Origin of the sequence: Duganella qianjiadongensis (assembly GCF_009857915.1) — a bacterium.
GTDB classification, from domain to species: domain Bacteria; phylum Pseudomonadota; class Gammaproteobacteria; order Burkholderiales; family Burkholderiaceae_D; genus Rugamonas; species Rugamonas qianjiadongensis.
Genome location: NZ_WWCM01000004.1, coordinates 115,344 through 173,014 on the forward strand (window position 1 = coordinate 115,344; position 57,671 = coordinate 173,014).

Below are 57,671 nucleotides of genomic sequence, written 5' to 3' on the forward strand. Positions count from 1 at the left end.
CTACCACCGCCCGACGTACCGGAAACGGTCAACACCAGCGGACCCGAAATGCTGGGCAATGTGATGCCGGCCGTACTCACCGGTATTCCGTTACTAATGTTGAGGTTATTCCCGTTCAGACTAGCACTGGAGAAATGGACCTGCAGATTCGGGTCGTAGTTGAAATTACCGTCCAGCGCAAAGTTAAAGAACAGGACCGAAGCCGAACTACCCAGCGTCAGGTTAGGACTAAATGTGAAGGTGTCGGTGAACAGGCCAGTATTCGGCGTGGCTCCGAACGATGCCGAATAGTGATGCGGCGTGGTGGGATTCAGAGTGACGGTGTAGGCCGCTGCCGAAGCAACACAACTACTGGCCAACATGGCAATACCGAGAGCGAGTGAGCGTAGTTTCATAATTATCCTATCGATATTAATTAACGAACAAGACTACTAACAAACTTACAATACCCTTATCGCCAGAATAACTGTCCTGCTTACGATAATCAATCATTCATTTCATATGGACTGAACTCATCTCATAGAAGCAGGCTATACCGTAAGACCAGCACACGCTTAGCAGCGCATCAAGGCAAAAAAAACGGCACGCCGAGGCGTGCCGCTGTCTCATCCAGCCGACAGTCTTCAGACTGCCGACATATCCAGTGGGCAACCAGTTGCTGCCACCAGTTGTTCCTTGCTGACGCCCGGAGCCAATTGCGTCACTTTCAGGCCTTGCGGCGTCACTTCCATCACGCACAGGTCGGTAATTACCAGATCCACCACGCCCACGCCTGTCAGTGGCAGGTCGCACTGCTTGAGCAGCTTGTGCGAGGTGCTGCCGTCCTTGGCCGTGGCCACGTGTTCCATCACCACCACCACACGCTTCACGCCGGCCACCAGATCCATCGCGCCGCCCATGCCCTTGACCATTTTGCCCGGTATCATCCAGTTGGCCAGATCGCCTTTTTCCGACACCTGCATGGCGCCCAGAATCGCCAGATTGATCTTGCCGCCGCGGATCATGCCGAAGGAATCGGCCGAGCTGAAGAAGGCTGCACCGGGCAGCGCCGTCACGGTCTGCTTGCCTGCATTAATCAGGTCTGCATCCACCGTTGCTTCGGTCGGGAACGGGCCTATGCCCAGCAAGCCGTTTTCCGACTGCAGGAATACTTCCATGCCTTCCGGCACATAATTGGCCACCAGCGTAGGCAGGCCGATGCCGAGGTTCACGTAGTAACCGTCCTGCAGCTCCTGCGCCGCGCGCGCGGCCATTTCATCACGAGTCCATGCCATAGTTATCTCCGTTATGCTTAGTTGGCGCGCAGAGTGCGCTGCTCGATACGTTTTTCCGGCGTCGCATTGACCACGATGCGGTGTACGAAGATGCCCGGCAGATGCACGGCATCAGGATCGATCTCGCCCACTTCCACCAGCTGTTCGACTTCGACGATGGTGAGCTTGCCGGCCATGGCGGCATTCGGGTTGAAGTTGCGCGCCGTTTTACGGAATACCAGATTGCCCGCCTTGTCGGCCTTCCATGCTTTCACCAGCGCCACATCGGCTACCAGCGAACGTTCCATCACATACTGTTCGCCATCAAATTCACGGATTTCCTTGCCGTCCGCCACGATGGTGCCCACCCCCGTCTTGGTGAAGAAAGCGGGAATGCCGGCGCCGCCGGCGCGCAGCTTCTCGGCCAGCGTGCCTTGCGGGGTGAATTCCAGTTCCAGTTCGCCGGCCAGATACTGGCGTGCGAATTCCTTGTTCTCGCCCACGTAGGAAGCAATCATTTTCTTGATCTGGCGGGTTTCCAGCAGCTGGCCCAGGCCGAAACCATCTACGCCGGCGTTATTGGAGATTGCCGTCAGGTTTTTGACGCCGGAATCGCGCAGAGCGCCGATCAGCGCTTCAGGAATACCGCACAGGCCAAAGCCGCCGACAGCGATAGTCTGGCCGTCCTGTACCACGCCGGCCAGTGCGGAGGCGGCGTCCGGATATACTTTATTCATGGGTCTCCCTTTTTACGAAATGTTGCTAGTTCAATGCCAAACTAATGAAAAATGAATCGGCAACGAAGCGTGTCAGCATAGAATAGGCACACTAAAAGTACAATACCGTAGAAATACCTGTCGCCTTGCCCATGACTGCAGCCTCCGCCATCGACTACGAATCCATATTTCTGCATGCGCCTGTGGGCATGTGCATTTCAGCCCACCGCACCATACAGGCCAGCAACGATGCGCTGGCACAGATGTTCGGCTATACGCGCGTCGCCATGAACGGCATGTCGTTCCAGCAGTTATACCCCACCATGGATGAATTCCTGCGCACGGGTGACCGCATCATTCCCATCATGAATGCCAAGGGCCGCTATTCGGACGAACGCATCATGCGCCGCGCCAGCGGCGAACTGTTCTGGTGCCACGTAACGGGTCACGCCATGCGCGCCGCCGAGCCGCTAGGCCCCGGCATCTGGACGTTCGAAGATGTGAGCGAGAAGCGCCCCGTGACGGCGGAACTGACGCCGCGCGAACGGGAAATTGCCGCCCTGCTGGTGGAAGGCAAAACCAGCAAAGCCATAGGCCGGCAGATCGACCTCAGCCCGCGCACGGTGGAAATGCACCGCGCCAAGCTGATGCGCAAGTTTGCCGCTGCCACCTCCTCCGAACTCGTGCACAAGCTGGTGGGGCTGCAGCAGCTCTGATCTGGCTGAGCCTCAGGTTGCCGTCATGCCGTCATCGGCAGAAATGATGGCGCCATTGATGAAATTGGAATCTTCACCGGCCAGCAGCAACAGCAGACCGTCCAGATCTTCCGGCTTGCCCGGACGCTTGCGCGGCAGCATATCGATCAGCTTGCGGCCCTGCTCGCTGGCGAAATAGTCCTCGTTGATTTCGGTCGAAATATAGCCGGGGCAGATGGCATTGGTATTGATGCCGTACTTGCCCCACTCCACTGCCATGGCCTTGGTCATCTGCACCACGCCGGCCTTGCTCATGCAGTACACGCCGATCTGCGGCAGCACGCGCAGGCCCGCCACGGAAGCGATGTTGATGATGCGGTGTTTCTTGTTCGGATCGCCTTTGGCGCGGGCGATCATGCGCTTGGCGGTTTCCTGCGCAACGAAAAAGCCGCCGCGCAGATTGGTATCCATCACGAAAGCATAGTCTTCCGGCGTGACGTCGACCAGACGTTGCGTAGTTGATACGCCGGAGTTATTCACCAGAATATCGATCGGACCGGCTTCCGTCTCCGCATGGGCGATGGCCGACTTGATGCTGGCGTAGTCCGTCACGTCGAGGCTGACCACATGGGCGGCGCCGCCGTCCGCTTCGATTTCGGCGCGCAATTCCTTCAGCCGGTCAATGCGGCGCGAAGCCAGCACCACCTGCGCTCCAGCCTGAGCCAGCACTTTGGCAAACCGGGCTCCCAGACCACTGGAGGCGCCCGTAATCAGCGCAATTTTTCCCTCAAAGTTGACTTCTATGCCCACGAGCTGCTCCTAAATGAATTTGATAATGACAACCGCCAGCCTAAGGGGTCTAAGCGGGAATGTCTATCCTCAATCATTACATAAATCGCCAGTATTAGATTGCGGTGTCTAATAATGTCCCTCAAAATGGCGCCACAATTGCATTTCGGACGAAAAAGAAGCACACTCGTGCTAAAATTTTTTGATCCTTTCATTCACCACTATAAGAAGAGACTATGACACAGCCTCAAAACCTCGTTGAACAGTATGGCCCACGCGATGCGATGGAGTATGACGTCGTCATCGTTGGCGGCGGCCCTGCAGGCTTGTCGGCAGCAATCAAGATTAAACAGCTGGCCGCGGAGCAGCAGCGCGAAGTATCGGTCGTGGTACTGGAAAAAGGCGGCGAACTGGGCGCCCACACCCTGTCCGGCGCCGTCATGGACCCGAAAGCGCTGACCGAACTGATTCCTGACTGGAAAGAAAAAGGTGCGCCGCTCAACACGCCCGTGACGGAAGACCGCGTGCTGTTCCTGACTGAAACGGCAGCCCACAAGACCCCCAACGCGCTACTGCCCGCCTGCTTCGAGAACCATGGCAACTATGTGATCTCGCTCGGTAACGTGGTGCGCTGGCTGGGCCAGCAGGCCGAAGCGCTGGGCGTGGAAATTTTCCCCGGCTTTGCGGCGGCGGAAGTCCTGTACAACGACGATGGCTCCGTCAAAGGTGTGGCCACCGGCAATATGGGCGTCAAACGCGACGGCGAAGCCGGCCCTGACTTCCAGCTCGGTATGGAACTGCACGGCAAATACACCCTGTTCGCCGAAGGCGCGCGCGGCCATCTGGGCAAGCAGCTGATCGCCAAGTTCCAGCTCGATCAGGGCAAGGATCCCCAGTCCTACGGCATCGGCATCAAGGAACTGTGGGAAATCGATCCGGCCAAACACCAGCCCGGTCTGGTGGTGCACACCACCGGCTGGCCGCTCGACAGCAAGACCTACGGCGGCTCCTTCCTCTACCATCTGGAAAACAATCAGGTGGTGGTAGGCTATGTGGTCGGCCTGAATTACGAAAACCCGTATCTGTCGCCGTACGAAGAATTCCAGCGCTACAAGACCCATCCGGCCATCAAGCCCTTCTTCGAAGGCGCCAAGCGAATTTCCTACGGCGCCCGCGCGATTGCGGCCGGCGGCCTGCAGTCGCTGCCCAAGCTGGTCTTCCCCGGCGGCGCGCTGATCGGCTGCGATGCCGGCTTCCTCAACATGAGCCGTATCAAAGGCAGCCATGCCGCCATCAAATCGGGCATGCTGGCAGCGGAAGCGGTGTACGAAGCGCTGCTGGCCGAACGTCAGGGCGACGAACTGAGCAGCTTCAGCACGCGCTTCGAACAATCGTGGCTGCATGAAGAACTGCACGTGGCGCGCAACGTCAAGCCTTGGCTGAGCAAGGGCCTGTATCTGGGTTCCGTCATGACCTGGATAGACCAGAAAATCCTCAAAGGCAAAGCGCCATGGACGCTGCACCACAGCTACGCCGACCATGAATGCCTGAAACCGGCCTCGCAGTTCAGCCCGATCAACTATCCTAAACCGGATGGCAAGCTGACCTTCGACCGTCTATCGTCGGTGTTCATCTCCAACACCAACCATGCGGAAGACCAGCCTATCCACCTGACGCTGAAGAACGCCAGCGTGCCGGTCGATGTGAATCTGGCCAAGTATGCCGGTCCGGAAAGCCGCTACTGCCCGGCTGGCGTGTACGAATTCGTCAAGACTGACGAAGGTGCCGACCGTCTGCAGATCAACGCGCAGAACTGCGTGCACTGCAAGACCTGCGATATCAAGGACCCGACCCAGAACATCGTCTGGATCACGCCGGAAGGTGGTGGCGGCCCTAACTATCCGAACATGTAAGACGGCGGCAGTCTGAGCGCTGGCGGGGCCGGTGCGGACCATGCGGACAGCTTGCCATGTGTAGGCAGTTTGCCGGGGCTGCAGCGGCCCTGCTGTTTTTGCCGCGTTCGCCTTGCGCTAGAAGTGATCGAGTTCGGGCAGACCCTTGCGGTAGAGCTGTTCGAACTGTTCGGGCGTGAGCGCGCCGGCATACACATAACCCTGCACGTAGTCGCAGCCCGTCAGGCGCAACAGCGCGCACTGGGCGGCCGTCTCGACGCCTTCGGCCACCACGCGCAGGCCCAGCTTGTGCGCCATCACCACCAGCGCCTCGCACATGGCCAGTTCGCCGCTGTCGGTGACGATATCGGCCAGGAAGCTGCGGTCCAGCTTGAGCTGGTCGATGCCGAACTGCTTCAGGTGCGATAGCGAGGCATGACCATTGCCGAAATTGTCGAGCGCCACCTGCAGTCCCGTTTCACGCAGACAGCGCAGCCGCTCCACCACCCGCGTCACGCCATCGGCCAGCACGCTTTCCTTGATTTCGATAACCATGCTGTGCGGACTAAGCGCCAGTTGCTGCACGTGTTCGCACCAGCCGCTGTACAGCGCAGCCTCGCCCCTGAGCTGGGCCGCCGAGAAATTCACGCTGATCTGGAACGCGCTGCCAAAAGCCTGCTGCCACTGCTGCGCCTGACGCGCAGCATGGCGGAATACCCAGTCGCCCACTTCCAGCATCATGCCGCCCGTTTCCGCCTGGGGCAGAAAATCGGCCGGCGCGAGCAGCCCCCGTTCCGGATGGCGCCAGCGCAGCAGGGCCTCGGCCCGCTCTATCCTGCCGCTGGCCAGATGCACGATAGGCTGGTAATGCAGCTCGAACTGTTGCGCCACCAGTGCGCCACGCAGATCCAGCGTGGTCTGCAGGCGCTGCAGGGCGGCCATTTGCAACTCGGCCGTAAAATAGCTGTAACGGTTGCTGCCGCCCGACTTGGCCGCATACATGGCCTGATCGGCATTGCGCAGCAGCTCTTCCGGCGCATGGCCATCGTTCGGATACAGGGCGATGCCTATGCTGGCCGAAATGGTCGGCGCGCCTGCCTCCAGCAGGAAGGGCCGGGTCAGCTGGGTCAGCATGTTCTGGGCGATGCGCTCGATCCCGGCCGTCTGCTCCAGCGCAGGCAGGATCACGGTGAACTCGTCGCCGCCCAGCCGCGCCACCGTGTCGGAGGTACGTACGCAGTTGCTGATGCGGCGCGCCGCTTCGATCAGCACGCAATCGCCCTGTTCGTGGCCCAGCGTATCGTTGACCTGCTTGAAATCGTCAAGGTCGATGAACAGCAGGGCCAGCTGCAGGCCTTCGCGCTGGGCCTTGCGCACCTCGTAATTCAGACGGTCATGGAACATATGCCGGTTGGGCAGGGCCGTGAGCGCATCGTAATTGGCTTTCTGCCAGATCAGTTCACTGTTCGCGCGGCTTGCCGTCACATCGGTCACCAGCGCCAGCGCCCCCAGATAGGCGCCATCGGCATCATAGATAGGATTGGTAATCAGCGAAGTCCAGAGATCGCCGCCATCGCTGCGCAGAAACTTGAATTCGTGCCGCTCGGCCATGCCGCGCTGGCGCCGCGCGATGTTCTGCTCAAGGATGCTGCGCCCCTCCTCGTCCATGAAGGCCACCAGTGGCTGGCCCAGCATGTCCTCGATGGCATAGCCCAGCATGCTGGCCATTTTCGGATTGACGAAACTGGTGCGCGCCGTGGCATCGATTTCCCAGATGCCCTCCTCGGCCGTGTGGACGATGCGGCGGAAGCGCTCCTCGCTGCGTTCGAGTGCCGCCAGCTTGCCTTCGGCCAGCTCGAGTACCACGCGGATGGCCTGCGCACTGGCATCGGCACTGGCGCGCAGGGTAGCGGCAAAGCCCTGCTGGCCGGGCACGCGGCAGATCTGCACGCCACATTGCTGAGGCTGGCTGGTATTGAGCGCATTGCGCACCATGGCATCGAAATCGCCGTGGAAGCGTTCGGCCACGAACTGGCGCAACGGCAGGCGGGCGGGATTGGCACGCGGCACGCCCAACACATCGGCGCCCACCACGTTCATCTGCAGGATAGTGGTATCGAGCCCCAGCACGAAGTAGCCGACCGGGGCCAGCAGGTAGATATCGTTGAAATACGTCTGTTCGGCGCTCAGCTGGTCGGCGCCCAGACCGGACCGTAGCGCAGACACCATAGCGCCGCCTTCGAGACGCTCCAGCTGGCCCCGATTGTCCTCGCCGGTCCCGACGACAGACCGGCGTACTGCGGTCAGCTCTGTAACCGGCGCACGCTCGTCCATACTATTCCTTTGTGAATAGTGGCAAGACTAGCATTTTAGCAAGTGAGTGTCGAGCGTCCTGCAGGCGTTTAGCGGTGGGCGCGGTTCAAACGTTGTTCTGCGCGCCGCTGCAGGGCTTCGAACAGCAGGCTCAGCACCCAGTATATTGCCGCTGCAGCAATATACAGCGGCAGCGGCTGGAAGGTGGTGGCGATCACTTCCTTGGTCGACAGCATCAGCTCCGTCATGGTAATCACCGACACCAGCGAGGTATCCTTGATCAGACTGATCAGGGTATTGCTCATGGCCGGCACGGCTATGCGCAGCGCCTGCGGCAGCACCACATCGACCAGCGTAGCGCGATAGCCCAGCCCCAGACTGTAAGCCGCAGCCCACTGCCCCTTGCTGACGGCAGCGATGGCGCCGCGCAGGCTTTCCGACAGAAATGCGCCAGAGTTCAGGCTCAGCGCCAGTATGCCTGCCGTTACCGGGGTGAATTCTATGCCCACACTAGGCAGGCCATAATAGATCACGAACATCTGCACCAGCAGCGGCGTGCCGCGCATCAGGCTCACATACACGCCGGCAGGCCAGCGTAGCAGCCGGTAAGGCAGCAGGCGCATCAGCGCTACCGGAAAGCCGATCGCCAGCCCGCCCAGCATGGCGGCCAGCGCAAACAGCACGGTATAGCCGGCGCCCCGCAGCATCACGGGCGCGGCCTCCTGCAATAACTGGAACAGTCCCTGCCAGTCCATGCTCAGGGAGCTTTGCTGACGTCAGTACCGAACCACTTGAGGGAAATGGCCTTGAGGCTGCCATCGGCCGCCGCTTCGGCCAGCGCCTGATTCAGCGCCTGCTTGAATTGCGGATTACCTTTCTGGAACGGGATACCCATGCGCTCGACGGCCCCCACCTGCGCACCGGCCTTGATAGGCAGCCGCGAAGTTTTCAGCAGATAGGCCGACATCAGGCTATCGTTGAGCGCCGCATCGATGCGGCCAGCGGCCAGATCGGCCATATTGTCGGGCGCCGCCGGATAGCTGCGCACCTCGATGCCGGGCACAGCCCTGGCCTGCTGCTCGTACACGCTGCCCTGCCCTACGCCCAGTTTTTTGCCCTTGAGGTCAGCCAGTGTTTTATAGACGGCTTGCTCGTCCTTGCGCACAATCAGCTGCGGCATGGAATAGATATACGGCTGGGAAAAATCGAATGCCTGCTCGCGCTTGGGGTTGATGCCCACCTGCGAAATGATCACGTCGTAGCGGCTAGCGGCCAGACCGGCCAGGATGCTGGCCCACTCGCTGCTGACAAACTCCACCTTCAGGCCCAGCTTCTTCCCCAGCAGACGGGCCACATCGACGTCGTAGCCGGCCAGTTCACCCGTCTTCTGGTCCTTGTAGTTAAACGGCGGATACGTGCCTTCCATCGCCACCCGCAGCGTGCCGCGCGCTTTCACCGTCGTCAGCAAGTCGGCCGCGCTGGCCGGCAAACTGGTGAGAGCCAGCAGCGCCAGCATGGCGCCCAGCAATCGAACCGACAATACGCGTCTTTGCATAGTTTTCCTTGGTCAGCGATCTACCACGCGCACATGCGCTGTGGCCGGCCAAAACGGTGCCCCACCACCAGTATGGAACTGGCGATCAGGCTGCTTAAGCCCAGCATCAATTGTATGAGTTTATCGTCCGGCAGCACCCACAGCCGGCCCGGCGGCGCTTCGTCCAGCTGGGCCGCCGCCATGATCAGCGGCGCTATCCATTCGGCTTCGGGCGTCAGGTCCAGCACCAGCGCGCCGTCGGTGGTCTGCAGATACACTTCGCCGCCGGCAGCCAGCGTAAAGCACACGCCGTAGCCCGTTTCCTTAGGGGCGACATGTTCCTGCAAGGCGAGATTGTGTTCGGCGATCCAGAGTTCGACATCGGCCGGCGTTTCCAGCGCATGCCAGGGCACAGGGCGGAAACGGGGCGGGTCAGTTTGGTCTTGCATGGAATTCCTGTATTGAAAAGCAGCTGCCAGTGTAACCCAGCCTCAGCCTTTCCACGTGCGGTTCAGGCCCGTATCGGTATGGATCCAGCCGCCTTTCGGGCCGCTGCGGTAGTAGAAGCCCACACCGCCCTGACGGAAGCTGCGCACCAGCCCGCCCAGCACTTCGGAATTCAGGTTGGCCAGACGGATATCGGCGGCCCGGCCTTCCATATGCAGCGACTGGCGCGCCGCCGGCACGCCCGCCTCGCGCAGCTTCTGGTTGGAGGCCGGGGTGCGGTAGCCGGACAGGATTTCCAGCGGCGTATCGATGCCGTAGCGCGCTACGAAAGCCTGGGTGCCCCACAGCGTTTCGAACAGTTTGGGATCGATGGCGATGGTTTCCTTGCCATTCACATCGCGCATCAGGTGGCACAGGTCCTGATAGGCCGACTGGATCAGCTCGCCATCGCGCCAGTACAGCAGCCTGGCCCGTTCGCCGCTGGCCGGACGCACTACCTCGATGGTGCGCGGGCGCAGCCAGAACTCCAGATCGAGCGCCTGGGCATCGAAAATATCGGGCGGCGGCGCCAGTTCCGTACCGGAAGGTGCGCTCTGCTCGGCCGCCCGGGCCATGCTGGTGCTGGCCGGCTTGCCGGCAGCGGGCACCGCATGGCTGGCCGGTTTGCTGATGGACGCGGTGCTATGGGGCGCCACGCTGCGGGCAGCACACCCTATCAGCGGCACGGTACACAGTCCGGCCCCGACTACACCTAAACTCTGCTGTAAAAAATCTCTGCGCGTTGCCATACACTACCTGTCAAAAGCAATATGGGTACTATAGCCTATGCCGAGGGAATACAAAACCTCTGCGCGTGCCGATAGTGCCCTTGCGCGCACCTGCGTTCAGGCCGCCACTGCCTTGAGCGGCGCCAGATCCGCCAGCTGGGTACGCGGCTGGTCCAGCAGATAGCCCTGCCCCAGCAGGTTCAGGCCTGCCGTGGCCGACAGTTCGCGCAGGCCTGCCAGCGTGGCCGGCGTTTCTATCCGCTTGAACAGCAGCGCCACGCCCGCCTCGCGGCAGCGCGCGCACAGCGTCAGCAGCGCATCGGTATCGGCGCATGCGCGCCCATCGAGCTTGAACACGGCCGGCCGCAAGCGCTCCAGTATCTGCAAGGCCTCGCTCGGCGCCGCCGCATTGATGGCGAGCCGGAAACCGTTGCGGCGGTAATTATCGGCCACATAGTTGAGCAGCCAGCCCTGCTGCGGCGAGGCGGCAGGCAGTTGCAGCACCACCCTGGCCAGCGGCAGTTCCAGCGCATCGAGGATGCGGCGGAACGCATGGCCATGGTTGCTGCTGACGGCGCTGAGCAGGCGGTCATGCACGTTCAGATACAGATCCTGCCCGTCATCGCCCGCCTGCCGGAAGAAGTTCATCGCATGCAGCAAACGGCACAGGCGGTCCAGCTCTATCGATTCATCGTCGCTGGCGGCATGGTCGAGCAGACGCCACAGCGACAGCCCCTGATCCTGCGCCGCTGCGCTGCGCGCCAGTCCTTCATAGGCCTGCACACCGCCGCCACGCAGTTCGCGGATGGGATGGAAGGCGCTACTCAGCGTGCAATTGAAGAAGCGTCCTTGCGCCCGGCCCTCGTGATCGAGCCAGATGCTGGACGTGCTGCCGGCAGCGCCGGATAGGCGGGCCAGATAGTCTTGCAAAACGGGAAATGACATGCTGCTCCTCGGCACGCTCTGATAACAGTGACAGCCTAGCTGGCACTGGCCTGCAGCTGAACGAATGCTTTCAGCTATGGATATGCCAAAAGCTTCGTTCCGCCGCTGGCGCGCTGGCGCTATCGTTAGCCATCGCCACTGCCTAGGGAAGCACGATGTGTCAATTACTCGCCATGAGCAGCAAACAGCCTGCCGCGGTAGATTTTTCCTTCACCGGCTTCGCGCGCCGTAGCGCCGAACATCGCGACGGCTGGGGCATCGCCCTGCACAATGGCAGCGATTGCCAGCTCTATACCGATGCACTGGCCTGCAGCGAATCGGCGCTGGCGCGCCAGCTCAGCGCGCAGCCTATCAAGGCGCGCAATGTCATCGCGCATATCCGCAAGGCCACTCAGGGCCGGGTATCGCTGGAAAACAGCCATCCGTTCACGCGCCAGCTATGGGGCCAGACCTGGTCGTTCGCCCATAATGGCGACCTCAAACTGTTCCGCCCCCGCCCCGGCCTGTATGCACCGTGGGGCGACACCGATAGCGAGCTGGCGTTCTGCCACCTGCTGTCGGAGCTGGCACTGCGCTATGAACACCGGCCGCCGCGCCACCAGCTATTTGCCATGCTGCAGGTGCTGGCGGCCAGCATCGCCGTGTACGGCACTTTTAACTTCCTGCTCTCGAACGGGGAATTCCTGTTCGCCTATTGCAGCACCGAGCTGCACTGGGTGCAGCGCCAGTATCCGTTCTCGGTGGCCAAACTGGTCGATTGCGATGTCAGTATAGACTTCAGCCAGCACAACCGGCACGACGACCGCATGACGGTGATCGCCACCCAGCCGCTGACCAGCAACGAAACATGGCAGCGTTTTGGCGCCGGCGAACTGAAACTGTTTATGCAGGGCGAGGAAGTGGGCGCACAGCCGGTGCGCCAGCAGGAATGGGAGCTACAGGTCTGCGCCTAGCGCCGCTCAGGCGGAATTGCAGTTGCAGAAGCGCTTGCGCTTGCTGCCGTCGGCGGCGGCGTCCAGCTGCTTCCAGAAGAATACGGTCTCGACGCCATAAGGCGAGCGTACCTTGCCTGCATCGGTATAGCCGCAACGGGCGAAAAAGCCCTCGCCCGTGGCCGTGCTATGCAGTTGCAGGGCTTTCACGCCCCAGCTGCAAGCCTGCGCCTCCACCCGCTCCAGCATGGCCTTGCCCAGGCCCTGCCCGCGCACTTCAGGCAGCAGATAGCACAGGGCCAGCTTGCCGGCGCCGGTCAGCAAGGCTACGCCCACCACCACGCCATCCTGTGCGGCTACCACGGAATAATTAGTGGGCGAAGCAAACCAGCTCGCCACCATTTCAGGCGTCTTGTTGCCCAGCCATGCGGCCAGAATGGCAGGATCCTGCCGGTGGTCCTGCACACAGCATTCGGCGATGGAACGCCGCAGCACGGTGCAGGCTGCAACCGCATCGCTGACCTCTGCCGGACGGACTTCAAGACTGCGAATTTCAGAACTCATGTACGCTCACAAACATTTCTATTAGCAAAAATGAAGCGTTTAAACGCTTTCTTCAGTGCCTGATTCGACTATACACCAAGCGATAAAAGTCGTTGCGGACGCAGCCTAACTCCCTTCACAGCCTAGTAGCTGGCCCTGCTTTTGCCCACGAATCATTCCGGAATTCCTTATGCGGAAATCGAGGAACTGTCGTGCGTCTCCCTTAAAATAAGCATATAACGAAAAATTCGTATCTTTTCGGCGCGGAATTTTACACTATGAGCGTCCGTTCATCAGAAAGCCCCTTATGACCACGCACCTGCCTACCCGCCGCCTGTTCACCACTGCTCTGCTAGCCGCCAGTGCTGGCCTGTTCAGCCTGTCCATGCCGGCGCAGGCCGCCGAAACGGTGCTGCTCAATGCCTCATATGACGTGGCACGTGAACTGTTCAAGGACATCAATCCCCTGTTCGTAGCCGAGTGGAAAAAGACTACGGGCGAAACCATCAATGTGAACCAGTCGCACGGCGGTTCGTCCAAGCAGGCCCGTTCCGTGGCCGACGGCATGGAAGCGGCCGTGGTCACCATGAATCAGGCCAACGATATCGACATGCTGGCCGAGCGCGGTCTGGTGGTGCAGGACTGGGCCAAGAAATTCCCCAACAATGCCGCGCCGTTCTACTCCACCATGGTATTCCTGGTGCGCAAAGGCAATCCGCAACATATCAAGGACTGGAGCGACCTCGCCAAGCCGGGCGTGAAAGTCATCATTCCCAACCCTAAAACGGCCGGCAACGGACGCTACACCTATCTGGCAGCATGGGGCTCGGTGCTGAAAAAAGGCGGCAATGAAGCCCAGGCGCGTGAACTGGTAACGAAAATCTTCAAAAACGTGCCCGTGCTTGACGCCGGCGGCCGTGGCGCCACCACCACCTTCACCCAGCGCAGTATCGGCGACGTGCTGGTGACGTTCGAAAACGAGGTAAATCTGGTGCGCGCCGAATTCGGCGACAACTTCGAGGTGGTCTATCCCTCCATCTCGATACTGGCCGAATCGCCTGTCGCCGTGGTGGACAAGGTGGTGGACCGCCGCAATCTGCGCAAGCAGGCTACCGGCTATCTGAACTTCCTGTACTCGGAACAGGCGCAGGACGTGATCGCCAAGCACTACTTCCGTCCCCGTTCGGAAGCCGCGTTCAAAAAATACAACGCCAATTTCCGCCAGATCAGCCTGTTCACCGTGGATGACGTATTTGGCGGCTGGAAAGCTGCTCAAAAGAAACACTTTGATGATGGCGCCGAATTCGACCGCATCTATCAGAGCAAATAAGCGCACAGTTCTCCGGGAGCATTAGCCGGCACAGACCGCATACCCCTCGCTTATAGGCCCCGCCATCGTCGCGGGGTCTTTTTTTTCTCGTTTTGCGCGCTCCGCCGGCCTTAGCTACGGTCCGCCTGACAGAGTTGCGCCTGCAACTATTCAAATTTGCCAATAAGCCTAGTGGAATCCGGCAGTTACAATCAATAGACGAGAAAGAACTTTAATGTTATCTTCCAGCGTGAGAGAGTATTGCCGCACAGATAGAGGCAATCCGTGGCGACCAGGGCCTGCTCCACCGAATTCCGCCTGATTCAACCGAATATTCAAACTATGCTCAAGAAAATTATCGCTGTATTACTGAGTTCCGTGACGGCTGCCGCACTGGCTGTGCCGCTGGGCTCGCAGTCCGTGCTGGTGGTGGAAGATGACACCGGCAAAGTGCTGCTGGAAAAGAACTCCACCGTACAAGTGCCTATCGCTTCGCTCACCAAGCTGATGACGGCCATGGTGGTGCTCGATTCCAAGGCCGACCTCGACGCGCCTATCAGCATCGAAAAAATCGACGTGGACACCCTCAAGCACAGCACCTCGCGCGTGCCGGTCGGTGCCGAACTGTCGCGCCGCGATGTGCTGCAACTGGCGCTGATGTCGTCCGATAACCGCGCTGCGGCCTCGCTGGCGCGCACCTTCCCCGGTGGTCCGGAGGCCTTCAAGGCTGCGGTGAACGCCAAAATCCGCGCGCTGGGCATGCACCAGACCGTGATCGAAGAACCTACCGGCCTGTCGCCCAACAACCGCTCCACCGCGACCGATCTGGTACGCATGGCCAGCGCCGCTTCGGCCTATCCGGAAATCCGCCGCATCACCACCGATACCAAGGACGTCATCAAGATCAAAGGCCGCGAGGTGGAATACCACAACACCAACCGTCTGGTGGGCGCCAAGGGCTGGGATGTAGGTCTGTCCAAGACCGGCTATACGGAAGAAGCCGGCCGCTGCCTGATCATGCGCTTCAAATCGGCCGGCAAGAACGCCACGCTGGTGCTGCTCAATGCCAAAGCCAATTCGGCCCGCATGATGGACGCACTGAATATCCGCCGCTTTATCGCCGGCCCGGACGGCGAGCCTAAAGTGATGAAAGTATCGGCCAAGACCAGCCGCAAGGCCGCCAAGAGCAGCAAGCACCGCCGCCGCGCTGCCTGATCAGTCCTGTAGCAGCGCGCGCAGGCCACTGGCGCGCTGGGTACGCTGGGCAATCGCGTCCAGCAGCACCTGCTGGTTGGGCGTGAGCAGCGTGAAAAACTCGCGTGCCCGCGTGATGCCGGTGTAGACCAGTTCACGCGCCAGCGTGCCATTGCTCTCGCGCGGCAGCGCCAGCACCGTGTGTTCGAATTCCGATCCCTGCGATTTATGCACCGTCATGGCAAACGCCGTCTCGACGTTGCGTAGTCGCGTTGCCAGCACGCTGCGTACCGCATCGCCATCGGAGAAGTAGACGCGCATGGCGCCCGGCCTTGCCGGATCCGGCAGGGTCAGGCCGATATCGCCATTAAAGACACCGGTGGCGTAGTCATTGCGCGTCACCATCACGGGGCGGCCCGCATACCACTCGCCATTGCGGCGCAGCAGTCCGGCACTTTGCAGGCGCTGTTCGATGGTTGGGTTCAGGCCGTGCACACCCCATTCGCCATCGCGCACCGCACACAGAATGCGGAAGCGCTCGAACGCCGCGATCAGCGTTTTTACCCACGCCAGATAAGCCTCGCCCTGCTCGGCCGGCGCGCCGGCCTTGAGCAGTTGCAGATAGTGGCTGTAGCCGCCGGGCGCGCCCTCGCGCCCCATCACTGCCAGTTGCAGCGCATCGGCTGGCAGCGCCGGATCCATCCACGCCAGCCGCCCCTCGGACGGCGCCCGCAACACCTGCACGGTGGCGGCGGCATCACCGCGATTGACGGCCAGCGCCAGTACGCCGATAGGACCGCCGAAGCGGCGGCTCTCGCGCAGCATCACGGTCTGCTGGGCAATCGGGCCAGCCTTGCCCGCATACTCGGCAGGAATACTGATGCCGCTGGCATCGAGCACATAGTTAAGCGTCTCGGCATGGTAGCCGCCCGCCTCCGCATCGAAGCACAGATCGCCCAGCACAGCCCCCGCTTCCACCGAGGCCAGCTGGTCCTTGTCACCCAGCAGGATCAGGGTGGCGTGAGCAGACAGGGCTGCCAGCAGCGCCGCCATCATTTCGAGGTGGATCATCGACGCTTCGTCCACGATCAGCACATCGACCTCCAGCTGCTTGCCTGCATGGTGGCGGAAGGCACGCGTATCGGGTCGGGCGCCGAGCAGGCTATGCAGGGTGCGCGCCGCCCCCATGCGGCTGGCCAGTTCGCGCAGCGGCAGCTCCTGGCCTACTTTGCCGTCCAGTTCTTCCAGTGCCGAGTCGATCGATTGCTTCAGCCGCGCTGCAGCCTTGCCGGTAGGCGCGGCCAGTGCTACGCGCAGACTGTCGCGCCGGCTGCCGGCGCTGGCAAACAGCAGTGCCAGCAGACGTGCCACGGTATAGGTCTTGCCCGTACCGGGACCACCGGTGATGATGCCCAGCTTGCCGCGCACGGCCACTGCGCAGGCCACTTTCTGCCAGTCCGGCCCGCCGCCACGACTGGCATGGGAGAACAGCTTGTCGAGCCAGTGGCGGATATTGGCGATACTGCTGCTGGCATCGCCGGCCATTACTTCGCCCAGCGCGCGCTCACGCACCGCCTGCGCCACCAGTTTTTCGTCGCGCCAGTAGCGGCGCAGGTACAGGCGCTCGCCGTCGAGCACCAGTGGCTGGTCGAAATCGAGATCGCCCACGGCCCACACCTGTTCGCTGGCGGCCAGCAGCTTGCGCCATGCGGCGACATCCTGCGGCCAGCCGCCAGCGCTCGCGCGCAGGTCGCGCCACCATTCGGGCTGCCAGCCCAGCTGGGTGGCCACGGCGCCGGACAGGTCGGCCAGCTTCATGCAGCTATGGCCGCGCCCTTCCAGCTCGGACAGCAGCACACAGGCCGCCATCAGCGCGGGCGACTCCATGCCCAGACTGCCGATGAAGCGGGCGAACGCTGCGCTCAGACGGCGCAGATGGCCAGCTTCCGTCAGCAGGTCGATCTGGGCATACAGGGCTAGGCAACTGCTACTACGCATGGTGTTCCTCATCTTGCGCCACGCCCGGCGCTTGCAGCAACTGATCGAGACTATCCAGCAGGTCAGGATCGGGGGGTATCAGATAGCAGCCGCGCGTCTGTTCGTTGGCGATACCGCGCAGGAACATGAACACGGCCCCGCCCAGCTGGCGCGCCGGATCGTAACGCCGCCCCAGACGGCTTTGCAGCAAACGGTGCAACGCCAGCATATAGATCGCGCCCTGTATGTCGTAGCGGTGCTCGGCCATGGCCGCCACCAGCGCGGGGGTGTGATAGGCCGCGTCGTTGCCACCCAGCGCATTCGATTTATAGTCCAGCACCCAGTAGCGCCCTGCATGCTCGAACACCAGATCGGCAAAGCCTTTGAGCATGCCATGCAGTTCGCGTTCAGGCAGTGCGGGACGCGCCACGCCGCCCAGCAGATGCTGCACGCACAGGCGGTCGAGCGCCGTGGTATTGAGCCGTTCGCTAGGGAACCAGAACTCCATCTCGGGCAGCGGCTGGCGGATGGCGGCGAGCGGGGCCTGCAGATACGGCAGCGGCGTGCCGACGATCTGGCCCAGCCACAGCTCGGTATCCTGCAGCCGGTTGCTCCAGCCAGCACGCTCTACACGCCGCGCCAGCCGGCTGGCAAAGCTGCCCTGCGCTACCGTGGCAAAGCCTTCCCTGGCCAGCCATTCCAGCTGCTCGTGCAGGAAGTTGCCCGGCACCGAGCCGCGCGGGAAGCGGTGCCACGCCACATCATCGACCTTCTGCGCCAGACCGCCAGCGGCAACTGGAACATCCGCCTGCAGCAAATCCTCCTGCGCGCTGTCGCGCGGCACCGGCAAGGTCCCGCCTATACTGGCCGTGGGGCCGGTACGCCGCGCCAGCGAACTGAAACTGCCTACCGACCAGTCGCGTTCGAAGCTAGCCGCATATCCCTGCGGCTCCAGCAGCGCGGCACGCTGTTCGACGCGCTGCAAGCGGGTCAGGCCGGCGTCGCCTTTGTCTGCGGCGCCAGCCAGCGTCTGCACACTGATGGCGGCGCAGCCCCGGATGGCGTGCAGCCAGCGTTCCATCATCAGATCGGACGGCAGCGGCTCGCCCCCCGTCAGCAGATAACCGAGCGCCGATTCATGCAGCGTATTCTCGCCTTCCTTGCGCGTGGCCAGTGCGGTCACGCCCAGCCACAGGTAATGGCGTGCACGGGTCAGCGCTACATACATCAGGCGCAGATCTTCCTGTATGCGCGCCTGTTCCATCAGCGCCAGTGCCTCGTCGGTCAGCGCCATGTCGATATGCCGGCCGCCCTGCCCGTCGCTGTACTCGAAGAAGCTGCGGTTGCGCCGCTCCACCTTGCGCGCCGTGACGGCAAAGGGCAGATACACCAGCGGATATTCGAGGCCTTTGGATTTGTGCACGGTGATCACTTGCACCAGCTCCGCATCGCTTTCCAGCCGCAGCACGCGCTCGTCGCCGCCCGCTTCGCCGCCTTCGATCTGTTCGGCCAGCCAGCGGATCAGCGCCTGTTCGCCATCGAGCTGGCGGCTGGCCGTCTGCAGCAGTTCGGCCAGATGCAGCAGATTGGTCAGGCGGCGCTCGCCGCCCGGCAGATTGATCAGCGTGGCGGGCAGATCGAGATCGTGGATGAAACGGCGCAGCATGGCCAGCACGCCCTGCCGCTGCCACACGGTATGCCAGCCTTTCAGCTGCTCCACCCGGCTTTCCCATGCCAGCTCGTCCGACGACAGCCTTGCCAGTTCGGCCAGTGACAGGCCGCAGGTGGCGGTGGCAAAAGCGGCCCGCGCCAGCGCGCCATCGAGCGGGTTCGCCACGGCGGACAGCCAGCGCAGCACATCGGCCGCTTCTTCGCTCTCCGTCACGGCATCCTTGTCGGATAAATACACGCTGGCGACGCCGCGCTGCTGCAGGGCCGTGCGGATGGCCGTGGCTTCGCGCCGGTCGCGCACCAGCACCGCAATGTCGGCCGGCTGCAAGCGCTGTAGGCCATCCGGCCGTGCAAAGCCGGTGGCTACATCATTGAGCTGGCTGACGATCTGCTCGGCACACTGCGCGGCAAAGAATTCGCGGTAGGCTTCCGCTTTCAGCGGACTCGGGCTGCAGGCCAGCACCAGTGCAGGCAGCGCGCCCGCGCCGTTGCACAGCTGCTCGTCACGCCCGCGCGCACCCACCGCCTCGAACGGCAGCGGATTGTCGCCGCTGGCCAGATCGCGAAAGCGGAACGCGCCACGCGCAAAACCGCTGCCGCCTGCCGTCTGCTCGGCATGCAGGAACAGATGATTGACCGCTGCCACCACAGCCTGGGTGGAGCGATAGTTGGTGCCGAGCTGGTAATGCCGCCCTGCCGTGGCAGCGCGCGCCGACAGATAGCTGTGGATGTCGGCGCCGCGGAAGCCGTAAATCGACTGTTTGGGGTCGCCGATCAGGAACAGACCGGTGGCTGCATCGTTATCGGCCACGCGGTACAGCTGGTTGAAAATCTGGTACTGGTTGGGCGCCGTATCCTGAAACTCGTCCACCAGCGCGACCGGATACTGGCTGATGATGCGCTGGCGTAGCGCAGCGCCGTTCTCGCCCTGCAGCGCCGCGTTGAGGCGGTCCAGCATATCGGCAAAGCCGAACTGGCGGTTGCGCTGCTTGAGTACCGCCATGCGGCCCGCGATCACGCCGACCGCATGGCGGTACAGCGCAAACGACAGCGGCTCCAGCTGGTCCAGTGCCGCTTTCAGCGTGACCACCGCATCGAAGTGCTGCGGTACCTCGGCGCTGTAGCCTTTGGCAAAGGCGTCGCTAATGCCATCGGCGCTCAGGCGGCGCCACGCCGTATCCTTGAGGTCGGGATGGGTAGCCAGCGGATCGGCCACCCATGCGCGCAGGCTGTCGAACCAGCCCGCCACGCTCTCCGCCTTCATCTTGGTGCCGTTGAAGCACTTGGGCGTTGCAGCGCGCTGCTGGTTGATCCATTGCTCCATGGCGGCAATACGTTCATCCCAGCCCTGTTTGAGCTGGCGTACCGTGTCCTGCTGCTGTTTCTGTAACTGGGCGATCAGCGTCCCTAGCGGAGCATCGCTGCAGCCGGCGGCACGGCTGGCGCCTATCAGGTCGGCCCGCCGCGTCAGTTCGCGCACGCTGCTTTTCAGCGCGCCCACGTTGGGCCAGCATTGCAGCAAGGGCTGCAGACCGGCGGCATTGAGTGGATACACCTGCTGGCGCCAGTAATCATGGGCGGCGTCCTCGTACAGCGTCTGTTCGTCGCTAAGCAATTCCTCATCGAACAGGCTGCCGCTATCGAACGCATGCTCGCGCAGCATGCGCTGGCACCATGCATCGATGGTAAAAATGGCCGCTTCGTCCATGCTCTCCGCTGCCAGCATCAGCCGGTGCGCCGCCTGCTGCTGGGCTGTGGTGTCCGGATAGGACAGCAGGATTTCGTCCAGATACTCATCGCGTTTGCCGCCCAGCCCCATGCCGGCATAGGCGCGGAAATACGCCGCCGCTTCCACCAGCCGTTCGCGCACGCGGTTGGACAGCTCGCGCGTGGCCGCACGGGTAAAAGTCATCACCAGAATTTCCGCCGGCAGCAAGGGGCGCTGGTAGCCATGTTCGCCGCCGTGGCCCAGCACCAGCCGCACGTACAGCGCAGCGATGGTCCAGGTTTTGCCGGTACCGGCACTGGCTTCGATCAGCCGCGAGCCATGCAGCGGGAATACCAGTGCCCGTAACGGAATAGATGGGAGTGCGCTGCTAGTCATGCTGCACCTTCCTGCTCCAGAGGATTAAAACTGACCGCCTCGCCCAGCCACTTGAGCAGCGGCGCATACAGCCGTTCGGCCACCTCGGCAAAGCCGGGCTGCGCCTGTAGCACGGCATACTCGGGCCACAAGCGGGCCAGACACAGATCATCGACTTCGCCCTGCAGTTCGTAGCCGCCGTCGTAAGTGGCGCGCGGGTCGCCCTCCTGCAGCAGGGCCAGCGCCGTCTTGCAGGCAGTCGGCAAAGGCTGGTCCATATTCTCGCGCCACAGCGCCACCAGCTGTTCCAGCGCGGCGCGCGCGCCATCCTGCTCCACCGGCCGCATCCGCACGTGCACGTCGCGCGCAATCAGGTGCGCCGTGACCGGCGTGCCGTTAGCCGCCAGAGCCAGCTGGCGCAGCCAGATTTCCATCAGCTTTTCCGCCCTGACGGCGCCCTGCTTGTTCAGCACCTTGGACGAAATCTGCCCCAGCCACACGGTGCTGACGCCATCGCTGCGCAACTGGTCTACCCAGTCATCCAGCTGCAGGCCAGCCAGCTGGAAGCTTACCGCCACTTTGCCAGCGGGATGCGGATAATGCTGGCGCAACTGCAGCCATGCGCTGCGCACCGGTACCAGCCCTGCAACCAGCTGCTGCTGGTACTGCTGGCCGATCAGCCCTATCGGCAAGCGCCCTTCGCGGGCCAGCCTGGCCGCGCGCCGGGTCAGCTGCTGCGCCACCTGGTCCAGCATTTCATCTTCGCCCACGTCTTCCAGCAACTGGTCTTCCAGCTGGTAGCGCTCCAGTCCATCCAGCGCGAACGGCTCTTCGTCCTCCCCCACCTGTGCCGCCTCGCCAAACACCACGCCCAGCCGCTGGCGGAAGAAGTAGCGCGCCGGCTGACGCATGAAGTTGACCAGATCGGCCAGCTTCAGGCGGTAAGCGGGATCGATTTCGTAGGGAGGCAATGCCGCCGCTGCGGCCAGTTCCTGTTCACCGTGCGCCTCGCGCCATTCACGGGCATAGGTCAGCAAACCACCGGCCTCGAAATAGCGCCGGCTGAACGGCTGCAGCGCATGTTCGGTGGTCAGTTGCGCCAGTTCGATCTGCCAGCCCGCGCGCAGATAATCGCACAACTGCGCCACCAGCACGGACGGCGGCTGGGCCGAGTTGTCGCGCACATTGCGGCCTACCCAGCTGATGTACAGCTTGTCGCGCGCCGCCAGCACGGCTTCCAGCATCAGGTAGCGGTCATCGTCGCGGCGCGAACGGTCGCCGGGCCGGGCCATGCCGGCCAGTGCCAGCAAATCGAAGTCGGCGCGCGGCGCGCGGCGCGGGAAATCGCCATCGTTCATGCCCAGCAGGCAGACCACGCGGAACGGCACGGCACGCATAGGCATCAGCGTGCAGAAGGTGACGCCACCGGAGACAAACTGGTGGTTCAGGGTCGGCTCATCGAGCAGGCCCAGCCACGCCTCGCGCAGCACGGCCAGCGGGACGGCTTCGACGAAACCGGCGTTGTCGCAGGTATCGAGCCAGCGCCCCAGCGCTTCGTCCAGCTGGGCCAGCGTCAGGCGGTCGCCCTCTTCGCGACCGTCGAAGAATGCGGCCAGCAGTGCACGCGCCTGCATGCCCCATTCAGCGGGCGTGCGTTCCTGCGCCAGCACTTCGCGCCAGTGCAGCAGTGCTGTCACCAGCTGGGCCAGCGAACCGGCCAGCGCCGCATCGAGCCCGCCCACTTCGCCATAAGGTTCGATGCCGCCGAACGCTGCGCCCTGGCCGCTGGCATAGCCTAGCAGCATGCGGCGCACGCCGAACAGCCATGAATTCTGCTCGCCGGCGGCGCCCAGCCCCAGCCCGCTGCGATGGGCCGGATCCAGTCCCCAGCGCACCCCCACGCCTTCTATCCACAGGCCCAGTGTGGCCATGTCGTCGCCATCGAGGCCAAAGCGGCTAGCCACCGCCGGCACGTCGAGCAGATCGCGCACTTCGCTCTGGCGGCAGCGCTGCTGCGGCAGGCGTAGCAGCCATTCCAGCGCCACCAGCAGGGGATTGACGCTGCGGTCGTTGACGTCGCCGATTTCGAACGGAATATAGCGCGCATCGCTGCGCCGGTACTGGGCGAATACGGCGTGGATGGCGGCCGTGAAAGTGTCGATATCGGGCACCATTACCACCACATCGCGCGGACGCAGGCTGCTATCTTGCGCCAGCATGGCCAGCAGCTGGTCGTGCAGCACTTCCACTTCACGCTGCACGCTGTGCGCTACATGGAATTCGACGGAGCGGTCGCTGGCCGGCGGCGGCACGCCAGGATGTTCGGCCAGCGGCAGCAGATCGCGTATGGCGGCCTGGATCTGCGCCAGCAGGGTCGCGCCGGCACCATCGCTGAACAGATCGACGCGCAGGGGCTGGCCAGCGCCATCGTTCAGGCTGGCACTGGCCGTATCGAATTCGTCGAGCAGGCGGATGAAATCGCGCCCCTGCCTGCCCCAGCTGGCCAGCAGCGGATGGCTGTGCGCATGCAGCTGCTCCAGCGGCAGCGCGCCCAGATCATGGCCGTTGCGCGGCTGCTGGCGTCTATGCGCAGCGCGCAGCAGCTCGCGCCCTTCGATAATGTCGCCCCAGTAGAACTGGCAAGGATTGGGCACGGCCAGCAGCACCTGGGTATAGCCGGACAGCGCCGCCAGTGCCTGCAGGGTCTGGAATGGCAGGGCCGATACGCCGAAGACGACGATGCGGCGCGGCAGCTGCCCCAGCGGCGCCTCGCCCGCTGCGGCGGCGCGCACGAATTCGGTGTGGATGGTGGCGCGGCCCAGCTCGCGCTGGTCCGGGTCTACATCGGCAATCACGGCGCGCCATAACTGCGCCTGCCAGCGCTGCTCGCCGTTCAGCGCCAGCACTTCGCCGCCAGCCTTGCGCAGCTGGTCGCGTCCGTGGGCCCAGTCATCGAGCCAGTCGGCACGGTAGACCTGGTACTGGTCGTACAGATCGGCCAGCCGTTCGGCCAGCTGCAAGCGGCGTTCGGGCGCGCCATCGGCCAGAAAATGCCGCAGCGGAGCGAATACGGGATCCGCCAGCAAGGTGGGCAGCAATCGCATCAGGCGCCAGGTCAGCGGGCCTTTATCGAAGGCGGAGATAGTAGGCACCTGTTCCTGCCCCAGCATGCCGCGGTAGGTCTCCCACAGAAAACGGGCCGGCAGTGCCACCCGCGTGGCCGCACAGACGCCCAGCTCTTCGGCCAGGGCGATTTTCAGCCATTCCGCCACGCCGTTGGACTGCACCAGAAATACTTCGCTTTCCAGCGCACCGAGCGGATGGCCCCGCAGCCACTGGAACACGGCGCTGCGCAGCATTTCCAGCTGGTTACCATGCAAAACTATCAGTCCGGGGCTTACGCTTGCGTCCATAGGGCTCGTCAGGGAGAAGGAGCTAGTATTATCGCTCTAGCCTTCCGAGTAAGCCAGCAGTTCCTGCGTCATCAGGGTCTCCAGCTGGGCCAGCATGGCATGCAGCTGCTGGACTAGCTGGCGCGCCAGGACCAGGTCAGCCTGATGGCGCAGCTGCTCCAGTTCGAGGCATAGCGCGCCGAAGCGCATGGCCCCGACTGCCCGTGCCGACGATTTGATGCGGTGTCCCAGTTCCGCCAGCTGGGCGCTATCGTTCTGCGCCAGCGCCGCATCGAGTTCGCCCAGGCCATCGCGGGCGGCATCAAGGAAGAGCAGCGCAAACTTGTGCATCTTGTCGCCACGGTGGCCGAAAGTCTGCGCCAGCACGGTCAGGTCGAACATGGGCTGGGCCAGCACGTCTTCGGTCAGGCCGGGCTGGCTGGCCGGCAGCGCGTAGTAGGACGGCACTGGTGCCGCTCTACCGCCCGCAGGGCGCTGCCGCATCCAGCGCGCCAGCATATTGAACAGCAGCGTAGGCGCCACCGGCTTGGAAATGAATTCATCCATGCCCGCTGCCAGACAGCGTTCCTGATCGACCATACCGGCGTTGGCCGTCATGGCAATAATCAGGGTATCGCTTAGCTTGGGATGGGCGCGGATCAGACGGGTGGCCTCGTAGCCATCCATCACCGGCATCTGCACGTCCATCAGCACGCAGTCGAAGCACTCCTTGAGCAGCAGGTCGATGGCTTCCTTGCCGTTGTTGGCCACGCACACCGTGGCGCCCGCATCTTCCAGCAGTTCGCGTCCTACCTGCTGGCTGAATACATTGTCTTCCACCAGCAGAATGGCGCTGCCGCGTATGCTGTCCAGCACTTCGGCCTGCACCATGTCGTCGCTCTGCTGGAGCAGGCTGCTGGCACAGGCCAGCCGCGCCGTAAACCAGAAGGTACTGCCGGCGCCAGCGCGGCTATCGACGCCGACCCTGCCGCCCATCAGTTCGGCCAGCTGCTTGCTGATCACCAGCCCCAGCCCGGTGCCGCCATAGCGCCGCGTGGTCGAGGTGTCGGCCTGATGGAAGGACTGGAATAGCTGTTCCAGCTGGGCCGGCGTCATGCCTATGCCCTGATCCGCCACCTCGAAGCACACTTCCAGCCCGTCTTCGCAGGCGCCCCGCAGGCTGGCACGGATCTGCACCGTGCCCTGCTCGGAAAACTTGATGGCATTGCTGGTGAAGTTGAGCAGCACCTGCTCCAGCCGCAGCGGATCGCCGCGCAGCTGGCAGGGCATGCCTTCGGCCACCACCACTTCCAGTGCCAGCCCGCGTGCAGCCGCGCTTTCGCCTAGCTGGCTGACCACATTATCAAGCAGCGCATCGAGCGAGAAGTCCAGCACTTCCAGCTCCATCTTGCCTGCCTCGATCTTGGAAAAATCGAGTATATCGTTGATGATGCCCAGCAGATGGCGGCCCGAGTGGAAAATCTTTTCCAGATAATCGCGCTGCTTGGGATCGCTCACGGATTTCAGCGCCAGATGGGCCATGCCGATAATACTGTTCATCGGCGTGCGGATTTCATGGCTCATATTCGACAGGAACTCGCTCTTGGCCTGATTGGCCGTATCGGCCCGCTCTTTCAGGTCATGCAGCTCCGTCACATCGGTCGACAGGCCGATCACCGCCGTCACGCTGCGGTCTATCACTACCGGCGCCTTGATGGTCCAGCGATAATGGGCGCCGCCGTCGGCATCGACCTGATGCACTTCGCCGCTGCGGGTATTGCGGTCGACAAATACCAGCCGCTCCTGATCCCAGGCTTCGTCTGCCACGTCAGGCGGCATCAGCTCCCGATCTGCCTTGCCTATCATCTGGTCGACCGTCATGCCCATGGCTTCGGCCATGCGCGCGTTGACATAGATGAAGCGGCGCCGGACGTCCTTCATGTACACGTGAGCATCAACGTTATCGAGCACCGTGTCGAGCAGCAGGCGCTGCTTGATGGCGCGGCGGCGCGAGGAATACAGCACCAGCACATAGCTGTACAGCAGCACCGTACCGGAAAAGCCGGTGATGCCGGCCACCCATGGCAAGGCACGGTCGAACGGCGTCAGCAACTGGTCCTTGCGCACGAAGAACTGGGCTTTCCACAGGCTGCCATGGAAATCGATCGGCAGCACCGTCACAAAATGCTGGTCATGCTGGCCCAGCAGATCGCGCCGCGCATGCAGGCTGCCATCGTCGTTAAACAGCACATGATCGGCCGCCTCCAGTTCCAGCCGCCGCAGTTCCGGCTCGCGGCTGGCATCGGCGTACAGCACCAGATGCAGCTGGCGCACCGCCATTTCATCTATGGCGCCTTGCAGCAGGCGCGGCACGCTGAAACCCACCCCCACCGACCCCTGATAGGCCGCACGGCGCTGCGCCACATCGGCTAGCGGCATGCCGGGCCGGTACACCGGCAAGCGTATGCCCATGCCGATATGCGGCAAAGGGTGATGCACCATGACGGGCTGGCCCGAAGCCATCACCTGGCCGCTGTCGCGCGCCGCCATCACCACCCGCGCTACCGCCGGATCGGCAATCACGTCCACCCCCAGCTTCTCGCGCAGAATCAGGGCAGGCTCCAGATAGGTCAGCGGCATGTACAGCTCGCGCCTGCCGGCGGGCCGGATATCGAAGTCCGGATAGCCGCGCGCATCCAGACTGGTGTCGGCCCTGACTGCAGCTACAAAGCCGGCCCGCTGGGCATCGCTGATCTGCGGCGCCCAGTTCAGCGCTTCGATCGCGGGAAAATAGCGCGGGATTTCAAGATTGGCCACATACTGGTGGAACTGCATGCGGCTGATCTGCGGCCCGGTCTGGAACAGCGACACCAGTCCGCGCGTGATATCGGAATACGATTTGATGCGGGCGGCAATCCCGTACTGGGTATTGCGCGCCAGATTATCGAAGCGCAGCGCCGCATTGGCATCCACCGTGCTGGCTGCCGAACCATACAGCGCAGCACCGATCAGGCTAGCCAGCACGAAGCCGCCCAGCCAGATCAGTCCACGCTGACCAGGCCTCAACCTGCTGGCATTGGCATCCTTGAACATGAGCTGATACTGCCCCAGCTAATCAGTACTGCGCCTGTGCGCTCGGGCGCGCCGCTATCCGGTCACGCCAAGCCTGCAGATGCGCCATGCCTTCCTCGCCCGGACGGAATTTGAGCAGACCGCGACCAAATTCCAGCGCGCAGAACGCGGTGATATCGGCGATGGTAAAGCGCTGGCCCGCGATAAACGGCTGCTGCGCCAGCTGCTGGTCCAGCCAGCGCGCCGTGGCGCGCATCTTCTCGCCCTGCGCAGCACCATATTCGGGAAACTGCGGCCGCTCCAGCGGCGCCAGCGCCGGATGGGTGTGACGCGCGCAATCCGCAATGCCGCTCAGCAGATGCAGTTCCACCCGCCGGTCCGCCATTTCGATAAAAGCGTGTTCGTCGTAGCCCTCGCCCATCAGATTCGGTTCCGCCACCAGTCCTTCCAGCCAGCTGCAGATGGCACGGGTTTCCGTCAGTATGCGGCCATCATCGAGTTCCAGCGCTGGCACCCGCCCGAACGGATTCTTCTGCAGGAATTCGCTGCCCCGCTGCAGTCCCTGCAGCAGATCGAAAGAAACCATCTCGACACCGGTAATGCCTTTTTCAGCCATGAACATCACTACCCGGCGCGGATTGGGCGCACGTGGCGCGGAATACAGTTTCATCTATCACTCCCCTGGTTCGGAATACAGCCTGCCGTGCGGGCCGGAACCCGCCGCAGCACCGCTGCAGACTATCGAAATGCCAGCCATGGTGGCCGTGGCGCTGCGTAGCGCATCATACGCCGGATTCGGCCTGCGATGGCATTGCTGGCGTATGGTCCCACGCCAACAAGATTGACATTATGACCAGATCCACTTAGATTCCAGCCTTGGCTCACGAAGCCGTCCGTACCGTTCGTCAGCCTACCGGCTCACTCTCTACAAGGATATCCATGCAACGCACACTGATTTCGCTGGCCGTTACACTGGCACTGGGCCTCAGCGCCACGCTGCCAGCCACCACGCTGGCCGCATCCGCCCAGACCGCCGCGCCGCTGCCCGCTAGCGTCACCAGCCAGCTCCCGCGCAACGCCGTCCCCAGTCACTATGCCGTTTCGCTGGTGCCCGATGCGGCGCGGCGTACATTCAGTGGCAGCGTGGTCATTGCGCTGGACGTGGTGCAGGCCAGCGACAGCCTGACCCTGCATGCGGCCGAGCTGAGCTTCCGTAGCGCGGCGATCAGCGCCGGGCCGGGCCAGCCGGTACTGGCCGCCGATCACATCAGCGTCGATGCCGACAAACAGACCGTGACCCTGCACTTCCCCCGCACGCTGGCCCGGGGCAGCTATCAGCTCAAGCTCGATTACGACGGCAAGATCAGCAGCCAGGCCAGCGGCCTGTTTGCGCTCGACTATGAAAACGGCGGCGCCAAAAAACGCGCGCTGTACACCCAGTTCGAGAATTCCGATGCCCGCGCCATGATTCCATCGTGGGACGAGCCTAGCTACAAAGCCACCTTCGCGCTGGAAGCCACCATCCCGGCCGGTCAGCTGGCCGTATCGAATATGCCGGTCAGCAGCACCAGCACGCTGGCCGATGGCCGCCAGCTGGTACGCTTCGCCACCTCGCCGAAAATGTCCACCTATCTGCTGTTCTTCGCCATGGGCGAATTCGACCGCGCCAGCAAAGTAGCGCAAGGCACGGAGCTGGGCGTGATTACCCAGAATGGCATGGCGGAACAGGGCCAGTTCGCGCTCGATTCTTCACTGGCCGTGCTGAAAGAGTACAACGACTACTTCGGCGTGCGCTATCCGCTGCCTAAACTGGACAACATCGCCGCGCCGGGCAGCAGCCAGTCCTTCAGCGCGATGGAAAACTGGGGCGCCATCTTCACCTTCGAGAATGCCATCCTGCTCGATCCGCGCATCGCTACCCAGGACGACGAGCAGACTTCCTTCCTCGTCGCCGCCCACGAGATGGCACACCAGTGGTTCGGCGATCTGGTCACCATGGCATGGTGGGACGACCTGTGGCTGAACGAAGGCTTCGCTTCGTGGATGGAATCGCGCACCACCCACCGCCTGCATCCGGAATGGCAGTGGAATCTGCGCGCGGTCGACACGCGCGAACAGGCCATGGGCCAGGATGCGCTGGTCACCACCCACCCTGTGGTACAGAAAATCGCTACGGTGGAACAGGCTAGCCAGGCCTTCGACAGCATCACTTACCAGAAAGGCGAAGCCGTCATCCGCATGCTGGAGGATTATGTGGGCGAACAGGCGTGGCGCAACGGCGTGCGCCACTACATGGCCAAACATAAATACGGCAACACGGTGTCCGACGACCTGTGGCGCGCTGTAGAAACCGCCGCCCACAAGCCGGTCACCGCGATTGCCCACGATTTCACCCTGCAGCCCGGCGTGCCGATGATCCGCGTTGCGGCAGCCAGCTGCAGCAAGGGCCAGACCCGTGTCACCCTGACGCAGGACCAGTTCAGCAAAGACCAGCCGGACAAGAAACCGCTGAGCTGGCGCGTACCCGTGATCGCCCAGACGGTGGGCGGCGCCCCCGTACGTGCGCTGGTGAGCGGCGGCAAAGCCAGCATCACCCTGCCCGGCTGCGGCGCCGTACTGGTCAACGCCGGCCAGACCGGCTACTACCGCACGCTGTACGCTCCCGACGCCTTCGCCAGACTAACCAGCCAGTTCGGCCAGCTTGCGACCATCGACCAGTTAGGCCTGCTCGGCGACACCCGTGCACTCGGCATGGTCGGCCTGATGCCAGCGAGCAGCGCACTGGAACTGTCCAGCAGGGCCGCGCCCGACGCCGCGCCGCAAGTCTGGGGCCGCATTATCGGCACCCTGCAGGACCTGCATGGACTCTATCAGGGCAAGCCGCAACAGCGCGCCGTACTGGAACGCTATGGCCGGCAGCGGCTGGCGCCCGTGCTGGCCCGCATCGGCTGGCAAGCACAGCGCGGCGAAAGCCCGGCCGTGGCCAATCTGCGCGAATCGCTGGTGCAGGCACTGGGCGCCATGGGCGACCAGGCTGTCATCGCCGAAGCGCAGCGCCGCTTTGCCGCAGTAGGCCACGATGCGCGTGCCCTGCCGGCCGAACTGCGCCGTCCGATACTGGCCGTGCTGGCGGAAAATGCCGATGGCGCCACCTGGGATCAGCTGCACAAGGCTGCCATGGACGAGCCGACCCCGATGATCAAGGCCGAGCTGTATGGCCTGCTGGGCATGGCCAAGGACGCGGCACTGGCCCAGCGCGCACTGGAACTGGCACTGGCGGACGAAGGCGGCGTCACCACCAGTGCGGCCATCGTCGGCCACGTTGCGGGCAACCATCCCGATATGGCTTACGACTACGCGCTGGCGCACTATGCCGAATTCGAGAAGAAGGTCGATGCCAGTGCGCGCAGCCGCTATTTCGCCCGCCTTGGCGGCCGCTCGGCAGATCCGGCCATGATAGACAAGCTGCGTGCCTATGCCGGCAAGTATCTGTCAGCGCAAGCGCAAGGCGATACCAATATGGCCATCGCCGCCATCCAGTACCGCCTCAAGGTGCGCGCTACGCGCATCCCTGAAATCGACGCATGGCTGGCCAGGCAGCAGTAACACGTCCGGCACAGGCAAAAAAAAACCAGCGTCATCGCGTGATGATGCTGGTTGTAAAACGCTCGAAGGCGTGGGGATGTTCCGCGTCCGGCGGCGAGCAGGCCGCCAGGACAGAATTTGTGCCGGGCTTTGCGGGTCCGGCAACCGGGCGCAGGGCTCATGCCGCGCGCTACAGGTCACACTTTGCCAGCGAATCGGGCAGTTAGGCTTAGAGGATGATTAAGGTAGTTGAACCAGATGCCAAAGGCTGGCCGCACAGCAGGCTGCAAAGCAGTGGTGCCGGTGTTTCAGGCCACCGGCCAGCCTGCCGAGTCATGCGCCGTGGATTCCCGCACCAGCTTGGATGCGGCGACCAGCTGGCACATGCTGGATACGGCGAAACGCATCATAATCAAGCTTTGTGACGCCGCCGTGACGCTGCCATCGATGATAAAAAAACATCTCCCAACGACTCTGCGCTGCCGCGCCAGCAGCCGCGCCTATATTCTGGCGCTGAGCATCATGCTCGGCGCCTGTGGTTCCCCCCTGCCCCAGCCGCCCGCAGCGGACCAGGCTAGCGCGGCACCTGCCCCCGCCGCGCAGACCAGCGCCATGCCGCAGCATCAGGCAGCGACCGCCCTCGCCATCGACGACGCAGCCTCGCAGATCACCATCATCGTGCGGCGAGGCGGCCTGCTGGCCCGCCTCGGCCATGATCATCTGGTACTGGTAAAAAATCTGCAAGGCAGTGTGGACCCGCGCAGCCAGCGCGCCCGCCTGCAATTCCGCCTCGATGAAATGGAGGTCGATCCTGCCGCTCTGCGCCTCGCCGCCGGTCTGCAGCCGCAGCCATCGGCGGAAGCCATCGCCGGCACACGGCGCAATATGCTGACCCGCACGCTCGATGCCGAACACTATCCGCTGGTGCAGCTACAGGCCGAACGTCAGGGCGAAGAACTGGCCTTGCAGATAACGCTGCACGGCGTCACGCGCAAGCTGCGCGTGCCTGCCACCATCATCAGCGATGGCCACAAGGTGCAGGCCGAAGGCAGCTTTACCATTCTGCAGAGCGACTACGGCATTACACCATTCGCCGTGATGGGCGGCGCCCTGGCCGTGCAGGACCAGCTAGAACTGCATTACCACCTGCTGGCGCACGAATAGCGCAGATATCGGGCTCGCCGCGCCAAAAAAAAACCCGCGGATGAGCGCGGGTGAAGGAAAATTTCAAATCGGGAGAGACTTGAAAGAGCAGAGACAGTATCTCTGCTCCAAGTGACAGGGTGATGACAAATGCGCAGTTTTATCGGCTCACCAGAAGTTTTAGTCCCAGACCGACGAAAATCGCCCCCGCCACACGGTCCATCCACATGCCGGCGCCGGGATGGCGGTTGATCCAGCTACCCACGCGGCCCGAGAAATAGCCGAGCAGACCGAATATCACCACGCCCTGCAAAGTGAACAGTATGCCCAGTTGCGCCGTCTGCCAGCTGGCGTCACCCCGCTCGGCCAGCACGAACTGCGGCAGGAAAGACAGGAAGAACAGCACCACTTTGGGATTGATGGCATTGGCGAACAGGCCCTTGGCAAACAGCTTGCCCAGACTTTCGTCCGGCACACTGGCGCCATCCACACGGGCCCCGCCACGGCTGCGCAGCGCGCCTATGCCCAGCCAGATCAGATAGCCGCCACCGAGCAGCTTGAGGGCGCCGAAGGCCAGCGGCGAGGCCTTGATCAGCGCGCTCACGCCCAGCGTTGCCAGCAAAGTGTGGCTCAGGCAGCCAAGCGCGCAACCGAGCCCGAACACCATGCCCGGGCGCCGCCCGCGCGACATGCCTACGCTGAGCACCATCAGGTTATCGGGCCCCGGCGATACCGTGATCAGCATGGCCGCACTGAGAAATCCTATCAATTGTTCTGGTGTAATGAGCATCGGGCGTTCCTGCAGCGAAAACCAGCATCTTACCTGCAGGGAAACGACAGTGCCAATGTGCCAAAGATCAATTTTTACTTTCAGGCACTAAGTTCTCGTTTAAAATGCTCTCTCCTTGCCAACCCGGCAGCAGTCGCCATTCCGACCCACTATGAGCTTTGCGCGTCGCCTACTGCAGCACCTGTTTACCGGCCAGACCCGCGTGCCGGCGTGGCTGCGCTGCGGGCTGCTGGCACAGCTGCTGGGCCTGATGCTGCTGGCCCAGCCGGTGCAGGCGCAGACGCCGCAGGCAGCCATAGGCCTGAGCGGCAACAGCCTCGACCTGATGCGGCATGCCCGTCTGTATAGCGACGAGGGCCAGCCCTTCCCCGTCGACGCCGCCAGCCTGCCGCAATTCCTCAGCCAGCTCAAACCGGCCAGCAAGGTCGATCTGCTGGGCGGCCATTACTGGCTGGTGGCCGAATTACGCAACGATAGCCAGCAGACCGCCTGGGTGATCGATCCCAGCGACACCCTGATCGATCTGGTCGATATCCAGCTATACGGTCCCGATGGCAGCGTGCGCCAGATGCTGACCGGCTACCGCCAGCCGCACGCCTATCTGCTGCACTATGGCCGCGACCTCGATCTGCTGCCGGGCCAGCGCTACCAGCTACTGATACGCTTCTCCAGCCCCTACTATGCGCGCACGCCCGTGATGTCGGTGCTGCCCCGCCCTCAGTACCAGCAGCTGGTGGCTGCGGAAAATGTGCTGATCATCGGCTCCATCGGCGCCCTGCTGGCGCTCACCGTGTTCAATTTCTTCATCTACTCGATCACGCGCGACCGCTCCTCGCTGTACTACTCGCTGTATGTGCTGTGCTATGCGCTGGCCTGGGGCATGACCTTCCACCTCTCGGCCGACCTGTTCGACTGGCACAATCTGCACTGGCATTACGTGCCCTTCTTCCTGCTGCCGGTGCTAAGCACGCTGTTCTACACCAGCTTCCTGCGCCTGCAGGACTACGCGCCGCGCTTATACCGCTGGAGCCGCATCAACCTGATCCTGCCGCTGCTGACGCTGCCCAGCTGCTTCTTTGCGCTCAGCTACGCCCACACCATCGCCACCATCGTGATCAGCATCTGGATGACGCTGGCCCTGATCAGCGGCATCGTGGTATGGCGCAGCGGCTACTATCCGGCCCGCTTCTTCGTGCTGGGCTTTGTTGCGCTGATGGTGCCTGGCCTGCTCATCCTGCCCGCCAACGTGGGTCTGATTCCGGCCGTGGTCAGCAATGCCCAGCTGTTCACCCTGCTGGGCGGCACGCTCGATGGCGTGCTGCTGGCGTTTGCCCTGGCCGACCAGATCCGCCTGCTGCGCAATACGCTGGAACAGCGCGTGCAGGAACGCACGGCCCAGCTCAGCGAAGCCAAGGAACATGCCGAAGTGGTGAGCCGCCACCGCATCGATTTTCTGTCGGCCATGAGCCACGACATCCGCACCCCGCTAGCCGGCGTAATCGGCATGATCAAGTTCGCCATGCGCGATCAGGCGGTGCAGGGCCGCACCGAGGAATACCTGCGCATCGGCCTGCAGAACAGCGAATCGCTGCTGGCCATCCTCAACGACATTCTGGATTTCTCCAAGATCGATGCGGGCCGCCTGACGATAGAGTCGGTGGACTTCGATCTGGTGGAACTGATAGACGATGCCGTCGGCATCCTGCAGACCCAGGCCGACGCCAAGAGCCTGCTGCTGCGTACCAATCTGGCACTGGATCTGCCGCGCTATGTACGCGGCGATCCCACCCGTTTGCGCCAGATCCTGCTCAACCTGCTGGGCAATGCCATCAAATTTACCGACCGCGGCGAAGTGCAGCTGCAGGTATCGACCATGCTGACCCTCGCCGGCCAGCACAGCATCAGCTTCGATGTCAGCGATACCGGTCCCGGTATTCCGGCGGCTGCCCTGTCGCGCCTGTTCCAGAAATTCGAGCAGGCCGACCAGTCCACCACGCGCCGCTACGGCGGCACCGGGCTGGGTCTGGCCATCTGCAAGGAACTGGTAGAGCTGATGGGCGGCTCGATTGCCGTCCAGAGCCAGCTGGGCGAAGGCTCGACCTTCAGCTTTACCCTGCCCATGGCGCTGGGCAATGTGCCGCTGCCCGATCCCACGCGCCAGCCGCGCAGCGAACGCCACAGCTACCGCCTGCGCATCCTGTGCGCCGAAGATGTGCGCACCAACCAGATCATCGTCAGCACGCTGCTGGAAAACATGGGCCACGAAGTGCGCATGGTGGAAAACGGTCTGCAGGCCCTGCATGCGCTCAGCAACAGCCAGTACGATCTGGTGCTGATGGATGGCCGTATGCCGATGATGGACGGCGAACAGGCGGCACGCCTGATCCGCAGCGGCGGCAGCGACGACTACCGCGTGCTCGATGCCAGCGTGCCTATCATCGCCCTGACTGCCAATGCCAGCGACCACGACAGACAGCGCTATCTGGCCGTGGGCATGGATGGTTTCCTCAGCAAGCCGGTCGATGAACGGCTGCTGTACGACCAGATCGAACAGATCATCGCGCGCCACCTGAGTCGCGGCAAGCCGCTGGCACTGGGCCAGCACAGCTATCGCGCAAGCACCAGCACCGAGGCGCTGGACGCCCAGTTCGGCGTAGCGCCGGCGGCCGCGCGCGTCTCGGCCCAGCTGATCAGCGCGGCCCAGCAGGCAGCCGGCAATACGGCTGCTGCCAGTCAGGCTGGCGCCGTTCCAGCCGATGGTGCGATTCGCATCCAGCCACTGGCCGGCATGTCGGCCAGCCATATGCAGCGCATTACACTAGCCTTCCTCGAAGAAGCACCACGCCGGCTGGAAGCGGCCAGTGCAGCGCTTGCGGCCGGCAATGCTGCCATGGCCGCTGCCGCCATCCACGCGCTCAAGGGCAGCGCCAGCTATCTGAGCGACAGCCAGCTGCACACGCTCTGCCATCTCATGGAGGAAAGCGCCATCAGCGGCGATTTGCCTGCCACCCGTGCCCACCTGCCAGCCGTGACGGCGGCGCTGGAACAGGCCTGCGCCGATCTGCGCGACGCCGCTGCGGCCACTGTTAAAAGTCCGTCTCGCCCTCAATCACCTGTGGATAGCCACTGATCGCACGCGCAGCCTGCATGCCGGCCATCACGGCCGCTTCCACGCAGCCCGCATTGAGGCCGGTGCGTATCCAGTCACCCGCCAGATACAGATTGCCGAAGCCTGACTGGTCGGTCTGTAGCCGGTATTTCGTGCTGTTCACCACCGACATCACATAGCGCTCGGACGGATCGACATTGGCGCGCCAGTACTGGGCATCGAAACGCTGCACGCCGGTCGCATTGCTGCCATCGACCAGCCATTGCCACGGGAAGGCCCCGGCCGGCCCGGCCGCCGACCACAGCGCGGCGATTTCCTGACTCAGCTGGTGGATCGCCCCGGCCTTGGCTCGGGCCGCCATCACGGCAGGGAAACTACTGTCGCTGGCGGGCGGATAGGACTGCACCGGCAAAGCACTGCAGAAATACGACACATTGCGCGGCGCCAGTGGCGCAGGCCAGTCTTCGCGACATAGCAGCTGGTCCATCGGCGCCCAGGTATCGTAAGGCTCGCCAAATGCGCTCAGCACCGGCTGCTGACCGCCCGGCTGGTGGGTCCAGCCCATCTGGGCCAGATCCTGATTGAGCCAGACCTGATAGGCCTGGGTTGCGACTGTCTGCACTTGCTCGTAACTGGTGTTCAGGGCCGGACTCTGTGCCAGCAGCTGCGGGCAAAGTGCCTGCAGCGAGGCGATGGAAATACCGAACACCACCTGATCGAAATCGACCCCGCGCCGCAAGGTCAGCTGTGGTAGCGCATGACCGAACTGCTGCTGGTAGAGCTGCGGCCAGTCGCTCCAGTAAGATTCCAGATTGACCTGATGCTGCTGCAGCAGTTGCGCCTGCGCAGTATCGATCTGGCTGTAGTCGGGCGTGCTGGGCCAGCAGGCCAGCTGCTGCACGTCCACCAGCGGCTGATATTCCTCGCCCTGCAGCTGCACCTGCTGCGTCATGCGGATGCTGCCGATCTGGCGTCCGTCCGGCACCAGCTCGTCCACCTTATGGAAGAATCTGAACTTGACTCCGCGCGCGCGCAAGGCCTGATATAGCGGCGTGAAGATGGTATCGCCCATGCCGGCCTGCATCTTGAACATGATGCCGCCCTTGTAGCACAGACCGATGCGGGCCATGGCGCGCAGCAGCGTGCCCGCCTCGATATTCGGCTTCTCGAAATCGCCGCCCTCGTAGGCAAACACCAGATCATAGAAGCCGCGCACGGGCGCCGACTGCACGCAGTAGGTCTCGCTGCCGCCATGCTTGCGCAGCCAGGCGCGGAAATCGATATCGTTGATCACGTCGAAGCCCTGCCGTAGCACGCCATCTTCCAGCACGCCCTTCATCACCGTGGTGCCCAGATCAAGGCAGATCAGCAGGCGGCGCAGGGTATCGCGCGCATCGGCCTCGCCGCTATCGAGCAGCGGCGCGTAACGGGCGTGCACGTGCGCGCGCACGCCTTCCAGCGCGCCTGCCAGCATGCGGTGTTCGGCTTCGCTGTGGCGACGGCTATCGGCGGCCATATTCGCCACTGCGCCGGACAGGGCAGCGGCCAGCAAGGCCGCGTCGTTGACCAGTTCATGCACGCTGGCCTCGACTCGGGCAGCGAGCGCATGCCACCAGTCGTGCAGCATGCCGCCGGTGGTCTCGGCCACACTGGCCGGCGGCAGCGGCGCCAGCGTCTGCGCCAGCGCATCGATGCCCTTGAGCCACTGCTCTATCCACGCCACCATGGCCACGGCCATCTGCCACAGGGTGATTTTTTCACTGCCCTCGCCCGGCTCGCCGGGCAGCGACGGGAACACGATGTTCCAGTTGCGCCATTCCTGCCCCACCTGCTCGGACAGCGCGATGTAGTCATGCTGCTTGAAGGCGTCGCGCCAGGTCGCCAGCGGCGCGCCGGGCGGGCGCTGCAGGCTGGCGTAGGCCGCCTTGATCATGCGGAAAGCATTGCTGTAGAAGCCGAACCAGATATGCAGGCCATGTTCCTCGATGCGCTGCCCGTAGGCGGCGTTGCGGCCGCTGGCGCCCTTGCCGCCCAGCCGCCAGCCCTGCTGGTACACGGTGATGTCGTAATTATTCTGCCAGCCCGGCTGGTCGCTCAGATAGTAGGCCGCCGTCATGGCGCCCACGCCGCCGCCCAGTATGGCGATCTTCTGCGGCGCGATGCGGGAGTTGTCCACCAGCTCGACGCCCGGCTCGGCGGTGAAATCGAAGTTCAGCCGGTACGGCAGGATGGCCGCCTGCTTGCCCAGCTGCAGACCCAGCGTCTGATCCAGCGGGAAGCTATCAAAGCGGTGCAGCAGGCATTCGTATTCGTAGCCCAGCAAGGCCGCGCTATGGATCTGCTGGATGGTGGCGGGCGCCGCCAGCAGCGCCTGATACACGGCCTTGATACCGGCACTATCGGGGAACTGCTTGAGGAAAATCTGATCGATGCGGGGCTGGCGCAGCAGCGACACGATATCTGCCACGCCCGCCACATCGAGATTGAAAAAATCGGGAATGGAGAGCAACAGTTCGATTGCCTGCTCGACCAGATCGAACACATCCTTGATCGGGTGATCCACGCCCGTTTTCGCCGTCGCGGTAATTTCCAGCAACGGATGCATGGCCAGCTCCGTCTCCGGCCCGAAGGGCTGGAAGCCTTTGGCCGACACGGCGCAGCGCAGCGGCTCGCTGCCTGCCGCCGGGATCGCATAGTCGCACAGATACTTGGGATAGCCGAACAGTTCGCGCCCGTTAATCAGCGCCATCGCATCGTCAACGAAGATGTGCGCCGGATAGGCATAGATGTGCGCCAGCTTGCCTGCCTCATCCATGGCGCCCACCATGATCCAGCTGACGATATCGACCTCGCGTATCCAGCCTTTGGCATGATCGACCGGCAGCGCCGAATCGGCATGATGGACCCGGGTGAAGGTCAGCAGCACATACGGCGACAGTGCCTTGAAGCGCAGGCGCTGCCCGGCCACCTGATTCAGCGTACCGTCCAGCGTGGCCTGTAGCTTCGCCACATCACCGCGCACGAAATAGCCATACATTTCTGCATTCCTGAGCTGCAGCGGAGCATGCATCAGCACAGAACCGCCCTGATAGATGTACGATGGTCGCATGTCTTGTTCTTTCATGCTGAAAGTTTAAGATTGTCAAAGTGTAAGGCTAAAATGGCGCCTGCGGGGGAGCTTTCCCCGCACTATTTCGCATAACAAGGACACACCATGGCCAGCCCGGAAGCACGCGCCTGGGTGCGGATGCCCTCCGCCCGCCGGCTCGACCTGCTAGACCCCACCCCGTTCGACTGGGACGACAGCGATCTGGCACTGGGGCTGGCGCGCACCTACCGCTGGGGTGGCCATTCGGCATGGCCGCGCCCCCTGTCGGTGGCCCAGCATTCCCTCAGCGTGATGCATCTGCGCGCCGCCGACAGTCTGGCCCGCGGCACCCCGCTGGCGCCGCTGGAGGCGCTGCGCGAACTGCTGCATGACGCCGAGGAAGGCCTGCTCGGCTTCGACTGCATTGCGCCCCTCAAACCCTTCCTGGGCGACGGATTCAAGGCGCTGAGCCAGCGCCTCGAACAGGCAGTGTTTCTGCGCTACGGCCTGCCGCGCTGGAACCAGCGCGACCATGCCGCCCACAAGCGGGCCGATTTTCTGGCCGCAGCCAGCGAAGCCGTGCACGTAGCGGGATGGTCGGTGGCAGAAGTGCGGCGCACGCTGCAGATCCGCACACGGCCACTGGAGATAGATCCGCTGGTCGCCATCTACGGCGGGGTTGCTTGGGAGCCATGGGAACCGGGGCTGGCCTGCCAGCGTTTTCTGGCCCAGCTGGAATTGCTGAAAGCCAGCACAGCCTGATAAACCGGCTCAGCTTTCCTGCCTAAACCGCTGCAGATAAAGCCTTTTCCCCAGATATCCACACCAACTGTGGATAAGCCTGTGAATAAGCCCTACTTGACAGCAGAGAACGCCTTTAACGGTGCGGTCTAGAACAAATTGCCCATTCTTCGAGCAATTTTTTCACCTAATAAAATCAAACACTTAGGCGCACTGTTGCGGGGGTGACAGGACAATCTGCGCACCCTTGAAAAAAAATTTTTATGCCGCCAGTATAATGCGCGAGACAGTGGCTTAGCCGGACACGCGAAATCTTTGACAAACCTTGCCACAAGGAATAGTGTGAACCCTAGTGTGAGCCCCAACACCGCTATTCTTTCTTCGACACACCGTGGGATTGATGCATGAATCACAACGACGAAGACACTGACTGGATCATAGAAGACGAAGCGGTACCCGGCGCAGATACGGCTCTGGCCAGCAAACCCGAGGCACCATCCGGCCCGCCACCATGGCGCATCCTCATAGTCGATGACGATGTGGATGTGCACGTAGTTACCAAATTCTCGCTCAGCAATGTATGCTTTCAGGGCCGCCGCCTGAGTTTCCTGCACGCCTACAGCGGCGACGAAGCACTGACGGTGCTGGCGGACAATCCCGATATCGCGCTGGTGCTGCTGGACGTCATCATGGAAACCAGCGATGCAGGTCTGAAAGTGGCACGCCAGATCCGCGAAACCCTGCATAACCAGCTGGTGCGCATCGTGCTACGCACCGGTCAGCCGGGACAGGCACTGGAACACAGCATCATTCTCGATTACGACATCAACGACTTCTGGTGCAAGACCGATCTCACCACGCGCAAGCTGTTCACCACCGTCATCGCTTCGCTACGTGCCTACGAAGGCCTGCAGCAAGCCCACCAGCAGACCCTGCAATTGCGCGCCGAACTGGAGCTGGCGCGCCAGTTGCTGGCTGCGGCCAAACAGCCTTCCAACGCTTAAGTCTCGCTTAAGTATCGGATTGTTATAGCACTTTTGGCGATATCCACAGAGCCTGTGGATATCTATGTGGAAAAGCCCCTCTTGACAGCCCACAAAGCCTGTAACCATGCGGTTTTCAACAAACTGCCCATGAATCAGGCAAAAATAAACTCCTTAATAATCAACAACTTAAAATATCACCGAATATCACCCGGATTTATTTTAAAAAAATTCTTGCTATCATGCTTTGTGTATAAGTAAACATCAGAAACCTGCTAGCTGCTGCAATTTCCGGCGTAACTCCGGCTGCAGGAGCACCCGTTCGATCACGGCGGCAGGGATGTTGTGCGACTTCATATATTCGATGGCGCACATGGTATTGAAACTGCTCTGCACCAGCAGGCCACGATCGACGGCGGCACTGATGAGGGCATTGCGGCGGGGTTGCATGAGGTGGGGGGAGGCAGTCTGATTCATGGTTGTCCTGTGGCCTTTGGGGTAAGAGTAACCGTGGAAACGCAAACCGGTGCTACCGGATTATTAACCAGCCGGGACAAAAGTCAATATCAGGCTCGTATCCTTATTCCGGCTGAATTGCGTGCGTGGAAACCGTCATAGACACAGGGCAAGAGCAGCGCGATAATGCCGCATGACTTCTGCCCCTGACCACCCGCAACCGGCTTCCCTGCTCGACCTGTTCGTATCGTTCACCCTGCTGGCCCTGCAAGGCTTCGGCGGCGTGCTCGCCGTCGTGCAGCGCGAACTGGTAGAGCGCAAACGCTGGCTCAGCAAGGAAGAATTTATCGAAGAATGGGCCGTTGCCCAGATCATGCCGGGGCCGAATGTGGTCAATCTGGCGCTGATGTTAGGCGGACGCTACTTCGGTCTGCGCGGTGCCCTGACGGCGCTGGCCGGCATGCTGACCGTACCACTGATGGTGGTGCTGATGCTGGCCGTGCTGCACGCCCAGTTTGCCGACGTGCCCGCAGTGACGGGCGCCCTGCGCGGCATGGCAGCTGTCTCGGCCGGCATGATCGCGGCCACCGGCCTGAAACTGGCATCCTCGCTGCGCAAGCACCCGCTGCGCTGGTGGATCTCGGCCCTGCTGGCTCTGTTCTGCGTGATCTTCGTGGTGCTGCTGCACCTGCCGCTGGCGTTCACCCTGCTAAGTCTGGGCAGCATAGGCGTCAGCTGCACCTATCGTGCGCTGAAACGGGGGCAGCCATGAACGAAGCGCCGCTGCACCTGGTACTCACGCTGGGCGACTGGATCAATCTGTTTGCCCACTACCTGCTGCTTTCGCTGATGTCGATAGGCGGCGCCATCTCCACCACCGCGGAAATGCACCGCTTTCTGGTGGAAGAACACCACTGGCTGACCCAGGCCCAGTTCAACGACGCCATCGCCATTGCGCAGGCGGCACCGGGCCCTAACGTGCTGTTCGTCGCCCTGATGGGCTGGAAAGTGGGGCTCAATACCGGCAGCTATCCGGCTGCCTTTGCCGGCGTGGCCGTGACCATGCTGGGCATCCTGATTCCGTCCACCACGCTGACCTATCTGGCCGCGCGCTGGGGCCATGAAAACCGCGAACTGCTGGGCGTACGCGCCTTCAAACAGGGCATGGCGCCGGTCGTGGTGGGCCTGATGGTCTCGGTGGGGATTATCCTCGGCAGTGCGCAGCGCGACTGGCAGCAGGACTGGAAACTGTGGACCTTGTCGGTCGTGGCGGGAGTGCTGATCTGGCGCACCCGCATCCACTTGCTGTGGCTGCTGGCTGCGGGTGCGCTGCTCGGTGGCTTACAACTGGTCTGATCAGTCCTTGAGCGCTTCTACAGCGAAGGTCAGGGTCACGTCGTCGCCCACGTAAGGTGCGTATTTACCGGCATTGAATTCGCTACGCTTGATGGTAGCGGTGGCGTTAGCGCCGCAAGCGAGTTTCTTCATCATCGGGTGATCCATGCACTGCAGATGGGTCACGGTCAGGGTCACAGGCTTAGTCACGCCTTTGATGGTCAGGCTGCCGTCGATGCTGGCCAGCGTATCGCCGTTGAAGTTGAACTTGGTCGACTTGTAGGTGATGGTCGGGAACTTGGCCGTATCGAGGAAATCTTCCCCCTGGATGTGGCTGTCGAACAGTTTCGAGCCCGTATCGACCGATTTGGCATCGATCACGGCTTCCACCGAACCGGTCTTGCCGGCGCGGTCCAGCACGATTTTAGCGCTGGTGTTGTTGAAACGGCTTTGCTGGGTCGAATAGCCGAAGTGGCTGTATTCGAAACGGGCGAAGGTGTGGTTCACGTCGGAAGTGAAGTTTTCCGGTGCGGCAGCAGCGGACAGCGAAATACCAGCAGCGATCAGCAGAGCGAGGATTTTTTTCATGTGAGACTCCGGTTAGTGTAACGATTAGTCAGAACTCGACCGGACAGGATAGCTGGCCGGTGAATATCTTCGAGTGCTAGCGATTATGCTTGTGAGTTTCTTGAATGTAAAACGCAAAATTTACCGCTTTATTATCGAAAAAATCGATTAATCCCCAACGAAACGCCCGATGGAAAGGCCGGCCTGTCAGAACAGTTCATCGAGCAGCTGGTAGAACTTCAGCCGCTCGTAATCGGGTCCGGCGATGCCGTACTGCTGCAGTAAGCGCTGCTGCAAGGGGGCGCCAAACTCGCCCAGACAGTTCCACAGGATGGCAAGGTCGTGATAGCGGTCCGCCACGCCCAGCCGGCCGAGATCGATACAACCTTCGATCTCGCCATCGCAAAACACGATATTGTCGAGCGAGTAGTCGCCATGGGTGACCACCAGATCCGGCCGTTGCGGCAACAGATCCTGCAACGCGTCCCACACCTGTTCGGCTGTCCAGCCGGTACGTTCCTCGTCGAAATCGTCTTCCTCCACCAGTCCGGCGTCGATGCGCGCCCGGGCGCGGTCCAGCCGCGACAGATGATCGCTGGCGTAGGGGCAGTCGCGCAGGGGAATGGCGTGGATGCGGCGCAGCTGCCGGGCTAACTGGTCGACCACGGCAAATTGCTGTTCTGGATAAGCTTGCAGTAACTGGTAGGCCGTCTTGCCATGCAGCGCAGTCATCAGCAGCCAGGCCTCATCGGCCGTACGGGCAAAGTGCAGCACGGCTGGCACCGCTGCATAGCCGCCGAGCCAGCGCATACGCTCGGCCTCCGCACTCAGATCGTCCGCATAGGGGCCTGCGCCATGCTTGATATACAGGTCAGGGGTCAGCCCCTTACCGTACAGCCGGTAGACCGTGCAGCCCGATGCACCGACGGTACTGCGCGACCACTGATAGCCGCTCAGTTCAGGCAATTCCCGCCACGGTCCCGGCACTGCCTTGCAGGCTTCTTCACGATTCTGATCGATCAACGTTCGCTCCATGAAGTAGATTTCAAAACAGCAGTGTCTGATGGCAATAACATCCAGCCATTGTTCCTGCGCTAGTAGTATAAGCAAAAAAAGCAAAAACTTTCCCGCCACCGCACTTGCACGCGCCAGCGCTATCCCGTGTAGCAGACGTACTGGACCTGAACTAGCTTCCCGCTACGGAAGGAAAAACGCAGCGTGTCGCCGTCACCGCCGAATTCAAGCTGTTCCACCTCCGGTGTGCTGTCTTTCACGTCCAGCACGCGGAATACCTCTGCCCGGCTTTGACCGACATAAAAAGGAGCAAGCTGCTTCCAGCGCGGATGCTGTATGGTGGCCGTTTCGATCAGATAGCGGCTGGCATCATTGGAAAACGTAATGATCTCCAGCGTCAGTCCCCGATAGCGCAATGCCTTGGCGGTAGTGCGGTAGCCATCCCATTGCTGCACCTCTATCGGCAGGCTTTGCACCATCGTGCCCAGCTTGTACACACCCGCCGGAGTGAGCGGCAAACGCAAGCCCAGCCTGCCACCGTTGCAGCTGAAGTCTTCGATATAGGAGGCGTCCCGCTCGGCCGGACTAGCCACAGGCGCCACTAGCAGACAGGCAGATATCATCATCGGGCGCAAACAGCTGTACACGGCATCTCCGCTCACGGAACATGGTTGAATTCGACATGCTACTAGTGTCCGTCCAGACCGGCTTGCCCTGTCTGCGCGGGCAGGCAAAAGTACACATCGCCGCCCGCCTGTTTTTCCCGCTGCCAGCCCTGCGCTGCATAGAAACGCTCGGCCCGCGTGCCGGCGCCTGTGCTCAGACGCAGGCATGCGTGGCCTTGGGCAAACAGCCAGTCTGTGGCCAGTTGCAGCAGTGCGCGGCCCAGGCCTTTGCCCTCATGTTCGGGCGCTATGAAGAGTGCCCAGATCGACGCATCAGCCTGGTCGGCATAGGAAAAACCGGCAATTTCGCCATCGAACTCCGCTACCCAGCCACGCCCCAGCAGGGCCAGATAGTCACGATACATCTGCGGCGTAATGCGGGCCGGATGGGACAGCATATTTTCCCGCACCGCCAGCCTGATAGCGGACATGGCCGGAATATCGCCAGCTTCAGCCGGACGGAAATACGGCCTTGCTGCCCGGTCCGCGGCTAGCTTCAAAGAGCGGGCCTCAGTCTTCATGCCGGGTCAGTTCGTCGCGCTCGGTATCGCTCTTGCGCATCCAGCGGTTATGCAGATGGCGTTCGAGCGGGTGGCCCAGTATGAACAGGGCCAGCACCAGCAGCAGCGCCATGGCGGCGATGCGCCAGCCCCCCATGCCGCAGACGATGCCGATACCGGCGGTAACCCAGATCGAGGCGGCCGTGGTCAGGCCCCGTACCTTGGAGGAATTACGGTCCAGCACTATCACCCCGGCGCCGAGAAAGCCTATGCCCGTAATCACGCCCTGCAGGACCCGGCTCAGCGCTTCGCGGCTATAGCTGCCGGGCGCCGTGACGAATTCCATGCTGGCCATGGTGACCAGTGCCGCGCCGAGCGCCACCAGCCCCAGCGTCTTGAGGCCCGTCTGCTTGCCGTGCAGATTGCGGTCCAGCCCGATGATGCCGCCAAACACCAGCGCTACCACCAGCCGCGCCAGCACGTCCCAGTAATCGATCAACTCCGTCATGTTCTGCCATAGCTTATCTATTCGATAAGCGAATTCTACTCCGCCACAGGCTGCGCCGATGCAAAAACAGCAAATCGCGTAAAATGTCGGGTCAACTCCTCGGTACACCCACATGAATACACTGCTGACCTTGCTGTTGGCCGGCCTCTCCATGGTCGGCCCGCTGGCCATTGATACCTATCTGCCCTCCTTCCCCGCCATCGCCCGCAGTCTCGATGCCAGCCCCCTGCTGATCCAGCAGACGCTCAGCATGTTTTTGTTCTGCTTTGCCTTCATGATGCTGTTCTACGGCACCCTGTCGGATTCGTTCGGCCGCCGCCCGGTTATTCTGATCTCGCTGGTGCTGTACATAGCCGCCTCGGTGGCCGGAGCGCTGGCGCCGTCCATCGGTGTGCTGCTGGCCTGCCGCATCGTGCAGGGACTGGCGGCCGGTGCCGGTTCCGTGGTGGGCCGCGCCATCATTCAGGACCGCTTCTCCGGCGCCACGGCGCAGAAAATCATGTCCCATGTGATGATGATATTCGGCCTGTGCCCCGCCATCGCCCCCGTGCTGGGCGGCTGGCTGCAGGTCAGCTTTGGCTGGCGCTCGGTATTCTGGTTCCTCGCCGCTTTCGGCATCCTGATGTTTGTGGCCGTGCAGCGCATGCTGCCGGAAAGTCTGGCGCAAAAAGACCGCCATCCCTTTCACCCCGGCGTGATCGCCGCCAATTACTGGAAGGTGGTGTGCCATCGCCAGTTCCTGCTGCTGTCGGTAGCGGTGGGCACCAGCTTTGCCGGTGTGGCGCTGTATATCGGTTCGGCCGCCTACTTCGTGATGGACATCCTGCATCTGCCCGAAACGGCGTTCGCGTGGATGTTCGTGCCGCTGATCAGCGGCATGGTGATAGGCTCTGCACTGTCCGGCAAGTTCGCCCACCGCACTTCCCGCGCAGCGCAGGTATGGGCCGGCTTCGCCGTCATGCTGGCCGCTGGCGTACTCAACGTGGCCTACAACAGCTATTTCACGGCTGCCGTGCCATGGGCCGTGGTGCCGCTGTTCATCTACACCTTCGGTCTGGCGCTGGCCATGACGCCGCTGTCGCTGCTGGCACTCGAATACTTCCCCAACAATAACGGGCTGGCCTCGTCCATGCAGTCGTTCATACAGATGATACTGTTTGCGCTGGTATCGGGACTGGTGGCGCCGCTGCTGTTCGATAGCGCACTGAAGCTGGCGTGGGGCGTTTTGCTCAGTCTGATTGTCAGTGTGCTGGCATGGATCTGGGCGCAGGCTGGCCAGCCAAAAACAGCGGATGCGGCCCGCTTGTAATAGAATAGTAGACTGATCTGTCCAACCTGCCCTGTCTATGCGCCTGACCACTTTCACCGACTATTCCTTGCGCACGCTGCTGTTTCTCAGTGCGCACCGCGACCGTCTGGTGACGATACAGGACATCGCCGATACCCACGCGATTTCGAAGAACCATCTGATGAAAGTGGTGTACCAGCTGGGGCTGGCGGGGCTGGTGGAAACCGTGCGGGGTCGCAATGGCGGCCTGCGGCTGGCCAAGGAACCCAAGGACATCAACATCGGCGCCGTCATCCGCAGCACCGAGAGCGACTTCTACGTGGCCGAATGCTTCGACCGCGCCCACGACACCTGCGCCATCACGCCCGATTGCGTGCTCAAACACTCGCTGCACGACGCCATGGAAGCATTTCTGGCGGTACTGGACAAACAGACGCTGCAGGACCTGCTGCCGCCGGCCAAAGGCAGCGCCCGCCCCATCAAATTGCAGCGCGGCGCAGCGGCCTGAGCGCCCGGGCTGCGGTCGCACCGGTCAGCCGCCGTCGGCCAGCAACTGCGCCGTATCAAGTCAGGCAGCAAACAGCTGCAACTGCGGCAGCGATGCCATCAGATCCGAGAAACGCTGGCCCTGTATCATCACGTGCTCGCGCAGCAATTGCGCAGCGCGCTCGCCATCGCCCTCGATGATGGCCTGCACCACCCCGTCATGCTCGCGATAGGAATTCGACAGCCGGTCACGCACCCGCAGTTGCAAGCGGCGATAGGGCCGCAGACGGCGGTATAGCGCGCGGGTCTGCTCGATCAGGAACTGGTTGTGGCTGCCGGCATAGATGGCTTCGTGGAACAGCTCGTTCTTGTAGTAATACACATCGGGCTCTGCCGACTCCATCGCCTGCATGCAATCCTGATGGGCTGCCAGCAGGGCCTGCTGCTCTTCGCGCGTCATACGCCGTGCGGCTAGCCGGCCACAGGTGGCTTCCAGCTCCGACATCATTTCAAACATTTCTACCAGCTGCTGCGGGCCCAGTTCGGCCACGATGGCGCCCCGGCGCGGGCGGATCACCACCAGCCCCATCGAGGCTAGCTGGATCAGGGTTTCGCGGATAGGCGTACGCGACACGCCAAAGCGCGCCGCCAGCTCTGTTTCATCCAGATGCTGGCCCGGTTTGAGCGCACCAACAGCAATCATTTCTTCGATTTCTTCACGCAGGGTGGCGGAATGGGTAGTCATGGTGTTTCTAACCTTGTGTATAACAAGCTTCATTATAAGTGTTCAAAACTGCTTGACAATGTATTTGAACAGGATATTCTTGTATACACAAAAAACAGCGTTGCATAATAGACCCATCCTTGGAGGAAACATGAGTACTTTTACCCGCCGGTCCGTGCTGGCCGCGCTGGCCGCCAGCCCCCTGTTGCTACAGCCTGTATGGGCCCAGAACACCGCGCTCAAGATCTCCCACCAGTTCCCCGGTGGCACTATCAATGAAGGCGATTTCCGCGACCGTCTGACCCGCATGTTTGCCGCCGAAGTGGAGAAACGCAGCAAGGGCAGCCTGAAATTCGAGATCTATCCGGGCTCGTCGCTGATGAAAACCAACGCCCAGTTCTCCGCCATGCGCAAGGGCGCACTTGATCTATCGCTGGTTCCGCTGTCGTATGCGGGTGGCGAAGTGCCGGAAGTGAATATCGGCCTGATGCCGGGCCTGGTCACTTCCTACGAACAGGCGTATGGCTGGAAAAACGCCGAAGTGGGCAAGGAACTGAACCGCATCCTGAATGAAAAAGGTATCGTGCTCATTAGCTGGATCTGGCAGGCCGGCGGCATGGCATCGCGCACCAAGCCGGTAATCGATCCGGAAGACGCCAAGGGCATGAAGATCCGCGGCGGCTCGCGCGAAATGGACCTGATTCTGAAAGCGGCCGGTGCCGCCGTGGTGTCGCTGCCATCCAACGAAATCTATGCCGCCATGCAGACCGGCGCGATGGAAGCGGCCCTCACCTCCTCCACGTCGCTGATCTCGTTCCGCCTCGAAGAAGTCTCGAAAGCCCTGACCACGGGCCGCGCCGGTGCCTACTGGTTCATGTTCGAACCGCTGATGATGTCGAAAGCCGTGTTCGACCGACTGAGCAAGGAGCAGCAGGCCACCATCCTCGCTGTCGGCGCCGAACTGGAAATTTTCGCCCAGAATGCCGCCAAGGCCGACGATGCCGAAGTGGCCAATGTCTACAGCAAGGCCAAGGCCAAAGTGGTGGACCTGAATCCTGCTGCGCTGAAAAAATGGCAGGCAATCGCCCGCACCACGGCATGGAAAGACTACGGCGAACGCAATGAAAACTGCGCCAGACTGCTGAAACTGGCGGAGAAAACCCTGTGAGCCACGGTTTCGAACTGGAACCGGCACGGACTGCTGCCGTGCCGGATAACCGCGCCATCGCTGCTGCCATGGCGCTGCTGGCCACCATCAACCGTGGCCTGATGCGGCTGTCGATGATCGCGCTGGTGCTCACCGCCGTGATCCTCACCTATTCGGTGGTGTCGCGCTACTTCTTTCAGGCGCCCACCGACTGGCAGGATGAAGCATCCGTGTTCATGCTGGTGGGCGTGACCTTCTTCTGCACGGCCTACGTGCAGTCGCAGCGCGGCCATATCGGCATCGAAGCCATCGCCGGCCTGCTGCCGCCACGCGTCAATGCGGCCCGTCTGCTGCTGGTCGATCTGGTGTCGGCGCTGTTCTGCTGCTTCTTCGCATGGAAATCGTGGACCCTGTTCCATGAAGCCTATGTCGATGGCCAGACCACTTCCTCCACCTTTGCGCCACCGCTGTGGATCCCTTACGGCATGATGGCGCTCGGCATGAGCCTGCTGTCGCTGCAGCTGGTACTGCAGACGCTGGCCCGCATCACCAACAAAGCTGCTACGGAGCGTGCCGCATGAGCGATCTGACTTTAGGCGCGCTGTACGGCATCGCCACGCTGGTGATCATGTTCTCCGGTCTGCCCATCGCCTTTGCACTGGGCGTGGTGGCCACCGGCTTCATGTACTTCTGCATGCCGCCCTCCTCGCTCGACACCATCACCCAGAACGTGTACGAGGAAATGGCTTCGATTACGCTGCTGTCCATCCCCCTGTTTATTCTGAAAGGTGCGGCCATCGGCAAATCACCGGCGGGCAAGGACCTGTATTCGGCTATCCACACATGGATGCATAAAATCCCCGGCGGCCTCGGTATTGCCAACGTATTTGCCTGCGCCCTGTTTGCGGCCATGGCCGGCTCTTCGCCAGCCACCTGCTCGGCCATCGGCTCGGCCGGCATTCCGGAAATGCGCAAGCGCGGCTACTCGCCCGGTTTCGCCGCCGGCATCATCGCGGCGGGCGGTACGCTGGGCATACTGCTGCCCCCTTCGATCACCATGATTCTGTATGCGGTGGCGGCCGAACAGTCGCTAGGCCGTCTGTTCCTGGCCGGCATAGGCCCCGGCATACTGCTGGTCGTGCTGTTTGCCGGCTACGCCGTGTACCGCGCCCGCAAGGAGTACCAGCTGGCACTGCAGGTGTATAACCAGGGTGGCGCCAAATCGGCCTATCTGGAAGACGAGCACTTCACGCTGGCGCAGAAAGTGGAAATGCTGCCGCGCGTGCTGCCTTTCATCATCCTGCTGATCGGCGTGATGGTGGCGCTGTATGGCGGCTTTGCCACGCCGTCGGAAACGGCGGGTCTGGGTGCGCTGCTGGCCATGCTGCTGCTGGCCGTGATCTATGGCGTGTGGCGGCCCAGCGAGCTGTCGCCGATACTGAGCTCGTCGATCAAGGAATCGACCATGCTGCTGCTGATTATCGGCATGTCGCTGTTCTATTCCTATGTGATGAGCTATCTGCACATCAGCCAGTCTGCCGCCGCATGGGTAGTCAGCCTGCACCTGTCCAAATGGCTGCTGCTGGCCGTGATCCTGCTGATGGTGATCGTGTTCGGTTTCTTCCTGCCGCCCGTCTCCATCATCCTGATGACGGCGCCCATCATCCTGCCGCCGCTGAAAGATGCCGGTTTCGACCTGATCTGGTTCGGCATCGTCATGACGGTGGTAATGGAAATGGGCCTGATCCATCCGCCGGTCGGCCTGAACATCTTCGTCATCAAGAACATCGCACCGGACATTCCGCTCAAGGATGTGGTGTGGGGCGTATTCCCCTTCCTGCTCCTGATGCTGCTGGCGGTGGTGCTGCTGTGCTTCTTCCCCGCCATTGCTACCGGCCTGCCTGACCTGATCATGGGAGCAAAATAATGAACTGGAACACCCTACAGCAGAACCGTGCTGCACGTTTGCAGCGTGCTGCCACGCTGCTCGGCAGTGAGCTCGAGGGCAAAAGCCTGCCCGCTGCGCGCATTGCCGATCTGCTGCATGCAGTCCTCGAATGCGGCGACCGCGTCTGCCTTGAAGGGAATAACCAGAAGCAGGCCGACTTCCTCGGCCAGGCGCTGGCCAGGCTCGACCCGGCCCGCATCAACCAGCTGCACATGCTGCAGTCGGTGCTGGCCCTGCCCGAGCACCTCGATGTGTTCGAGCGCGGCATCGCGGCGCGGCTGGACTTTTCCTTCTCCGGCCCGCAGGCGGCGCGGGTAGCGCGGCTGGCTTCGGCCGGCAAACTGAACATAGGCGCCATCCACACCTATCTGGAACTGTTCAGCCGCTACTTTGTCGATCTGCCGCCACGGGTCTGCCTGATCGCCGCCGAAGCAGCCGACCGGCACGGCAATCTGTACACGGGGCCGAACACGGAGGACACGCCGGCCATCGTCGAAGCCACCGCCTTCAAGCAGGGCATCGTGATCGTGCAGGTCAACCGCATCGTCGAACAGCTGCCGCGCGTCGATGTGCCGGCCGACTGGGTAGATTTTGTCGTGCAGTCGCCCCGCCCCTACTACATCGAACCGCTGTTCACGCGCGATCCGGCGCAGATTTCCGAGATACAGGTGCTGATGGCGATGATGGCCATCAAGGGCATCTATGCCGAATATGGCGTGCAGCGGCTTAACCACGGCATCGGCTTCGACACGGCCGCGATCGAGCTGCTGCTGCCCACCTACGCCGAATCGCTGGGCTTACGCGGCAAGATAGGCCAGCACTGGGCGCTCAACCCCCATCCGGCCCTGATTCCGGCCATCGAAGCGGGCTTCGTCAAATCGGTGCACTCCTTCGGTTCCGAACTGGGCATGGAAAACTACATCCATGCCCGCCCCGACGTGTTTGCCATCGGCCCCGACGGCACCATGCGCAGCAACCGCGCCATGTGTCAGGCCGCCGGCCACTATGCCTGCGATATGTTCATCGGCTCCACCCTGCAGATCGACTTGCAGGGCAACTCCTCCACCGCTACGGCAGGACGGATTTCCGGTTTCGGCGGCGCCTCCAACATGGGCGCCGATGCGCGTGGCCGGCGCCACGCCAGCCCGGCATGGCTGAAGGCCGGAGCACAGGCGCGCGCAGGCCGCAATACCATCCCGCGCGGCCAGAAGCTGGTGGTGCAGATGGTAGAAACCTTCCGCGAACACATGCAGCCGGCCTTTGTGGAAAAACTCGACGCGTGGACGCTGATGGAGCAGGCTGACATGGCCATCCCGCCCGTGATGATTTACGGCGACGACGTCACCCATATCCTGACCGAAGAAGGCATCGCCAATCTGCTGCTGTGCCGCAGCGACGAGGAGCGCGAGCAGGCCATACGGGGCGTGGCCGGCTACACCCCGGTGGGACTGGCACGCGATGCGCGCATGGTGGAAAATCTGCGCGATCGCGGTATCATCCAGCGCGCCGAAGATCTCGGCATCGACAAACGCATGGCCACGCGCGACCTGCTGGCTGCGCGCAATATGAAAGACCTGGTGCGGGCGTCGGGCGGGCTGTATCAGCCGCCCAAACGCTTCCGCAACTGGTAAGGAGCACGGCATGGAAACTCTGAATTATCGTTTTGAACACGGCAGTCGTGCGCTGACGGCGCAGCCGCAGGTGGTGGGCGTGGTCGGTTCCGGCAATCTGGAAGTGCTGATCGAGGCGGCCGATCTGGGCGGCGCCTGCAGCATCGAAATCCAGACTGCAGCAGTGGGCTTCGGCGCCATCTGGCAGGCCGTCATGCACGACTTCCAGCAGCGCTGGCAGCTGGCCGATGCGCGCATCTCCATCAACGACATGGGCGCCACGCCTGCCGTGGTCAGTCTGCGCATGGATCAGGCAGTGCAGACCATGCTGGGAGACGCAGCATGAGCCGCCCGGTCAGCTATCAGGAAGCGACGGCGCGCGAACGGCTGCAACAGCTGTTCGATGCCGGCAGCTTCGAGGAATTCCTGCCGCCGTCGGCACGCGTCATCAGCCCCCATCTGGGCCAGCTCAATGCGCCGGTTGCCTTTGACGATGGCGTGGCCGTGGGGCGTGCAAGCCTGAACGGCCAGACCGTCTACACGGCAGCACAGGAAGGCGGCTTTATGGGCGGCGCCGTGGGCGAAGTCCATGGCGCCAAGCTGGTGGGCCTGCTGCGCCGCGCCGTGCAGGATCAGGCCAGCGCCGTGGTACTGCTGGTGGAATCGGGCGGCGTGCGCCTGCATGAAGCTAATGCCGGACTGATCGCCGTGTCCGAAGTCATGCGCGCCCTGCTCGATGCGCGCGCTGCCGGCGTGCCGGTGATCGTGCTGGTAGGCGGCGCCAATGGCGCATTCGGTGGCATGGGCATCGTGGCGCGCTGCGCCAATGTCGTCATCATGTCGGAAGAAGGCCGGCTGGCCATGTCCGGTCCGGAAGTGATCGAAACGGCCAGCGGCGTGGAAGAATTCGATGCGCGCGACCGCGCACTGGTGTGGCGTAGCACGGGCGGCAAGCATCGCTACCTGATGGGCGATTGCCACAGCATCGTGGCCGATGATATTGCCGCCTTCCGTGCAGCGGCAGCACAGGCGATTGCTGCGCTGGCGGGCCAGAACGCAGCACTGAGCCTGAGCGCGCTGGAAGCCGAACAGCAGATGCTGGAACAGCGCATAGTCCAGTTCGGCCAGTTGCGCGATCCGGTCGAGATCTGGAGCGCCATGCAGATAGCCGATGCCGCCAACATCCCCATGCTGGACGTGGAGAGTTTCATTGCAACGGCCAGCAAGCGCCGGATGGGAGCCTGAGATGCACGCCAAAACTGACTGGAAAAGTATCGCCGCCGGCCTGTTCCCGGACGGCCATAGCATTAGCGAACAGGACTGCTTCCTGAGCGGCTATGGCCAGTTCGAAGGCCAGCAGATCGGCGTGATCGGCACCACCGAACACACCCCGATCGGCGTGGAAATCGCACTGGCGCAGGCGCAAGCCATCCTGCGCATCGTGCGCGAGCATCCGCGCATGCCCATCCTGATGCTGATCGATACGCAGGGCCAGCGGCTGCGCCACCGCGACGAAATGCTGGGCATTAACAGCTATATGGCCCATCTGGGCAAGTGCGTCGATCTGGCACGCCGTCAGGGCCACCGCATCATCGGGCTGGTGTACGATCAGGCCCTGTCGGGCGGCTTCATTACCAGTGGTCTGATGGCCGATGCCTGCTATGCCCTGCCCGACGCCACCATCCGCGTGATGGGCCTGCCCGCCATGGCACGGATTACCAAGGTGCCGGAAGAACGGCTGACGGAACTGGCGCAGAGCAATCCCGTGTTCGCGCCGGGTCCGGAAAACTACCAGCGCATGGGCGGGCTGTACGCCATCTGGCAAGGCAATCTGGCGTCCCATCTGCGTGCCGCACTGGCCCAGCCGCTGGCAGGCGACATCCGCAGCGGACTTGGTCTGGAACGGGGGGGGCGGCGCTACACCCAGCCCGTCATCGACGCCGTGCTGCACGGTGGTGCTGTGCAGATCCGCTAAGCAGACTATGCCTGCCGCCAGCGCACTCCGCACCGCCAGGCACCAGCTGGTCTGGCTCGACGCCAGCGGCTGGCAGGCCGCCCTTGCGGGCGCCAGCCCCGAGCACCGCGACGCTCTGCTGCTGTGGCAGCAGCGTCAGGCGCCGCTGGTGGTGCGCCGCCACGAGCCCGATGCGCGGCCTAGCCAGATCTGCCTTGGCCTGCCCATGCCGCCAGACGCCATTAGCGGCCACAAACTGCGCATCGCCCTGAAAGCGGAGCGACGCCATATCGCCCATATCAAGCCTGCCCTGCCGTTGCATCTGACGCTGGGCATCGTCACGCCATGGCAGGACAGTCTGGCCGAATTTGCCCACGCAGCCCAGCCGTTTGGCCTGCAGGTCTATGGCTCGATGGCCATGCAGGTGCTCACCGGCCTGCCCTATCTCAGTGACAGTTCGGACATCGATCTGCTATTTCATCCGCGCAGCGCAAGGCAACTGGAACAGTATCTGACGCTGCTGACCGCTTACGCTGGCTGTCTGCCGCTCGATGGCGAAATCATTTTCCCCGGCGATCAGGCCGTGGCATGGAAAGAATGGCGGCAGGCACAAACCAGTCAGGCCAAGGTACTGGTCAAGACTGGCGCAGGTGTGCGCCTGAGCGACACGGCCAGCCTGCTGGCCACACTGGAGCAGCACTGATGGCCCACCTCTACACAGCATCTATCGCCACTAATGTGCCAGCCAGAAGCAAAGCAGCTGCGCGCTGCCTTGCCGATGCACAGGCTACGGCCAGCGCCTGTGCAGCCCTGCTGGCACGGACCGAAGCGCGTGCCTATGCGGCCCGCGTGGCGCGGCTGGCCGTACGCAGCCTGTATCAGGAACTCTGCCTATACCCTAAGCCGGGGCTGGTGTCGCTGGTCGATAACGGCAGCCATGACGACATGGATGCGCGGACCTTTGTGCGCAGCCTGTTCTCGCTGCGTCACTACTTCCGCCAGATCTGTCTGGCCGGCTGGGACAACGCAGCGTTTTCTCACCTGCGCCAGCTCGGCATCGAAGCGGAAGCGGCCATGCTGCGCGCCACGCGCGGCATCAACACCCATCGCGGCGCGATTTTCAGCCTCGGGCTGCTGTGCGCCAGTGCCGGCCGCGCCCGCGCGCAAGGCATGGCCAGTTCGCCAGCCAGCCTGCGCGCCGTGCTGCTGATCCGCTGGGGCAGCGAACTGGCGGGCCATGCCGCCGTCAAACCGGCCCAGCAGCACAGCAGCAATGGCTTGCGCGTGGCTGCACGCTACGCCGTCAGCGGCGCCCGCGAAGAAGGTGCGCTCGGCCTGCCCTCGGTGTTTGAAGTAGGCGTACCGGCCCTGCTGGCGGCAACGGCGCGCGGCGCCAGCCCGCGCTGCGCCCGCATCGACACGCTGTATGCGCTGATGGCCCATGTCAGCGACAGCAATGTCTACCACCGCGCCGGTCCCGCAGGAGCGCAGTTTGTACGCCAGCAGGCGCAGCGCTTTCTTGCACTGGGCGGCACAGCCCATCAGCGCTGGCACACGCTGGCACTGCAGGATCACCAGAACTTTGTCGGCCTGCGGCTGTCGCCGGGCGGTGCCGCCGACCTGCTCGCCGCCAGCTGTCTGGTGCAGGCACTGGCCGGACCTGCAGCATGAACGACAACGGCCGTCTGCTACTGCTCTGTCCGGGCCAGGGCGGCCAGCATGCCGACATGTTCGATCTGGCCCGCAGCGATGCACAGGCAGCCGCGCTGCTGGCCAGCCTGCCCCTGCCTGCCATGGATCAGATCTACGCCAACCGCCATGCCCAGCCGCTGATTGTGGCCGCGACACTGGCCATGTGGACGGCGCTGCGCCCACGCGCACCAGCGCCAGCGATGGTGGCAGGCTATTCGATAGGCGAACTGTCCGCCTATGGCGTGGCAGGCGCCTACAGCGCAGCCACCAGCGTGCAGCTGGCGAGCGCGCGGGCGCAATTGATGGATGAAGCGGCCCAGACCGAACCGGACCAGACGCTGCTGGCCGTATCCGGCATCGCGCTGACGCGGGTACTGCCTTTGCTGCAGGCATCCGACTACGAACTCGCCATTGAAACAGGGGAAGATAGCTGCATTGCCGGCGGCCCCGGCAGCCAGCGCGCGGCGCTGGAACAGGCGCTAACGCAGCAGGGCGGGCGCTGTACCCATCTGCCGGTAGCCGTAGCCTCGCATACACGCTATATGCAGGCTGCCGTCGCGCCGTTTGCCGCCTTGCTGGCGCAAACGCCTTTCCAGTTCCCGCAAGCGCCTGTACTAGCGGGCATCAGCGCGGTGCCCGTGCAGCAGCAGGCCATGGCTGTAGACCAGCTAGCGCGCCAGCTAGCGAGTACTATCCACTGGTCGGCCTGCATGGACGCCGCCGCCGAAGCAGGCATCAGCTATGCGCTGGAACTGGGGCCGGGTGCTGCCCTGTCGCGCATGCTGCAGCAGCGCCATCCGCACATCAGCACCCG

At 62.7% G+C, this 57,671-nt stretch carries 49 protein-coding genes (2 of these 49 cut by a window edge); 24 read left to right on the forward strand and 25 right to left on the reverse strand.

What is annotated here, in order from left to right:
- The 3 genes from GTP27_RS08005 to GTP27_RS08015 form a co-directional block, all read right to left on the reverse strand.
- Positions 1–395, reverse strand: partial view of an FxDxF family PEP-CTERM protein gene (locus GTP27_RS08005; RefSeq protein ID WP_229633532.1) — the 5' portion only. Its footprint begins 115 nt before the window's first position; only the first 395 of its 510 coding nucleotides appear in the window; the start codon lies at positions 393–395; the stop codon falls past the left edge of the window.
- Positions 396–623: 228 nt separating this feature from the next.
- Positions 624–1,274, reverse strand: coding sequence for a 3-oxoacid CoA-transferase subunit B (locus GTP27_RS08010; RefSeq protein WP_161038651.1), 651 nt, complete (start codon positions 1,272–1,274; stop codon positions 624–626).
- A 17-nt stretch (positions 1,275–1,291) separates the two neighbouring features.
- Positions 1,292–1,990, reverse strand: a complete 699-nt coding sequence (locus GTP27_RS08015) for a CoA transferase subunit A (RefSeq protein ID WP_161038652.1) — start codon at positions 1,988–1,990, stop codon at positions 1,292–1,294.
- Positions 1,991–2,121: 131 nt separating this feature from the next.
- Here GTP27_RS08015 and GTP27_RS08020 point away from each other — a divergent pair, with 131 nt between their 5' ends.
- Positions 2,122–2,685, forward strand: a complete 564-nt coding sequence (locus GTP27_RS08020; RefSeq protein ID WP_161038653.1) for a PAS and helix-turn-helix domain-containing protein — start codon at positions 2,122–2,124, stop codon at positions 2,683–2,685.
- A 12-nt stretch (positions 2,686–2,697) separates the two neighbouring features.
- Here the strand turns inward: GTP27_RS08020 and GTP27_RS08025 are convergent, their stop codons facing one another.
- Positions 2,698–3,474, reverse strand: a complete 777-nt coding sequence (locus GTP27_RS08025; RefSeq protein WP_161038654.1) for an SDR family oxidoreductase — start codon at positions 3,472–3,474, stop codon at positions 2,698–2,700.
- Between the two features lie 215 nt (positions 3,475–3,689).
- On the opposite strand from GTP27_RS08025, the gene GTP27_RS08030 reads away from it, so the two are divergent.
- Positions 3,690–5,366, forward strand: coding sequence for an electron transfer flavoprotein-ubiquinone oxidoreductase (locus GTP27_RS08030; protein ID WP_202416617.1), 1,677 nt, complete (start codon positions 3,690–3,692; stop codon positions 5,364–5,366).
- Between the two features lie 117 nt (positions 5,367–5,483).
- Here GTP27_RS08030 and GTP27_RS08035 read toward each other — a convergent pair whose 3' ends face one another.
- The 6 genes from GTP27_RS08035 to GTP27_RS08060 all read right to left on the reverse strand — a co-directional run bounded on the left by GTP27_RS08035 (position 5,484) and on the right by GTP27_RS08060 (position 11,351).
- On the reverse strand, positions 5,484–7,679 hold the full coding sequence (locus GTP27_RS08035) for a putative bifunctional diguanylate cyclase/phosphodiesterase (RefSeq protein ID WP_161038655.1): 2,196 nt from the start codon (positions 7,677–7,679) through the stop codon (positions 5,484–5,486).
- Positions 7,680–7,747: 68 nt separating this feature from the next.
- Positions 7,748–8,413, reverse strand: coding sequence for an amino acid ABC transporter permease (locus tag GTP27_RS08040; RefSeq protein ID WP_161038656.1), 666 nt, complete (start codon positions 8,411–8,413; stop codon positions 7,748–7,750).
- A 2-nt stretch (positions 8,414–8,415) separates the two neighbouring features.
- Entirely contained in the window at positions 8,416–9,213 is a 798-nt protein-coding gene (locus GTP27_RS08045; protein WP_161038657.1) for a transporter substrate-binding domain-containing protein, read from the reverse strand.
- Positions 9,214–9,233: 20 nt separating this feature from the next.
- The gene (locus tag GTP27_RS08050; RefSeq protein ID WP_161038658.1) at positions 9,234–9,641 is read right to left on the reverse strand and encodes a hypothetical protein; all 408 of its coding nucleotides are present in this window, start codon (positions 9,639–9,641) and stop codon (positions 9,234–9,236) included.
- A gap of 42 nt (positions 9,642–9,683) precedes the next feature.
- Complete coding sequence (locus GTP27_RS08055; RefSeq protein WP_161038796.1) at positions 9,684–10,253, reverse strand: YcbK family protein; 570 nt, start codon at positions 10,251–10,253, stop codon at positions 9,684–9,686.
- Positions 10,254–10,523: 270 nt separating this feature from the next.
- Positions 10,524–11,351: an EAL domain-containing protein gene (locus GTP27_RS08060; RefSeq protein ID WP_161038659.1), complete on the reverse strand. Its 828-nt coding sequence runs from the start codon at positions 11,349–11,351 to the stop codon at positions 10,524–10,526.
- Between the two features lie 155 nt (positions 11,352–11,506).
- Here GTP27_RS08060 and GTP27_RS08065 point away from each other — a divergent pair, with 155 nt between their 5' ends.
- Positions 11,507–12,304, forward strand: coding sequence for a class II glutamine amidotransferase (locus GTP27_RS08065; RefSeq protein WP_161038660.1), 798 nt, complete (start codon positions 11,507–11,509; stop codon positions 12,302–12,304).
- Positions 12,305–12,310: 6 nt separating this feature from the next.
- Here the strand turns inward: GTP27_RS08065 and GTP27_RS08070 are convergent, their stop codons facing one another.
- Positions 12,311–12,847, reverse strand: a complete 537-nt coding sequence (locus tag GTP27_RS08070) for a GNAT family N-acetyltransferase (RefSeq protein ID WP_161038661.1) — start codon at positions 12,845–12,847, stop codon at positions 12,311–12,313.
- Positions 12,848–13,133: 286 nt separating this feature from the next.
- Here GTP27_RS08070 and GTP27_RS08075 point away from each other — a divergent pair, with 286 nt between their 5' ends.
- Both GTP27_RS08075 and GTP27_RS08080 read left to right on the forward strand, forming a co-directional pair.
- Positions 13,134–14,156, forward strand: a complete 1,023-nt coding sequence (locus GTP27_RS08075; protein ID WP_161038662.1) for a sulfate ABC transporter substrate-binding protein — start codon at positions 13,134–13,136, stop codon at positions 14,154–14,156.
- Between the two features lie 321 nt (positions 14,157–14,477).
- On the forward strand, positions 14,478–15,350 hold the full coding sequence (locus tag GTP27_RS08080; RefSeq protein ID WP_161038663.1) for a serine hydrolase: 873 nt from the start codon (positions 14,478–14,480) through the stop codon (positions 15,348–15,350).
- Here the strand turns inward: GTP27_RS08080 and recD are convergent, their stop codons facing one another.
- From recD to GTP27_RS08105, 5 genes are read right to left on the reverse strand one after another with little or no spacing between them, the layout of a single operon-like run.
- Entirely contained in the window at positions 15,351–17,327 is a 1,977-nt protein-coding gene (gene recD, locus GTP27_RS08085; RefSeq protein ID WP_229633534.1) for an exodeoxyribonuclease V subunit alpha, read from the reverse strand.
- Positions 17,320–21,081 (reverse strand): exodeoxyribonuclease V subunit beta, encoded by a 3,762-nt coding sequence (gene recB / locus GTP27_RS08090; RefSeq protein WP_161038665.1) that lies wholly within the window; start codon positions 21,079–21,081, stop codon positions 17,320–17,322. The genes recD and recB overlap by 8 nt, the downstream gene beginning before the upstream one ends.
- Positions 21,078–24,473, reverse strand: a complete 3,396-nt coding sequence (recC, locus tag GTP27_RS08095) for an exodeoxyribonuclease V subunit gamma (protein ID WP_161038666.1) — start codon at positions 24,471–24,473, stop codon at positions 21,078–21,080. The genes recB and recC overlap by 4 nt, the downstream gene beginning before the upstream one ends.
- 36 nt (positions 24,474–24,509) lie before the next feature.
- A complete protein-coding gene (locus GTP27_RS08100) occupies positions 24,510–27,545 on the reverse strand; it encodes a CHASE domain-containing hybrid sensor histidine kinase/response regulator family protein (protein ID WP_161038667.1) in 3,036 nt (1,011 codons plus the stop codon).
- A 22-nt stretch (positions 27,546–27,567) separates the two neighbouring features.
- Entirely contained in the window at positions 27,568–28,194 is a 627-nt protein-coding gene (locus tag GTP27_RS08105; protein WP_161038668.1) for a glutathione S-transferase family protein, read from the reverse strand.
- Between the two features lie 269 nt (positions 28,195–28,463).
- Between GTP27_RS08105 and GTP27_RS08110 the strand changes: the two genes are divergently transcribed.
- Together GTP27_RS08110 and GTP27_RS23755 are read left to right on the forward strand one after the other, a co-directional pair.
- A complete protein-coding gene (locus GTP27_RS08110) occupies positions 28,464–31,130 on the forward strand; it encodes a M1 family metallopeptidase (protein ID WP_161038669.1) in 2,667 nt (888 codons plus the stop codon).
- 237 nt (positions 31,131–31,367) lie between these two features.
- Entirely contained in the window at positions 31,368–32,273 is a 906-nt protein-coding gene (locus GTP27_RS23755; RefSeq protein ID WP_229633556.1) for a YceI family protein, read from the forward strand.
- Between the two features lie 139 nt (positions 32,274–32,412).
- Here GTP27_RS23755 and GTP27_RS08120 read toward each other — a convergent pair whose 3' ends face one another.
- Positions 32,413–33,042, reverse strand: a complete 630-nt coding sequence (locus tag GTP27_RS08120) for a LysE family translocator (protein ID WP_161038670.1) — start codon at positions 33,040–33,042, stop codon at positions 32,413–32,415.
- 250 nt (positions 33,043–33,292) lie between these two features.
- On the opposite strand from GTP27_RS08120, the gene GTP27_RS08125 reads away from it, so the two are divergent.
- Positions 33,293–36,172, forward strand: coding sequence for a hybrid sensor histidine kinase/response regulator (locus GTP27_RS08125; protein ID WP_161038798.1), 2,880 nt, complete (start codon positions 33,293–33,295; stop codon positions 36,170–36,172).
- Here the strand turns inward: GTP27_RS08125 and GTP27_RS08130 are convergent.
- Positions 36,129–39,260 (reverse strand): NAD(P)-binding protein, encoded by a 3,132-nt coding sequence (locus GTP27_RS08130; protein WP_202416618.1) that lies wholly within the window; start codon positions 39,258–39,260, stop codon positions 36,129–36,131. The two genes, GTP27_RS08125 and GTP27_RS08130, sit on opposite strands and share 44 nt — an antisense overlap.
- A 105-nt stretch (positions 39,261–39,365) precedes the next feature.
- Here GTP27_RS08130 and GTP27_RS08135 point away from each other — a divergent pair, with 105 nt between their 5' ends.
- On the forward strand, positions 39,366–40,001 hold the full coding sequence (locus GTP27_RS08135) for a phosphohydrolase (RefSeq protein WP_161038672.1): 636 nt from the start codon (positions 39,366–39,368) through the stop codon (positions 39,999–40,001).
- Positions 40,002–40,384: 383 nt separating this feature from the next.
- Positions 40,385–40,984, forward strand: a complete 600-nt coding sequence (locus tag GTP27_RS08140; protein ID WP_229633540.1) for a hypothetical protein — start codon at positions 40,385–40,387, stop codon at positions 40,982–40,984.
- A 243-nt stretch (positions 40,985–41,227) separates the two neighbouring features.
- Here the strand turns inward: GTP27_RS08140 and GTP27_RS08145 are convergent, their stop codons facing one another.
- Entirely contained in the window at positions 41,228–41,440 is a 213-nt protein-coding gene (locus GTP27_RS08145) for a hypothetical protein (RefSeq protein WP_229633541.1), read from the reverse strand.
- A 172-nt stretch (positions 41,441–41,612) separates the two neighbouring features.
- On the opposite strand from GTP27_RS08145, the gene GTP27_RS08150 reads away from it, so the two are divergent.
- Together GTP27_RS08150 and GTP27_RS08155 are read left to right on the forward strand one after the other, a co-directional pair.
- Complete coding sequence (locus GTP27_RS08150; RefSeq protein WP_161038673.1) at positions 41,613–42,191, forward strand: chromate transporter; 579 nt, start codon at positions 41,613–41,615, stop codon at positions 42,189–42,191.
- Positions 42,188–42,775, forward strand: coding sequence for a chromate transporter (locus GTP27_RS08155; RefSeq protein ID WP_161038674.1), 588 nt, complete (start codon positions 42,188–42,190; stop codon positions 42,773–42,775). The genes GTP27_RS08150 and GTP27_RS08155 overlap by 4 nt, the downstream gene beginning before the upstream one ends.
- Here GTP27_RS08155 and GTP27_RS08160 read toward each other — a convergent pair whose 3' ends face one another.
- The 5 genes from GTP27_RS08160 to GTP27_RS08180 form a co-directional block, all read right to left on the reverse strand.
- Positions 42,776–43,342, reverse strand: coding sequence for a YceI family protein (locus tag GTP27_RS08160; protein ID WP_161038675.1), 567 nt, complete (start codon positions 43,340–43,342; stop codon positions 42,776–42,778).
- A 186-nt stretch (positions 43,343–43,528) separates the two neighbouring features.
- On the reverse strand, positions 43,529–44,344 hold the full coding sequence (locus GTP27_RS08165; protein WP_229633542.1) for an APH(3') family aminoglycoside O-phosphotransferase: 816 nt from the start codon (positions 44,342–44,344) through the stop codon (positions 43,529–43,531).
- A gap of 131 nt (positions 44,345–44,475) precedes the next feature.
- Positions 44,476–44,982 (reverse strand): hypothetical protein, encoded by a 507-nt coding sequence (locus GTP27_RS08170; RefSeq protein ID WP_161038677.1) that lies wholly within the window; start codon positions 44,980–44,982, stop codon positions 44,476–44,478.
- A 41-nt stretch (positions 44,983–45,023) separates the two neighbouring features.
- Positions 45,024–45,500, reverse strand: a complete 477-nt coding sequence (locus GTP27_RS08175; protein WP_308495213.1) for a GNAT family N-acetyltransferase — start codon at positions 45,498–45,500, stop codon at positions 45,024–45,026.
- Between the two features lie 10 nt (positions 45,501–45,510).
- The gene (locus GTP27_RS08180) at positions 45,511–46,008 is read right to left on the reverse strand and encodes an MgtC/SapB family protein (RefSeq protein WP_202416619.1); all 498 of its coding nucleotides are present in this window, start codon (positions 46,006–46,008) and stop codon (positions 45,511–45,513) included.
- Positions 46,009–46,120: 112 nt separating this feature from the next.
- Here GTP27_RS08180 and GTP27_RS08185 point away from each other — a divergent pair, with 112 nt between their 5' ends.
- Together GTP27_RS08185 and GTP27_RS08190 are read left to right on the forward strand one after the other, a co-directional pair.
- Entirely contained in the window at positions 46,121–47,317 is a 1,197-nt protein-coding gene (locus tag GTP27_RS08185; protein WP_161038678.1) for a multidrug effflux MFS transporter, read from the forward strand.
- Between the two features lie 37 nt (positions 47,318–47,354).
- The gene (locus GTP27_RS08190; RefSeq protein WP_161038679.1) at positions 47,355–47,804 is read left to right on the forward strand and encodes an RrF2 family transcriptional regulator; all 450 of its coding nucleotides are present in this window, start codon (positions 47,355–47,357) and stop codon (positions 47,802–47,804) included.
- Between the two features lie 60 nt (positions 47,805–47,864).
- Here GTP27_RS08190 and GTP27_RS08195 read toward each other — a convergent pair whose 3' ends face one another.
- On the reverse strand, positions 47,865–48,527 hold the full coding sequence (locus GTP27_RS08195; protein ID WP_161038680.1) for a GntR family transcriptional regulator: 663 nt from the start codon (positions 48,525–48,527) through the stop codon (positions 47,865–47,867).
- Between the two features lie 130 nt (positions 48,528–48,657).
- Here GTP27_RS08195 and GTP27_RS08200 point away from each other — a divergent pair, with 130 nt between their 5' ends.
- The 10 genes in view from GTP27_RS08200 to GTP27_RS08245 are tightly spaced (at most 10 nt apart) and all read left to right on the forward strand, a layout consistent with a single transcriptional unit that may run on beyond the window.
- On the forward strand, positions 48,658–49,674 hold the full coding sequence (locus GTP27_RS08200; RefSeq protein ID WP_161038681.1) for a TRAP transporter substrate-binding protein: 1,017 nt from the start codon (positions 48,658–48,660) through the stop codon (positions 49,672–49,674).
- The gene (locus GTP27_RS08205) at positions 49,671–50,234 is read left to right on the forward strand and encodes a TRAP transporter small permease (RefSeq protein ID WP_371865897.1); all 564 of its coding nucleotides are present in this window, start codon (positions 49,671–49,673) and stop codon (positions 50,232–50,234) included. The genes GTP27_RS08200 and GTP27_RS08205 overlap by 4 nt, the downstream gene beginning before the upstream one ends.
- A complete protein-coding gene (locus GTP27_RS08210) occupies positions 50,231–51,580 on the forward strand; it encodes a TRAP transporter large permease (protein WP_161038682.1) in 1,350 nt (449 codons plus the stop codon). The genes GTP27_RS08205 and GTP27_RS08210 overlap by 4 nt, the downstream gene beginning before the upstream one ends.
- Positions 51,580–53,232, forward strand: a complete 1,653-nt coding sequence (gene mdcA / locus GTP27_RS08215) for a malonate decarboxylase subunit alpha (protein WP_161038683.1) — start codon at positions 51,580–51,582, stop codon at positions 53,230–53,232. Before GTP27_RS08210 ends, mdcA begins: the two co-directional genes overlap by 1 nt.
- 10 nt (positions 53,233–53,242) lie before the next feature.
- Positions 53,243–53,557 (forward strand): malonate decarboxylase acyl carrier protein, encoded by a 315-nt coding sequence (gene mdcC / locus GTP27_RS08220; RefSeq protein WP_161038684.1) that lies wholly within the window; start codon positions 53,243–53,245, stop codon positions 53,555–53,557.
- Complete coding sequence (locus GTP27_RS08225; protein WP_161038685.1) at positions 53,554–54,456, forward strand: biotin-independent malonate decarboxylase subunit beta; 903 nt, start codon at positions 53,554–53,556, stop codon at positions 54,454–54,456. Before mdcC ends, GTP27_RS08225 begins: the two co-directional genes overlap by 4 nt.
- Before the next feature lies 1 nt (position 54,457).
- Positions 54,458–55,186, forward strand: a complete 729-nt coding sequence (gene mdcE, locus GTP27_RS08230; protein WP_161038686.1) for a biotin-independent malonate decarboxylase subunit gamma — start codon at positions 54,458–54,460, stop codon at positions 55,184–55,186.
- Positions 55,187–55,193: 7 nt separating this feature from the next.
- Positions 55,194–55,868: a malonate decarboxylase holo-[acyl-carrier-protein] synthase gene (gene mdcG / locus GTP27_RS08235; protein WP_161038687.1), complete on the forward strand. Its 675-nt coding sequence runs from the start codon at positions 55,194–55,196 to the stop codon at positions 55,866–55,868.
- Positions 55,868–56,836 carry a triphosphoribosyl-dephospho-CoA synthase MdcB gene (gene mdcB, locus GTP27_RS08240; protein WP_161038688.1) on the forward strand — a complete coding sequence of 323 codons (969 nt, stop codon included), beginning with the start codon at positions 55,868–55,870 and terminating at the stop codon, positions 56,834–56,836. Before mdcG ends, mdcB begins: the two co-directional genes overlap by 1 nt.
- On the forward strand, positions 56,833–57,671 hold the 5' portion of the coding sequence (locus GTP27_RS08245) for an ACP S-malonyltransferase (protein WP_161038689.1). The gene runs 67 nt beyond the window's last position; the window shows 839 of its 906 coding nt (coding positions 1–839); it begins with the start codon at positions 56,833–56,835; the stop codon falls past the right edge of the window. Before mdcB ends, GTP27_RS08245 begins: the two co-directional genes overlap by 4 nt.

Excerpts from the sequence above, each read along its gene's own strand:
- GTP27_RS08010 (WP_161038651.1), bottom strand. The coding sequence starts at position 1,274 with ATGGCATGGACTCGTGATGAAATGGCCGCGCGCGCGGCGCAGGAGCTG.
- GTP27_RS08015 (WP_161038652.1), bottom strand. The coding sequence starts at position 1,990 with ATGAATAAAGTATATCCGGACGCCGCCTCCGCACTGGCCGGCGTGGTA.
- GTP27_RS08020 (WP_161038653.1), top strand. The coding sequence starts at position 2,122 with ATGACTGCAGCCTCCGCCATCGACTACGAATCCATATTTCTGCATGCG.
- GTP27_RS08030 (WP_202416617.1), top strand. The coding sequence starts at position 3,690 with ATGACACAGCCTCAAAACCTCGTTGAACAGTATGGCCCACGCGATGCG.
- GTP27_RS08035 (WP_161038655.1), bottom strand. The coding sequence starts at position 7,679 with ATGGACGAGCGTGCGCCGGTTACAGAGCTGACCGCAGTACGCCGGTCT.
- GTP27_RS08040 (WP_161038656.1), bottom strand. The coding sequence starts at position 8,413 with ATGGACTGGCAGGGACTGTTCCAGTTATTGCAGGAGGCCGCGCCCGTG.
- GTP27_RS08045 (WP_161038657.1), bottom strand. The coding sequence starts at position 9,213 with ATGCAAAGACGCGTATTGTCGGTTCGATTGCTGGGCGCCATGCTGGCG.
- GTP27_RS08050 (WP_161038658.1), bottom strand. The coding sequence starts at position 9,641 with ATGCAAGACCAAACTGACCCGCCCCGTTTCCGCCCTGTGCCCTGGCAT.
- GTP27_RS08055 (WP_161038796.1), bottom strand. The coding sequence starts at position 10,253 with ATGGCCCGGGCGGCCGAGCAGAGCGCACCTTCCGGTACGGAACTGGCG.
- GTP27_RS08060 (WP_161038659.1), bottom strand. The coding sequence starts at position 11,351 with ATGTCATTTCCCGTTTTGCAAGACTATCTGGCCCGCCTATCCGGCGCT.
- GTP27_RS08065 (WP_161038660.1), top strand. The coding sequence starts at position 11,507 with ATGTGTCAATTACTCGCCATGAGCAGCAAACAGCCTGCCGCGGTAGAT.
- GTP27_RS08070 (WP_161038661.1), bottom strand. The coding sequence starts at position 12,847 with ATGAGTTCTGAAATTCGCAGTCTTGAAGTCCGTCCGGCAGAGGTCAGC.
- GTP27_RS08075 (WP_161038662.1), top strand. The coding sequence starts at position 13,134 with ATGACCACGCACCTGCCTACCCGCCGCCTGTTCACCACTGCTCTGCTA.
- GTP27_RS08080 (WP_161038663.1), top strand. The coding sequence starts at position 14,478 with ATGCTCAAGAAAATTATCGCTGTATTACTGAGTTCCGTGACGGCTGCC.
- recD (WP_229633534.1), bottom strand. The coding sequence starts at position 17,327 with ATGCGTAGTAGCAGTTGCCTAGCCCTGTATGCCCAGATCGACCTGCTG.
- recB (WP_161038665.1), bottom strand. The coding sequence starts at position 21,081 with ATGACTAGCAGCGCACTCCCATCTATTCCGTTACGGGCACTGGTATTC.
- recC (WP_161038666.1), bottom strand. The coding sequence starts at position 24,473 with ATGGACGCAAGCGTAAGCCCCGGACTGATAGTTTTGCATGGTAACCAG.
- GTP27_RS08100 (WP_161038667.1), bottom strand. The coding sequence starts at position 27,545 with ATGTTCAAGGATGCCAATGCCAGCAGGTTGAGGCCTGGTCAGCGTGGA.
- GTP27_RS08105 (WP_161038668.1), bottom strand. The coding sequence starts at position 28,194 with ATGAAACTGTATTCCGCGCCACGTGCGCCCAATCCGCGCCGGGTAGTG.
- GTP27_RS08110 (WP_161038669.1), top strand. The coding sequence starts at position 28,464 with ATGCAACGCACACTGATTTCGCTGGCCGTTACACTGGCACTGGGCCTC.
- GTP27_RS23755 (WP_229633556.1), top strand. The coding sequence starts at position 31,368 with ATGCCAAAGGCTGGCCGCACAGCAGGCTGCAAAGCAGTGGTGCCGGTG.
- GTP27_RS08120 (WP_161038670.1), bottom strand. The coding sequence starts at position 33,042 with ATGCTCATTACACCAGAACAATTGATAGGATTTCTCAGTGCGGCCATG.
- GTP27_RS08125 (WP_161038798.1), top strand. The coding sequence starts at position 33,293 with ATGCTGCTGGCCCAGCCGGTGCAGGCGCAGACGCCGCAGGCAGCCATA.
- GTP27_RS08130 (WP_202416618.1), bottom strand. The coding sequence starts at position 39,260 with ATGCGACCATCGTACATCTATCAGGGCGGTTCTGTGCTGATGCATGCT.
- GTP27_RS08135 (WP_161038672.1), top strand. The coding sequence starts at position 39,366 with ATGGCCAGCCCGGAAGCACGCGCCTGGGTGCGGATGCCCTCCGCCCGC.
- GTP27_RS08140 (WP_229633540.1), top strand. The coding sequence starts at position 40,385 with ATGAATCACAACGACGAAGACACTGACTGGATCATAGAAGACGAAGCG.
- GTP27_RS08145 (WP_229633541.1), bottom strand. The coding sequence starts at position 41,440 with ATGAATCAGACTGCCTCCCCCCACCTCATGCAACCCCGCCGCAATGCC.
- GTP27_RS08150 (WP_161038673.1), top strand. The coding sequence starts at position 41,613 with ATGACTTCTGCCCCTGACCACCCGCAACCGGCTTCCCTGCTCGACCTG.
- GTP27_RS08155 (WP_161038674.1), top strand. The coding sequence starts at position 42,188 with ATGAACGAAGCGCCGCTGCACCTGGTACTCACGCTGGGCGACTGGATC.
- GTP27_RS08160 (WP_161038675.1), bottom strand. The coding sequence starts at position 43,342 with ATGAAAAAAATCCTCGCTCTGCTGATCGCTGCTGGTATTTCGCTGTCC.
- GTP27_RS08180 (WP_202416619.1), bottom strand. The coding sequence starts at position 46,008 with ATGACGGAGTTGATCGATTACTGGGACGTGCTGGCGCGGCTGGTGGTA.
- GTP27_RS08185 (WP_161038678.1), top strand. The coding sequence starts at position 46,121 with ATGAATACACTGCTGACCTTGCTGTTGGCCGGCCTCTCCATGGTCGGC.
- GTP27_RS08190 (WP_161038679.1), top strand. The coding sequence starts at position 47,355 with ATGCGCCTGACCACTTTCACCGACTATTCCTTGCGCACGCTGCTGTTT.
- GTP27_RS08195 (WP_161038680.1), bottom strand. The coding sequence starts at position 48,527 with ATGACTACCCATTCCGCCACCCTGCGTGAAGAAATCGAAGAAATGATT.
- GTP27_RS08200 (WP_161038681.1), top strand. The coding sequence starts at position 48,658 with ATGAGTACTTTTACCCGCCGGTCCGTGCTGGCCGCGCTGGCCGCCAGC.
- GTP27_RS08210 (WP_161038682.1), top strand. The coding sequence starts at position 50,231 with ATGAGCGATCTGACTTTAGGCGCGCTGTACGGCATCGCCACGCTGGTG.
- mdcA (WP_161038683.1), top strand. The coding sequence starts at position 51,580 with ATGAACTGGAACACCCTACAGCAGAACCGTGCTGCACGTTTGCAGCGT.
- mdcC (WP_161038684.1), top strand. The coding sequence starts at position 53,243 with ATGGAAACTCTGAATTATCGTTTTGAACACGGCAGTCGTGCGCTGACG.
- GTP27_RS08225 (WP_161038685.1), top strand. The coding sequence starts at position 53,554 with ATGAGCCGCCCGGTCAGCTATCAGGAAGCGACGGCGCGCGAACGGCTG.
- mdcE (WP_161038686.1), top strand. The coding sequence starts at position 54,458 with ATGCACGCCAAAACTGACTGGAAAAGTATCGCCGCCGGCCTGTTCCCG.
- mdcG (WP_161038687.1), top strand. The coding sequence starts at position 55,194 with ATGCCTGCCGCCAGCGCACTCCGCACCGCCAGGCACCAGCTGGTCTGG.
- mdcB (WP_161038688.1), top strand. The coding sequence starts at position 55,868 with ATGGCCCACCTCTACACAGCATCTATCGCCACTAATGTGCCAGCCAGA.